Source organism: Streptomyces sp. NPDC054796 (assembly GCF_053611545.1).
The window spans coordinates 54,994-111,113 of record NZ_JBSHAO010000027.1; the positions used below are offsets into that span (position 1 = coordinate 54,994).

The following is a 56,120-nucleotide window of genomic DNA, read 5'->3' on the forward strand; positions in this document are numbered from 1 at the left end:
GAGTGGCATCAGGTGAGATTTTAGGCTTGCCGGGAATATCCGGCATGCGAAACGGTTGCTGCCCCGGTGGGGCAGCAGTATGTGGTGACGCGATGTATCGCGTCAAGGGATTCACGACAGTCGCGAATACTCAGACGCGAACGATCAGGCGTGAACGCTCAGGAACGCTCAGACGCGGGGGCTCCGGCGCCGGGCCGCCGCCCCGCCTACGCGGGGCGTCCCATGGCGGCTCAGCTCATCACCGTGTACCCCGCGGCACGCAGTGACGAGGCGACCTCGACGCAGTGCTCCGGTCCCTTGGTCTCCAAGTGCAGCTCCACCTCCGCCTCGTCGAGCCCGAGCCGCGGGTCGGTCCGTACATGGCTCACATCGAGGACGTTAGCGTCGGCCACTGACAATTCCCCGAGAAGCGCCGCCAGCGCCCCCGGCCGGTCCGTCAGCCGCAGCCGCAGCGACAGATAGCGGCCCGCGGCGGCCATGCCGTGCCGCAGCGTCCGCTGCATGACCAGCGGATCGACGTTCCCCCCGGAGAGCACGGCGACGACCGGACCCTCGAACGCCCCCGGCTCGGCCAGCAGCGCGGCGACCGGACTCGCGCCCGCCGGTTCCACGACGAGCTTGGCCCGCTCCAAGCACAGCAACAGCGCGCTGGACAGGGCGTCTTCGGACACCGTACGGACCTCGTCCACAAGGTCGCCAACGATTTTGAACGGCACGTCCCCAGGGCGTCCCACCTTGATGCCGTCGGCCATCGTCGAGACCGAATCCAGCGCGACGGGCCTGCCAGCGGCCAGCGAGGGGGGATACGCGGCGGCGCCCTCCGCCTGCACGCCGACGATCCGCACGTCGGGCCGCAGCGCCTTCACCGCGACCGCGATCCCGGCCGCGAGCCCGCCGCCGCCGATGCCGACGACGATGGTGCGCACCTCGGGGCACTGCTCCAGGATCTCCAGGCCGAGGGTGCCCTGGCCCGCCACCACGTCGGGGTGGTCGAAGGGGTGGATGAAGACGGCGCCCGTCTCCCGCGCGTACTCCTGCGCCGCGCGCAGCGTCTCGTCGACGACCTGGCCGTGGAGGCGTACGCGCGCGCCGTAGTCACGCGTCGCCGCGATCTTCGGCAGCGGGGCGCCCTGCGGCATGAACACCGTGGAGCGCACCCCGAGCAAGGTGGCCGCCAGTGCGACGCCCTGCGCGTGGTTGCCCGCGCTCGCCGCCACCACGCCCCGCGCGCGCTCGGACGCCGTGAGCCCCGAGATGCGCACATACGCGCCGCGCAGCTTGAAGGAGCCCGTGCGCTGGAGGTTCTCGCATTTGAGGTGGACGGGGGAGCCGATCAGGGAGGTGAGGTGGCGGCTGCCTTCCAGCGCGGTCATCCGGGCGACCCCGGAGAGCGTCTTCTGCGCGGTGCGCACGTCGTCGACGGAGACGACGGGGAGCGCGGGGGCGGCGGAGGCGGAGAGGGCGGAGGTGGCGAGGGCGGGGGTGGTGCCCTCGGTGGGACTCGGGACCATGGCGCCAGTCTGGCAGTACGGCGTACGGGAGGCGCGCGCAGCCTCTTGCTCGTCACTGGTTCGTGCAGTGGCGGTACGGCCGGGGGAGCGGGCGCGTACTCTGTGCCCCACACACATTGGTGTAGCGATGTGGAACCCTGGAACTCTTCGATCTTTCCCAAGACTTCCCAAAGAAGCGAGCATCCCGGCCATGCCCACGCACCCGGACATGACGACAGACATCATGACAAACGACGCCGAAGCAGACGCCGAAATCGACGTTGACGCCGGAGTCGCCGCCGCGCACCCGGCCGCGACGGGCGAGGAGCACGCGGGCGGCGCCGTCCTCGACGCGATGCAGCACCAGGTCGCGGTCTTCGCGAGGCGCGCCGAGCAGACCCGCCTCGGCGGGGTCGGCCAGGCCCGCAACTCCATGGACCGCGCGGCGTATCTGCTCCTCAACAGGCTCGACCAGGAAGGCCCGATGGGCGTCAAGGCGCTCGCGGCCGGGATGGGCATCGACTCCTCCACCGTCACCCGCCAGGTCGCGCCCCTGGTCGACTCGGGCCTGGTCAAGCGCACCTCGCACCCCGAGGACGGCCGCGCCGTCGTCCTTCAGCTCTCGCCCCGTGGCGCGGCCCGTCTGGAGCAGGTGCGCGCCTCGCGGCGCGATCTGATGGCGCTGCTGACGGAGGAGTGGAGCGAGGAGGAGCGGGAGTCCTTCTGCACCCTGCTCACCCGCTTCAACACCTCGCTGCTGGGCATCCACCCGTCGACCACCCCGGGCCCGCCCGCCTCTTGATTTGATCAGCGCGCCTGCCGTCCTATGGGCGGAGGAGGCGCGCAGTGCGAGAGCGGCGGGCACGACAAGAGCGCCGCCGAGCCCGGGAGTTCGAGGCATTCGTCGCGGGTGCGGCAGGCCGGCTGCTGCGTGCCGCCACGCTGCTCACGGGCGAGCCCTCCGGGGCCGCGCCCGAGGCGGAGCGGCTGCTCGTCGCCGCGCTCGCGCACACGTACGCGGACTGGGACCGCCTCCGCGGCGAGGACCCGTACGACCGCACCCGTCAGGAACTCGCCGCCCGCTTCGCGCACGGCGCCTGGCGCTACCGCCGCTCGCGCGGCGGCCTCCTCGGCGCGCTGCCCCCGCAGGAGCGCCTCGTCGTGGTGCTCAGGCTGCACGAGGGCGTGGCGGAGGAGCAGACGGCGGCAGGGCTCGGGCTCCCCGTGGAGCGGGTGCGGGTGCTGTGCACGCGGGGGATGGCGACGCTGCTGAGCGCCGGGCCCGCGGCGGGCGCTGGACCTGGCGATGGCACGGTGCGGAGGCGTCCGCCCGACCGAGGGCCCGGAGCCGGGGGTTCCGCCGTGGAGCGCGGGCCTGGTGCCGGACGTGACGTGGAGGGCGTGGCATGAGGCTGCCCGACCGCAAGGAGACCGAGGTACGGCGGCTGCTCGACGGCGGCCCGCTGCCGGTGCCGCCCGACCTGGCCGAGCGCGCCCTCGTCCGGGGCGAGCGCCTGCTGCGGCGGCGGCAGGTGGTGCTGCTCGTGACATGGGCGGTGCTGCTGGGCGCGCTGCTCGCCTTCACCTTCTGGGCGGTGCTGGCCGAGCCCTGGACGGCCCCTCCCTCGCGCACGACGCCGCCGCTGGGCTGGTGACGGGCGGTACGCGTACGGGCTCGGTGACGGGTGGGCCGCCCGTACGGGGTCGTTCCGTACGGGCGGCCGTCAGGCCGGGTCCGTCAGGCCAGGGCCTGGGACAGGTCCGTCAGGAGGTCGTCGGCCGATTCGAGGCCGACGGAGAGGCGGACCAGGTCGGCCGGGACCTCCAGGGCCGAGCCGGCGGCCGAGGCGTGCGTCATCCGGCCCGGGTGCTCGATCAGGGACTCGACGCCGCCCAGCGACTCGCCCAGCGTGAAGAGCTCGGCGTTGTCGCAGACGCGCACCGCCGCCTCCTCGCCCGCCGAGACGCGGAAGGAGACCATGCCGCCGAAGGCCCGCATCTGCTTGGCAGCCGTCTCGTGGCCCGGGTGCGAGGGCAGGCCCGGGTAGTAGACCTGGGACACCTTCGGGTGGGCGCGCAGCATCTCGGCGACGCGGGTCGCGTTCGCGCTGTGCCGGTCCATCCGTACCGCCAGGGTCTTGATGCCGCGCAGCACCAGCCAGGCGTCGAAGGGGCCGGCGACCGCGCCCATGGCGTTCTGGTGGAAGGCGATGTCGGAGGCCAGCGCCTCGTCGTTCACGACGAGGGCGCCGCCCACCACGTCCGAGTGGCCGCCCATGTACTTCGTCGTCGAGTGGACGACGACGTCGGCGCCCAGTGCCAGCGGCTGCTGGAGGTAGGGGCTCGCGAAGGTGTTGTCCACCACGAGGCGGGCCCCGGCCTCGCGGGCGACGTCCGCGACGGCGGCGATGTCGGTGATGCCCAGCAGCGGGTTGGAGGGGGTCTCGACCCAGACGGCCTTCGTGCGGTCGCGGAGCGCGGCCCGTACGGCGGCGGGGTCGGCGGAGTCGGCGACGGACCACTCGACGCCCCACCGCTCGGCGACCTTGGCGAAGAGGCGGAAGGTGCCGCCGTACGCGTCGTTCGGGATGACCACGTGGTCACCGGGGACGAGCAGCGTACGCAGGAGGCAGTCCTCGGCGGCCATGCCGGAGGCGAAGGCGAACCCGCGCCGCCCGCCCTCCAGCGCGGCCAGGTTCTCTTCCAGGGCCGTGCGTGTCGGGTTCGCCGAGCGGCTGTACTCGTAGCCGCCGCGCAGCCCGCCTACCCCGTCCTGTTTGTAGGTGGACACCTGGTAGATGGGCGGTACGACCGCGCCTGTCGCGGGATCGGCCGCCTGACCGGCGTGGATCGCGAGGGTTTCGAAGTTCTCGAAGCTCTGGTGGCTCATGGGCCCGAGACTAATGCGCCGTACGGTGGAGGCAGGCCGCGCGCGTCCGATCCGCGCCGCCGTCGTACGCGGGCGGGGCACGGGGCACGTGTGCGCCCCCGCATCCGTTCCCTCTACGTCCCCGTATACGGCCCCGTACACGTCCGCGTCCGCCCCGTATCCGCCCGTATTCGTTCCGTACTCGTTCCGCGTCCGCCCGTACAGCGCCCCCACCAGGGAGAACCACCGTCATGGAAGCCCTCCTTCTGCTGATCGTTCTCGCCGCAGTCGTCGGTGTCGTGATCGTTCCGGCCATGCGCCGCCGCAGGCTCCAGCGAGAGGGATCGCGGGGCCTGCTCCAGGCGTCCGACCCGACCTCGGGCCACGGCTTCGTGCCCGTCGAGCAGCTCGACGTACGGCTGCCGGGGCCCGACCGCGAGCTGGTCGACGCGCTGGAGGAGACCCAGCGGTCCCAGGACTGGCAGCCGGTCGCGCGGCTCCTCGCCTTCACCGGGGACGAGTGGGAGCTGCGCTGGCAGCGGGTGCAGTCGCTGGCGGGGGCCGCCGCGATGGAGCTGGCGCGGTCGCGGGCCGCGGGCGTCGGCACGGAGGACGCGGACGGCGCGGGCGGCGGCGCGGACGGCGGTGTCTCGTTCAGCAAGGGCCCCGGTGCGCGGGACGCGCGCTGGCTGCGCGAGTGGCGTACGCGGGAGCCCAAGGACCCGGGCGGCGCGCAGGTGTACGCGCAGTTCCTGGTGTGGCAGGCGCTGGCCGACCCCTCCTCGGCCGACCACCGCATCGTCCTGGAGGAGGCCCGCAACGTCTGCCACGAGGCGGCGGCCCTCGCCCCCGCCGACCCGACCCCCTTCATCACCGAACTGTTCATCGCCCGGCACCTGAGCTACCGGCGGGCCGACTTCGAATCGCTGTGGTCCACGGTCCGGCGCCACGCGCCGCACCACATGGGCGCGCACCTGGCCGCACTGCCCTACTGGTCGGCGAAGTGGAGCGGCTCCCGGGCCGACGCGGACGCCTTCGCGCAGACCGCCGCGGCCCAGGCGCCCGAGGGCACGCTGCTGCCCGCGCTGCCGCTGTTCGCGATGTACGAGCACCTGCCCGAGGTCAACATGGTGCGCGGCCTCTACCAGAGCGCGGAGATCGAGCGGGCCATCGAGGCGGCGGAGTTCGCCGTGGACCAGGTCGAGGACGACCACCCCGTACGGCCGCACGTCCTGCACCTGCTGGTCTGCTTCCTGGTGCGCGCCGAGCGGTACCAGGAGGCGATGGAGGCGCTGCACGCCGTCGACGGGTATGTGGGCGCGCTGCCGTGGGTGGACTCGGGCAGCCCGGCCGCTGAGTACGCGGCGTACCGGGCGCTGGCGGTCGCGGGCTGGGAGGCGACGGGCGGGGCGCCGGCGCAGCAGCCCCCGGCGTTCTGAACGCGCCCCCGCGCCCCTCGGCGCGCGGGTGGTGCTTTCGCGGCGCGGAAAGGTGAGTGCACCGAGAGACGAGCATGCCGCGCGCACGGTCGGTCTTGCATGGCGTGAAGCCGGGTACGCGCTGCGGGCCGGGCGCGTTCATGCGCCCGTGAGGGCCGGTTTCGCTGGTCGCACGCGTCTCATCGGTGCCGTCGATCTCGCCGGTCTCATCGGTCTCATCGGTCTGTAGGCGGTCTGTGGCCGGTCCGTGGCTGTGCGGAGGGGTACGTGTCGAAGGTTCCCAACAGGGCGCTGCGGCAGCTCGTCGACGAGGCGAGGTGGGGGACGGCTCAGCTCGCCCGCGCCGTGCGGCGCGTGGCCGCCGAGCACGACAAGCACAGCGGGGAGTTCACCTGCGACCCCTCCACCGTGTCCCGGTGGTTCGGCGGCACCCAGCCCCACCCGCAGGCCGCGACGTACCTGCTCGAAGCGCTCTCCCGCAGGCTCCGGCGTCCCGTCACCGCGCACGAGGCGGGGCTGACCCGCGCGCCGGCGCCCGTACTCGACCTCTCCTGGGAGAGCGATCCCCTGCGGAAGCTCTCCTGGCTCACGAGCGCGGAACTCGACGCCGGACAGCGCCGTTTACTCAGCTCCGGGACATTCAACTACGCCGCGCTCGACCCCTCCACCGCGTGTGCCCCACGCCCGGCGCGCCAAGGGGATCGGGGAGACCGGACAGGTGGGGAACGCGGGTGCCGGGGCGCCGGGCAGGCGGCGGTGGAGCAGCTCGACGCCATGACGCGGATGTACGCCGCCGCAGTCGCCCAGCACGGCGGCCCCCCTGTCCGCAGCTCGCTCGCCGCCTACCTCGCGCACACCGCGACGCCCCTGCTCAGGACCTGGTCGGCGACGGAGGCGCGCTCGCAGCTCATGGCCGCGACGGCGCAGCTCGTCCTGCTGCTCGGGAACATCTGCGTCGACGGGGGAGACGACGCGTCGGCGCAGCACTACCACCACACGGCGGCCCGTCTCGCGGACGACGCCGACGACGGGACCACCCTCGCGATCGCTCTGCGCACCATGGCCAGCCATGCCCACGACCTCGGTCACCACACGTCCAAGGTGCTGCACCTGGCAGAACACGCCACCCGCATGGCCCGGCACGCCCCGCCCCCGGCCAGGGCCTACACCCTGACCCAGCTCGCGGTCATGCAGGCGCACCACGACCGCCGGAGTGCCCTGGCCACCTTCACCCGTGCGGAACGCCTCTACACCAGTACCGCGCCCTCGGGGCCTTTCACCAGTTATCCCATAGGCGGACTGCATTACCAGCGCGCCGAGATGCTCGCCACGATCGGGGATTCCCAGGGCGCCACCCGTGCGCTGATCGCCTCATTGGGCAACCGCGCCGCAGAGGAACGTCTGGCCTCCGCGCTCACTCGGGCCCGCCTCGGTGAAACCCTGTTCCGGCTGGGCCATCTCGACCGCGCGCTCACGCACCCCACCTCTCCTTCGGCCTCGGGCCCCACTACTGCCTGGGCGCGCACCTGGCCCGGGAGGAACTCCGCGTCGTCCTGGGCACGGTCAGCAGGCGCATGCCGGGACTGCGCCTCGCCGTGGACGAGGCGGCGCTGGAATGGGACTGGACGTCCCTGGTCGAGGCGCTGCACACCATCCCCGTCACCTGGTAATCCGGCAGGAGGATCCCCACGATGCGGTCAGCATCCGACGCGACGACCCCGACCAGCACAAGCCGAAGCCGACCTTCCGGAAACGGGGGCACCGCCACCATCGACGGGGCCCTCATCGGCATCGACCACATCCGGATGCAGGTCGGCAACGCACGCCAGACGACCCACTTCCTCAGCACGGCCTTCGGGATGACCCTGCGCGCCTACCGAGGCCCCGAGCACGGCTACCGCGACCACGCCGAGTACCTGCTCGAAGCGGGCCGCGTCAGGCTGCTCGTCACCGGGCCAGCGGCGCCCGGCTCGGCCGCCGCCGCATGGGTACAGGCGCACGGCGACAGCGTCAGCGACATCGCCTTCACCACCCGCGACGTCGACCGCCTCTACGCCCACGCGACGGAGAACGGCGCGCACCCGTACGAGGCCCCCCGCGACCGCACCGACGACCACGGCACCGTACGCACGGCGGCGATCGGCACCTACGGGGAACTGCGGCACACGTTCGTCGACCGCAGCCGCTATCCGGGAGAATTCCTCCCCGGCTTTGTCGGTACCGGCCCGCTGCCCTCCCAGGCGCCACCCGTGTTCGAGGACATCGACCACACCGTGGGCTGCGTCGCCCAGGGCGAACTGGACGAGTGGATCCGGTTCTACGAGGCGGCGCTGGGATTCTCGTCGTTCGCCGAATTCACCAGCGACGACATCTCCACCGAATACTCGGCGCTGATGAGCACCGTCGTCGCCGACGGCACCGGCCGCATCAAACTGCCGCTCAACGAGGCGGCCCCAGGGCGTCGGCGGTCGCAGATCGACGAATTCCTGGAGTACCACCACGGTCCGGGCGTGCAGCACATAGCCCTGAACACCCCGGACATCCTGGCCGGCGTCGACATCCTGCGGGAGCGCGGCGTCACCTTCCTGCCCATTCCACCGGCGTACTACGACGATCCGGCGCTGGCCGACAGGTTCGGCGACATCCGCGTACCGGTGGCCGAATTGCGCAGCCGCGGAATTCTCGTGGACCGCGACGAGGAGGGCTATCTGCTCCAGATCTTCACCACGCCCCTTCTCGACCGCCCCACGATGTTCCTGGAACTCATCGAACGCAACGGCGCCACCGGATTCGGCAAGGGGAACTTCAAGGCGCTCTTCGAAGCCGTCGAGCGGGAGCAGGACCGACGGGGAAATCTGTGATCTCCCCGCCGGCGGACTCTTCGACGGGCCCGCCAGGAGTCGTGATCGGCGCGAGCCTGGCCGGATGCCTCGCCGCTGCCGGCCTCGCCGACGTCACAGGCGAGGTCCTCCTCGTCGAGCGGGACAGGCTGCCGACCGCGCCACGGCCGAGGCCCGGCATCCCCCAGGGCCGGTTCCCCCACCTGCTGCTCCCGGCCGGTGTGCGCGGCCTCGACGCGCTGCTGCCCGGCATCATCGAGGAGCTGACCGCCGCGGGCGCGGCCCCGGTCTCGATACCGCGGCAGGTCCACGTCCTGACCCCGTTCGGCTGGTTCCCGTCCTTCCCGTCCTCCCCCTCCTCCGAACTCGGCGCCCTCGCGTGCTCACGGTCCCTGCTCGACCACCATGTCCGCGCCCGGGTGCTGCGCGATCGCCGCGTCACGGTGCTCGACCACACCGCCGCGACGGGTCTGGGCATCGCCGGGGGCCGGGCGCGGTCCGTGCTCGCGCGGGAGCGCGGCACCACCACGTCGAAGGAGATCCCGGCGGCCGTCGTCGTCGACGCGGGCGGCCGTCGCTCGCTCACCCCGGAGTGGCTCGGGCGGGCGGGCTACACGGGCCGCCCTCCGCGACAGATCGACGCGGGCGTCAGCTACGCCGTCCGCGCGTACCCGCCGACACCAGGACATGAGCACGCCAAGCACGTCGTCCACCTCCAGGCGGCGCCGCCCGACGAGCTGACCTTCAGCATCCTCGTCCCCGCCGAGGACGGCACCCGCCAGGCCGGTATCGGCACGGTGCGCCCGTGGGCCGCGCCCCGCACCGCCGACGAGTTCACGCGGGCGCTGTCTCGGCTGCGCGACCCGGCGGTGGGCGACGCGCTGCCCCCCGACGGCGCCCCCGCCGGTTCCGTCCGCACCTTCCATCCGGGGCCCAGCCGCTGGAACCGGTTCGACCGCTGGCGGGACTGGCCGGACGGGCTGATCGTCCTCGGCGACGCGCTCTGCACGCTGAACCCCGTCTACGGGCAGGGCATGTCCGTCGCCGTTCAGCAGGCACTCGCCCTGCGGCACGCGCTCCGCACGCCGAAGCCACGGTCGAACGTCTACCGCCGCATCCGCCGCGACCTCGCCCGCGCGGTGCGGCCCGCCTGGACCATCTCCGGCACCGAGGACTGGCGCTTCCCCCACACCACAGGGCACACCAGCCCCTTCAGCGCCCTGACCCACCGGGTCCTGGACCACCTGCTGTCCACCGCGATGACGGACCCCGCCCTGGCCCGCCACCTGGCCGAGGTCTTCGCCCTCACCCGACCCCCCACCTCCCTGGCCGGCCCCACCGTCCTCCGCGCGGTGGCGGCGAGGCGGATCCGGGGAGCGAGGCGGATCCGGGGAGCGGCGCGGGAGTGAGGGCGCCCTCATGTTCCAGCGCTGCCGGAGAATCGTCAGAGGGCTCCCAGGTCCACGCTGACGGAGAAGGGCGCGGCAGCCTTGATCGCGCCGGTGAACATCTCGCCGTCCCGGTAGACCTTGGTGGCCGGGTCGAGAACGTAGGTGTAGATGATGGGGACACCGGTGGCGGCTTGTTCGATCCGCCAGTAGAAGGGGATGCCGGACTTGGCGTACTGGTCCACCTTCACGATCCGGTCGGTGGTCTCCGCCCGGTAGACGGTGACGTCCGGACGCCGGTTGGTGAGCGGCACGTCCTGGAGGCGGACGTCGAAGTCCGTGTCGGCGTTCCAGTCCGGGCCCGCGGCGGCGTCCAGGGCATTGGCCAGGATCCGGGCCAGCCGGTTGTGCCGTTCGGACGCGCTCGGGCTCACGACGACCATCCCGTCCACGACCTCGATGCCGGCACACTGCTCCTCGGACCAGGAGTCGTACTGCTCCGCGCTGATCTGTGTGTGCATCCACGCGGGTGCCACCATCTCGGCGGTCATGGTGTCCCTCCTTCGAGGAGCCCTGACAGGTCCGGCGCTGCTGGTCGGCGACGCTGGGCTCAGCCTACTGCTCCGTGCTGCCGGGGCGCCCGGTCCGGAAGACGGTGGTCAGGCCACGGTCGACGCGGAGGGACCGTGTGCCGTCGGCGCCGTCGAGGGAGCCGGTTCCGTTCGCGTGTCCTCACCCACCCCGGCGACCTCGACGTGGCTGCGGGTTCCCCAGTGGCTGATGCGGTGGCAGGTGGCCAGCGCGTAGAAGTACAGGGGGCGCAGGACCACCGCGCGCCAGGCCGTGGCCAGGGGGGCGAGGGCGAAGAGCAGGAGCATCTGGTGGAGGCGCATGTCGGTGCGGTGGACGGTGAACAGGCGCAGGGCCATCAGGTAGCTCATGGCGCCGCCGATGAGCAGACCGGCCGTGACGAAGGCCCCCGCGTGGGCGCGGAGGCCGGGGTCGGCGAGCACCGCGACGGGGATCGCGATGCCGAGGGCCATATGGACGTACTCGGCGATCGTGGACCAGAAGACGATGCCGGTCAGCGGCATGTACCGCAGCCACCACAGGTGCCGGACGGTGGTGCCGCGCATCCAGCGCATCTGCTGCCGCAGATAGTGGGACCAGCGCTCCGGGGCCAGGGTGAAGACCAGCGAGGACGGCTGGTGGACGGCGTCCCCGGCGAGGAGCCCGTAGAAGGTGAGCATCGAGTCGTCGTTCATCTGCATGGGACGGCCGCGGAACGTCTCGTGCTCGTACACCCCGGCGGCGTCGCGGACGATGTCCGCGCGGTAGAAGGCGAGCGTGCCGGAGTTGATGGTGACGCGGCCCAGGACGGACTGGGCGCTGCGCAGCCCTCGGGTGAAGGGGAGGTAGAGGAGGTTGGTCATCCGGGTCAGGGCGTTGGTGTCGTGGTTGAGGACGACGACCTGTCCGGCCACGGAGGCGACCTTCGGGTCGGCGAAGGGCTTCAGGCCCTCGGCGACGGCATCGGGGTCGAGGACGGAGTCGCTGTCCAGGGTCACGAAGACATCGGCGTCGTCGGTGGCCAGCACGTGCATCTGCGCGTGCCGCTTGCCCCGGTTGGGGGTGCGGTCCCAGGTGACGTCCACGCCGCGAGCCCGCGCGCGGTCGAGGAGTTCGGCGCGCACGTCGTCGTACGTCATCGGGGTGCCGTCCGCGTGGACGGAGCCGTCGTCGACGACCCGGACGCGGCCGACCGGCCTGGACTGGACGAGGACGGAGTGGAGGCAGGCGCGCAGGGCGTCGGGGTCCTCGTTGTAGACGGGGACCTGCACCGTCACCCGCAGCCGGTCGAGCGCCGCCTGCTCGTCGGCCGAGGCTTTCCTCGGGCGCTCCAGCCAGGACAGCGGCGCCCACCACAGCAACAGGAACGACACCAGCCACGGCACCACCATGCCGCTTGTGCCACCGGCGAGCGCCGCGACGGTGGAGTAGACGTGCGCGATGCCCCACGCGAGGAAAGCGGACAGCGGGACCGCGCCCAGCACGATGGCCCAGAGGGAGGAGACGTGCCAGGCGCGGGGCAGCGGCGCCACCCCTGGCCACCGCTTCGGCACACGCCGCCGCCCTGCGGAAACCGCTCTCGCAGGGCCTTCCGAGGTGCCGGTCACCGTTCCAGCGGGCCTTTGCCGCGTCGGAACGAGGTTCTGGTCAGCACCACACCGGCCAGCACGGCGACAACGCTGAGGACCACCAGCCACATCTGGCCCGTCGCCAGCCCCGTCGCCGCGAGCGTGCCCCCAGGCCCCGTGATCGATCCGTACGGCATTGCTCCTCCTCGGGGCGCGAATGTGCTTTGTTGTTATTTATAGGCAACCAGGGGCAAGTCGGGGCACTTCGGTGCCTCCATGTGGGCGTACGGGCCGCCCCCCGCCGCGCGCCGCCGCGTCTCACGGCTACGCACGCCGCGTCTCACGGGGGAGCAGGCCGTCGCCGCGGCGCACCGCACCCGGCAGGACTTCTACGCCGCCACGCTCAAGGACTGGGACCCTTACGAGCAGCGGGAGTTCGCCCGCCTGCTCACCAAGTTCGTACGGTCCCTGGACGACGCCGACCGGGACCGAACCGACCGGGACCGAACCGGAAGGGACCGGCACGCCGGGTCCGACGCCGCGCACACGCTCAGCGGAGTGCCGCCGGTGCGCCGTCGGGGACGGGGTCCGCGTCCGGGCGCGGGGTGTTCGTGTAGCGGCCGAGGAACTCGCGGATCTCCCGGGCGACCAGCTCCGGGGACTCGTACGGGGCGAGATGCCCCGCGTCCGACAGGAAGACCAGCCGGCCACCGGGCATCGCGCGGACGTCGGCGATCAACTTGTCCTGCGGGGCGATGGTGTCTCTGCCGCCGATGACGTAGCACGTCGGCACGGCGATCCCGGACAGCTCCCCGTACATGCTCGTGTAAGCACCGCCACCGGGTCCGAGCCAGCTTCGCCAGAACCGCTCTGTGACGGCTTCCGTCATCGTGCGCACGACGTCGGTCGTCCTGCTCGGGTCCAGCGAGATGGCCCCGACGGCCTCCGTGATGGCTTCGACGTCACGGAAGGCCCCGTAGAACCGTTCGATGACCGGATCGCCCGCCTCCGTACCGCCCGCGTTCCACGGCATGAGCGCCATGGCCGCGAGCACCTGCCCTGGCCGGTCGAGCGCGATCCGCACGCTGAGCGCGCCGCCGAAGGAGAGGCCGGCGAGGGCGAAGCGTTCGAGGCCCAGCTCGTCGCAGGCGTCGGTCACCGTTCCGGCGATCCGCGCGAGGCTCGATCCGTCGGCGGGCGCGTGGCGGGAGCCCGCGTGGCCCGGCAGGTCCATGAGTACGAGGCGATGGCCTTCGAGCAGGGGTGCCACCCCGGTCCAGCACTGGAGCGAGCACCCGAGTCCGGGCAGCAGAACGATCGGGACCGGCCCGTCTCCCCGCTCTTCGTAGTGGATACCGTTGTCCGTCCTCGGCATGGGATTCCTCCGTGTGTGACGTGATCCGGGGCTGTCATCCGTCGTCGGCCGCCGCGCGGGCGGATGTCGCGAGCGGGTGTCGCGAGCGGGCGTCACGCCGCTACCGCAGCGACAGGCTCGCGCGCAGTGAGGCGAGCAGATCCACCACCTCGGAGGGCCCGGCAGCGGTGCCGTAGACGTAGAAGTCCGGGCGGACCAGCACGGCCACGGCGCCGGACTCCTCCAGCCAGTCGCGCAGCGCCCGGCCCTCTTCCTGGACCCCCTCGGCGCCGACCACGACGGACCGCAGCCCGATCGCGCGCTCCAGGTCCGCGATGGCCGCTGCCGTCGCCGCGTCCGGTTCGACGAGGCTGAACAGGGTGAACCCGCGGCCGAGCACGTCGTCGGACCGCTCGGTCTTCCCGCCGCCCGTCCGCAGAAGGGGCTGTACGGCCAGGTGACCGGCCAGCGGCTGTCCGTCCCGGAAGCCCGCGCCGACGGGCGGCTCGAACGGCGGCGGAAGCTCCGTCGCCGACCGCATCTCCGCACGCCGCCGCGCCGCCCGCACGGGGTCGGTCTCGCAGACGACGGTCCCTACCCGCACCGACTCCTCGATGTAGCCGATGACCTGCGGCCTCCGCGAGAGCGTGTACAGGTCCAGCAGCTTCGGGTCCGCGGCGCCGGTCAGCACGAGGTCGAGCATCCAGCCGAGGGTCGCGGCGTCCCGGATACCGGAGCTCATGCCCTGCCCGAGGAACGGCGGCATGACGTGCGCGGCGTCACCGGAGAGCAGGACGGAGCGGTGGCGGAACGTATCGGCCACGAGGGAGCGGAACTGGTAGACGGTCTGCCGGATCAGCTCCCCCTCCCGCGGACCGATCCACGGCCCGAGCAGCTTCCAGACGCGTTCCGGCCGCACCATCTCGGCGGGGTCGTCGCCGTCGACGAGCATGAACTCCCAGCGGAAGTAGCGCTGAGCCACCCGGCCCATGTGGTTCGGCCTCGCGGGGTCGAGCACCTGGCCGGTGTCCGGGATGTCCAGGACCGGGGCGCCGGTCCTGGGCCGGACGTCGACGACCAGCCAGTCGCCCCGGAAGCCGAGATCCTCCGTCGGAATGCCGCAGAGCGTGCGTACCGCGCTGTTGGCGCCGTCAGCGCCGACCACATGGCGGGCGGTGAGGACGCCGCCGTCCGCCAGCGTCGCCACCACGTGCCCGGCCTCCTGGCGCAGGCCGACCAGCTCCGCGCCGAAACGGACGTCCACCGTGGGCGCTCCGCGGACCGCCGCGTCCAGGACCTCTTCGAGTTCCGGCTGGTAGAAGTGGTACGACGCGTCCCACCCGGAGGGCGCGGCCCATTCCCTCGGCAGACGAGAGAGCACGCTTCCGTCGGGATCGAGGAATTCGTACGCACGAGCCGGCTCGGCGATGCGCCGTACCTCGTCGGCGATTCCCAAAGACTGGAAGACGCGCATGATCTCGTGGTCGAAGTGTCCGGCCCGCGGCGTCTCGTAGCGCCCGACCCGCCGTTCGCACACCAGCACGCGGTGCCCCGACGCACCCAGGAGCGCAGCCAGGGTCTGACCGACCGGGCCGTACCCGACGATGAGGACGTCCGCGTCCACGGCATCGGCAAGCTTCATGTGTCCCAACCCTTTGTCCCAACCCTTCGATTGCGCCGCAGAGCGCCTCAGGTGGCGTCGATGTCCAGGACGATCCGGCCGCGCGCGCGGCTGTCGTCGTGGAGCGTCCGCCAGGCGTCGGCGGCCCGTTCCAGCGGGAAGGAGCGGCTCACGGGGACGGACAGCCTCCCGGACTCGGCGAGCGCGGCCACCTCCGTCAGCTCGTCGGCGTTCGCGCGTGCCCACACCAATTGGCCGCCCTGTTCGGGAGCGGTGATGTCGGCCACGGAGGCGACCCGCGCGGGATCCTTCAGGACCTTCCGCGAGACGGCCACCGCGTCCCCGCCGTAGAAGTCGAGCGCCGCGTCGACGCCCTCCGGCGCGAGCTGACGCACCCGGTCGGCCAGTCCTTCCCCGTAGGTGACCGGTGTGGCGCCGAGTTCACGCAGGTGGCCGTGGTTGCGCTCGCCGGCGGTGCCGATGACGTGGGCGCCCCGGACGGCGGCGAGCTGCACGGCGAGCGTGCCGACTCCTCCCGAGGCCCCGTGGATCAGGACGGTTTCGCCCTCGCCGATGCCGACGCGCTTGATGGCCTGGTGAGCCGTCAGCCCGTTCAGCGGCAGACACGCCGCGTGCGGCCAGTCCCAGGACGCCGGCTTGCGTGCCAGGGTGCGGACCGGGGCCGAGACCAGTTCGGCGTAGGTGCCGTTCTGCGCCCAGTCCTTGAGGACAAAGCCGATCACCTCGTCGCCGATCTCGAACTCGGTGGCGCCGAAGCCGCGGGCCTCGATGACGCCGGACATCTCGAAGCCCGGGATGAGGGGGAAGTGGGTCACCATGATGCCGTCGAGATTGCCGATGGCGATCTTCTCGTCGGCCGGGTTCACTCCGGCTGCCTTGACCCGGACCAGGAATTCCCCGGGCGCGACCTCCGGCGTCGGCTGCTCGGTGAGCTCCAGCGCTTCCGCGTCGCCGTAATGCCGGATGGTGATTGCTTTCATGATTTCCTCAATGGTTCTGTGAACTGTTCGGAATACGGTGTTGGATTTTCCGGGTCATCCACGGCGGAGCCGGGCACGGAACCAGTCGCAGACGAATTCCGTGCGCTCGGCCGAGTGGTTGTACATGGTGTGGTCGCCGTCGTCCCAGACCCGCAGGGCGGAGTGCGCCGACAGGCCGAGGAACACCTTCTGCTGGGCGAGGCTGACCAGCGGGTCGTTGCCGCCGTGCAGCACGAGCAGCGCGGCGCTCGTGCGGTCGGCCGCCGGGTCCAGCCACAGGGTGCGGAGGACGGCCGCGGCTTCGTCGTCGGTCCCGACGCCCAGGAGCGCCCGCGACTGTTCGCGTGCGGTCCGGAACGGCAGCGGCTCCGGCCTCGCACCGGCCCCATTGACGCAGCACGCGCCGAAACGGCTGTCGTGCACGGCGGCACGGGCGGCGAGCAGCCCGCCGAAGCTGTTTCCCCACACCCCGTACGGGCCGTCGCAGCCGGTACGGGCACGCACCGCGTCGAGCGCTGCGCTGAAGGCCCCGTCGACGTTCCCGTCGAGGTGGAGTCCGCCGGTCATGCGCGTATCGCCCTGGCCAGGTGCCTCGAACAGGACGGCGGACAGGCCCCGCATGGCCAGGGCTTCGGCCTGCCGGTGGAAGGCCGGGCCCCAGCCGCTCTGTCCGCCGACGATGACCACCGCGGGGCCGGGGCGAGCGCCAGAGCGGCTCACGAACCAGGCGGTGCAGTGGCTCCGCCGGAACGGGACCGACAGCCGTTCCACGCGCAACTCGGTGTCCAGCTCGGCCGCGGCCTCGTAGGCCCGGATGAGCCGGACGTAAAGCGCGCGTTTGGCCGGGCGGTCGGTGTTGAAGGCCATCTGCCCGAAGATCAGGGAGGCTGTTGCCCGGCGATAGCACGCGACCGCGGTCTCGGTGTCCCCGCGGCCGGCGGCAGCCTCCGCGCGGGCCGACTGCGCCTCGGCCAGGCGCGTCGCGACCTCGTGCCACGGTTCGGAGACGTCCGCATGCGCCAGGTGGACGGCGTCCGCGTGGTCCATGCCGTAATCGAGCATGCGGGAGAGCGGCATGGCACGCAGCAGCGCGGCCCGGAGCTTGGCCGGGTCCTCCGCTGAACTGGTCGGGTCCTGTGCCGGTCTGGCCGGGCCCTGTGCCGGTCTGGCCGGGCCCTGTGCCGGTCTGGCCGGGCCCTGTGCCGGTACGGCCGGGTCCTCCGCCGGTACGGGAGCGTCCATCAGCGCGCGTCTCCGTCGGTGGACCGCGGCCGTGTCCCGTCCTCCTGCCCCGTCGCGCCCCGGGTCCGCAACGGAACGACCGGCGCCGCCTCGGTGACGGTGTTGCGCAGCTCGCCGAGTCCTTCGACCGCCGCGACGACCTCGTCGCCCGGCCGCAACCAGGGGTAGGCCGCCGAGCCGTGCGTGCGGGAGAGTTCCAGGACGCAGCCGGTGCCGCAGGTGCCGGAGCCGATCACATCGCCGGGCCGCACTTCGGCGCCGCGTGAGGCGTAGGCGATCATCTCGCCGAACGACCAGTGGATGTCCGACCACAGGGCGCGGGAATAGGGGACACCGTTGACCGTGCAGGTCATTTCGAGACGGAATCCGTTGCCCTCGCGGCGGTCGGCGATCTCGTCCGGGGTCACGAAGTACGGGCCGAGGCCCGTCGCGGTGTCCTTGCCCTTCACAGGGCCCAGCGACAGCTTCATCTCGCGCTGCTGAACGTCCCGGCCGCTCCAGTCGTTGAGCACGCAGTAACCGGCGATGGCGTGTTCGGCGTCCTTGGCGGTCAGGTCCCGGCCGCCGCGCCCCACCACCGCGGCGACCTCCAGCTCGAAGTCGAAACGCTCCGCACCCGGCGTCATCGGCACCGGCCCGCAGCCCGTCACCGCGTAGGGGTTGGAGAAGTAGAAGACGGGCAGCTCGTACCAGTCCGGTTCCATTTCGAGGCCCCGCCAGGCGCGTCCAGCGCGGACGTGCTGTTCGAAGGCGTAGAAGTCGCGGACGGTCGGAGGCGTCGCCATCGGCGACAGGGGGACGATGTCCGGAAGCGGCACCGTCGGACCGCACCGCAGCGCGGTCCGTCCGGCGGCGAGCAGCTCGGCGTCGCCGGCCTCGATGAGAGGCAGCAGGTCCGCCAGGCCGTCGACGACCCGGACCAGGTCACCGTCCACCACGCCGACGCGTGAGGACGTGCCGTCCGCGTAGCGAACGAACTTCACCGCCTCACCTCCTTGGCCGTGGCCCCATCAGCCGCCACCGCTTGTTCGCGCGTCCAGGCGCGATAGCTCTCCTCGGTGAAACCCGTCGCGCCGTGGCGCTCGACCGAAGTCCGGATGGCGTCCAGCAGCTCCTCGGGGTCCGTCCCGATGTCGATGTGCTCGACGAAGGGCTGCCGTGCCACGAGCCCGGTCCGCCAGTAGACCTCACACCGGTTGCCCTCCGGGTCGTAGAAGTAGACGCCGACGGCGTTGCCGTGCGAGACGATCATGTCGAGCCGGACGTCGTGCTCCCGGAAACGCCGGTGGAAGCCGAGGACGTCCTCGAAGCGCGCGCACCGGAACGACACCTGCTGGATGAGCCTGCTGCCGACCGGCGCGTCCCGGCCCTCGGCCAGGAGCAGCTCGTGATGCTCGGTGTCCGGCCTGGCGGACAGGAACCAGATGCCGAGCCGTTCGTCGTGGTCGGTGACCGTCAGTCCGAGGACTTCGGTGTAGAAGGCGAGCTGCCTGCTCACGTCGTGACAGCGCAGGCCCACATGGCCGAGTTCCGCGATGGACGGCGTCGGAGTCGTCACGCCACTCCCCCTGGAAGGTGTTCTGCTGGGCAGATCATGTTCTGTACGGTAACCCTGCTCCGGTAGCGCGTCAACGGCGATCTGTTCCGCTGGGCAGCGGCTGCTCTGCCCAGCAGAACACCGCGGACCGATTTGCGGTGCCAGCCGAGACGTCGAGAGGGAGTGCGGTTATTCTGGCTGGCGAAATGCAGTTCAATCACCAGAACAGCCGCAGTGGCGACGGCGAGATGGAGGGGTTGTGGCGGTGTCGGCGGCCTACCCGGTGGAATCGATCGACAACGCGGCGCGGATCCTGTTGATGCTGGTGGACAGGCCGTCGTTGCGAGTCGCCGATGTGTCGGCCGAGCTGGGGGTGGCCAGGTCGACCGCTCATCGGATGCTGACCACCCTCCAGGCCCGCGACCTGCTCCGCCAGGACGCCGGGACCAAGGGCTACGGACCCGGGCCGGCGCTGGCCAGGCTCGGCATCGCGGTGATGGGGGCGGTCTCACTCCGCGACGAAGCACGTCTCCTGCTGGAAAAGCTCGTCGAGGACACCTCCGAGACCGCGCATCTGCTCGTGCTGGAAGGCACGGAGACCGTCTTCATCGAAGGCGCGGAGAGCCAGCAGGTGATCCGCGCCGGGCTGCGTACCGGGCAGCGGGGCCCGGCGCACGCGTCCGCAGCCGGGAAGGCCCTGCTCGCCGAGCTTCCCGGCGAAGAGCTGCGGCGCCGCTATCCGGGCGCGCGGCTGCGCGGCGGAACCGAGCACGCGGTGAGCACACGCCGGGCGCTGGAGGCCGAGCTGGAGAAGGTGCGGGAGACCGGCTACGCCACCAACATGGAGGAGAGCGAACGGGACCTCTGCGCGGTGGCCGCGACGGTACGGAACCGGCAAGGGGTGGCCTGCGGCGCGCTGTCCGTATCCGGCCCGGCGAGGCGGGTCGACGCGAAACTCGACCTCCTCAGCGCCACGGTCACCGCCGCCGCCACGGAACTCGGCACGCGGCTCGGTTAGGGCGCGTCTCCAAAGTCCCGCCCGCAGGGACATCGCGGCCGTCCGCCCCGCGCCCCGCGCTCCACGCGGCGGGCGGACCGTCGGGTGCCGGGGCGGACGGACGGGCGCATGCGACGTGCCCGTAGCGAGCGGTGTGGTGGTGGGCGCGGTGGCTCAGAGCCGGGCGAGCAGGGTCAGCAGGGCGACGGCCTCCGACTCGTGGGAAGCGAAGGCGCCGTGGTCGCTGTGCCAGGTGACCGTGTGGGTGGCGCGCCGCGTGAAGCGGCGTTGCAGCTCCGGGTGGACGACCCGGTCGTCGGTGCAGCGGACGTATGTGCTGGGCCGCGAGTGCCAGGCCGCGGTCACGGCCGCCTGGTGGCCGGCCGTCATGACCTGCGGGACCAACTCGGCGACGTGACGCGACCGCCGGTCCGCATCGAGCCGGCCGTGGAACAGCTCCCCGGCCCGGGCCGGATCGATCGTGGTGGTGCCGGTGATGTCACCGATCATGCACGCGCTCAAGTCGCTCGGCGGTGCCTGGGCGAGCAGCCCGAAGCTGGTCTCGCCGACGTCCGGCATCATCGCGGCCAGGTACACGAGATGCGCCACCTTCCGCGGCGGCAGACCGCTGATGACGGCGCCGCCGTAGGAGTGGCCGCAGGCGACGACGGGACCGGACCCGGCGATGTCGTCCAGTGCGGCTTCGGCGGCGGCGATGTCCCCCGCCAGCGATCCTCGGTGCAACTCGGCGACGGCCACGGGTACGCCCCGCGCTCGCAGCCCGGCGGCGACGCCGTCCCACGCCTTGCCGCTGTGCCAGGCGCCGTGCACGAGGAGCACGCCTCGGTGCGTGGTCGGGTGCGTGGCCGAAAGCGGGTTCACGCTCACTCCGGCTCACCCAGCCCCTCACGCACGGCGCGGCGGGCGCGGTGCAGCCGGGACTTCATCGCCGACGTACTCAGCCCGAGCGCCGAGGCGACGGTCTTCCCCGGCAGTCCCTGGATGTCCCGCATGATGAGGACGCGGCGCTGATCGTCCGGCAGAGAGGCGATCACGTCGGTCAGCCGCTCGATCTCCAGCCGGCCCAGCACGTCGTTCTCGGCCGAGGACACCGCGGTGTCGACGGCCGTCTCCGAGCGGTGTGCGAGGCGCCGCGCGCGCCGCAAGCACTCGTTCCGCACGATCCGGAACATCCACGAGGCGAGCGCCGCGGTGGCCCGCAGGGTCCCGATCCTGCGGAACAGGACGATCATCGCCTCCTGCGCCGCGTCCTCGGCGTCCTGACTGCTGGCACACAGCGAGAACGCGAACCGCCGGACGTGCGGGTACACGCCGGAGATCAGCATCTCGATCGACGACTCGTCACCGCGCTGTGCGGCGCTGACGAGCTGGTCACCCGGCCATGAACTCCTGGTGAACTGGGCCACGGTCCTCCCGCCTCCCTCGACTCTTCGGCCGTATGGCCGCCCATCCTTGCGTGCATAAGAGCCGGCGGCCGGTGCAAAGGATTCAGACGGGCCGCGCCGCGCCGCGCCGGAAGCGGCGTCGGCGGGCGCCCGGTGTGCCCGGTGGACGGCCCGGCGCAGGGCCGCAGCGACCGGACGGACAGCCGCCCCGGAACGTCGACGTCGGCCGGGGTGAAGCCGGGCCGCCCAGCACCGCGGAACAGGGCGATGGCGCCCCGGCACCGCCGGTCCACCACGAAGCTCGCCCGCAGTTCGTGCCGCGCGTCGATCATCGGGAGCACGGTCCGGTATCGGTGGCCGCTCCGGCGCCTACCCTCAATCCAGCAGTCCGGAGAACGGAAGGCAAAGGCACAGGAGGTATCGCGGCATGTCCCCATCCATGCTCATCGTCGGGCTCGATCCCGCGCTGGTGGACGACGCGCCCTCGTCGCGGGCGGCGTTTCCCGAGATCGACGCCGAAGCGGTGCGGGCCGGCGTGGCCGCCGAGCGGGTCCGGCTCGAGGAACTCGGCTTCACTGTCGACCTCTGCCTGCTCGACTACGGCCGCACGGCCGAGGCGGTCTACCGCGCCGCGCTGTCCGGGAAGGACTACGACCTCGTGATGATCGGCGCCGGCATCCGGCTGGACCCGGCGCTGACCCCGCTCTTCGAGGCCCTGGTCGACACCACCCACGAACTGGCACCCGGTGCGAAGCTCTGTTTCAACGTGAGCCCGTGGACAACCGTCGAGGCCGTCCAGCGGTGGTGGCCCGAACGCAGGCCACTGGTCTAGTACTCCTCCGAACTCATCCATCAGTGCTGGTCAAAGGCTTGCGCGGGGAGAGTGCGGCGGGCTCCCGGGTTGGATCGTGCGACGATGCCGGTTCGGTGGGCGAACGCCGTTCCGGCGCCCGCCGTCTTCATCGCATCCCACTCATGCGTGGACCGCGTTCCCGTTGACCTCCTCCACGGCGTGGACTGGGGCCCGTACGGCGGCGCGGGCCCCAGCCAGAGGATGGTGAGAACCTGCGGTACCTCAGCCGGCCTGGTGGCTTTCGCGGTCTTCGCGGTCTTCGCGGTCTTCGAGGGCGCTGATGGCGGTGGCGGTGAGGCTGTGCGTGATGTGGTCGCGCATGAGCTGGGCGGCCGCGGCGGCCTGGCCGTCGACGACGAGTTCGACGAGGCGGTGGTGTTCGTCCAGGTCGCGGGTGCGGGGCCCGTCGCCGGGCGGGAGTTCGAGACCGAGGCGGCGGTAGCGGTCGGACTTGTCCCACAGATCGTCGAGCAGGCGGATGAGGACATCGTTGTGGGAGGCCCGGTACAGCGCCTGGTGGAAGGCGCGGTGTGCGGTGAGGGCTTCTTCGCCCCAGTGGCGTGTGACGGGCAGCAGGACCTTGACGGCGGCGCGCATCGCGGCGACGTCCTCGTCCGTGCGGCGGGTGGCCGCGAGTTCGGCCGCGGTGGGGTCCAACGACAGCCGCACTTCGAAGAGCTGACGGGCCTCATCGGAGTTCATGGTGGATACGCGGACGTCGCGGTGGGTCTCGACGTGGACCAGGCCCTCGCTGCTGAGTCGGCGGATGGCTTCACGCAGCGGTGTAATGCTCATGCTGAGCGACTCGGCCAGGTCGTACTGGGCAATGCGTGAGCCGGCCGGGAGTACGCCGGTGAGGATCCGCCCGCGGAGTTCCGCGTAGGCGAGATCGCTCTTGCTGAGAAAGAGGTTGGCACCGGCCATCGCTCTCTGAGCCCCTTCCCTGGATGGACGTCGTTCCGACCCCTTGACACCACGTGTGCGCAGGTCCGACTCTAACACCGCGCACAACTTATAAGATATGAGAGAGGCTGTAGAGTGAAGATCACTGCCGTGTACGAGGGCGTCGTCCCGATCAGCTCCTCGATCCGCAACGCGTGGATCGACTTCAGCGCCATGGACTGCTCGATCGTGGCGATCGTCAGCGACGTCATACGCGACGGGAAGCCGGTCGTGGGCTACGGCTTCAACTCCAACGGCCGCTACAGCGCGGGGGAGATCCTGCGCCGGCGCATCCTGCCGCGGCTGACGGCCGCCGAGCCCGACAGCCTGCTCGACGAGCAGGGCGAGCTGGATCCCGCCAAGGCATGGGACGTCATGATGCGCAACGAGAAGCCCGGCGGGCACGGGGAGCGCTCGGTCGCGGTCGGCGTGGTGGACATGGCCCTGCACGACCTCGCATCCAAGATCGCGGGCCAGCCGCTGTACCGGTGGCTGTCGGAGCGTCACGGCGACGGGGAGCCCGACAAGTCGGTGTTCGTCTATGCCGCCGGTGGCTACTACGCGCCCGGCAAGACCCTCACGGACCTACAGGACGAGATGCGCGGCTTCCTCGACCTGGGCTACGACGTGGTGAAGATGAAGATCGGCGGCGCCGATCTGGCTGAGGACATGAGACGCATCGAGGCTGTCATCGACGTGCTGGACGGTGACGGCTCCCGGCTGGCCGTCGATGTCAACGGCCGCTTCGACCTCACCACAGCGCTGGAGTACGGGCGGGCCATCGAGCCCTACGGGCTGTTCTGGTACGAGGAGATCGGCGACCCGCTCGACTACCACCTCAACGCCACCGTCGCGGAGAACTACTCCGGGCGCATCGCCACCGGCGAGAACCTCTTCTCCCTCCAGGACGCCCGCAACCTCATCCGGTACGGGGGCATGCGCCCCGACCGTGACGTCGTCCAGGTCGATCCGGCGCTCAGCTACGGACTGGTGGAGTACCTGCGCATCCAGGACATGCTGCGCCAGCACGGCTGGTCCTCGCGCCGGTGCATCCCGCACGGCGGACACCAGTTCTCCCTGCATCTGGCCGCCGCCCTCAAGCTCGGCGGCAATGAGTCCTACCCCGGTGAGTTCCAGCCCACCGGCGGCTTCGCCGACGACGCCGTGGTCGAGAAGAGCCGGGTGGGCCTGACAGACATCCCCGGCATCGGCTTCGAGGGCAAGGCCGCCTTCTACAAGGTGCTGCGCGACCTGCACAACTGACCCGGAGCCGCGCGCGATCCGGCCTCGCGCACTTCCTCGCGCCCCCGGCACGGGTGCCATGGATCTTCACGATCGTCGTGCAAAGGAGCACCAACGATGACATCCACCACCGACACCGGCCGCCCGCCACGGTCCCGGTTCAACCGCTTGCTACGTGAACTGTGGTTCCAGGTCGTGCTGGCCGCGGTGCTCGGCATCGCCGTGGGCGTCCTCGCGCCCGGCGTCGGCGAGCAACTCAAGCCGCTCAACGACTGGTTCATCGCCTTGGTGAAGATGATCGTGGTGCCGGTCGTCTTCTGCGTGGTGACGACCGGCATCGCCTCCATGGACAACCTGCGCAAGGCCGGCCGGATCGGTGTGAAGGCGATCGGCTACTTTCTGGTGCTGTCCCTGGTGTCCATGCTGATCGGCCTGGCGGTCGCCAACGTGTTCCAGCCCGGGGCCGGTCTGGACATAGACCCCTCGACACTGAACGCGGACCACGTGCCCGACACCAGCGAGGAACACGCCACCTTCACCGGCTTCGTCTCCTCGCTGATCCCCACCTCGCTGCTGGGCGCGATCACCGGGGACGCGATCCTGGCCGCGCTCATGGTCTCCATCGTCTTCGGCGTGGCGCTGAACATGGCCGGAGAGGAGGCCGCGCCACTCACCCACGGCATCCGGGCGCTCTCGAACGTCGTCTTCCGCATCGTGGGCTGGGTGATGCGGCTGGCGCCGCTGGGCACCTTCGGCGCCCTGGCGACCACGGTCGCCACCTACGGCGCCGAAAGCCTCCAGCAACTCGGTTACCTCATCCTCCTGTTCACCGGCACGTGCGTCGCCTACGTCCTGGTCGTGCTCGGGGCCATCATGCGCGCCTGCCGCCTGAGCCTGTTCGGCCTGATGCGCTTCCTCAAGGACGAACTGCTCGTCGCACTGAGCACCTGCTCCAGCGAGGCGGTGCTGCCGCAGCTGGTGCGCAAGCTGGAGACTCTTGGAGTGGGGCGGCCAGTGGTCGGCATCGTCATCCCCTCCGGGTTCTCCTTCAACCTCGACGGCTCCGCCGTCTACCTCACCATGGCCTCGCTGTTCCTGGCCCAGGCCGTGGGTGTCGACCTGTCCTGGCAGCAGCAGCTGATCATGGTCGGCGTGATGATGCTGACCAGCAAGGGCACCGCGGGCATCGCAGGCGGCGCGTTCATCGTCCTGGCCAGCACCATCACCGCCGTCGGCCACATTCCCCTGGCCGCCCTCGCCCTGATCGTCGGCATCGACCGCATTCTCAACGAGGGCCGCGTCTTCATCAACGTCCTGGGCAACGCGGTGGCCACCATCGTGATCGGCAAGTGGGAGAACGACTTCGACACCGAGAAGGCCCGCGCAGCCCTCCACCCGGCGAAGAAGTCTCTTCCGCGGCAGCCGGACGCGGCGGAGACCACCAAGGTCGGCGCCGACAACTGACCTGACCGCCCCGTGCGCAGGCAAGCGCCGAAACCGCGATCGTGCGTGCCAGGCGGCGCGGCCCGGACGGGACGTCGAAGACACCCCCTAGGGCGCTACGACCGTGAGCGATGACCCGCGTCAGGGGCCGAGTCGGATGCGTTCGCCGGTGGCTGCGGCGCGATCGATGCTGTCGAGGAGGCGGTGGCGGCGTACGGCGTGCCCGAAGTCGGGTGCGGTGCGGGTCCCCTCGGTCAGGTCGTCGTGGAGGCCGGCGTACGCGTGGGCCAGTGCGTAGCCGGGTTCGTCGGAGCGGCCGGCAAAAGAGGGGACCCACTCGTAGGTGTCAGGGACGGGGAGTGCGGTGAGTCGGGCGTCGTTGCCGCGGGCGCCGTGCAGGGTGACGGGTGCCAGCTGTAGGTGCCCGCTGGGCGCGGTGACGACGAGATCGCCGTCGGTTCCGTTGATCTCCCAGTGGAAGTTCGTCCCGCGGGAGGAGCCTCCGCGGTAGTGGACGGAGGCGACGGCCCCGGTCTTCAGCACTCCCGTGACCGCGACCTGGTCGGCCGTCGTCATGGCCGTGCTCTCGCCGGTCTCGGCGTTGGTGACGCGGGGGCGGCGGACCGCCGTGGTGGCGGTGGTCTCGGTGAACTCGCCAAGGACCGTCGACAGTGCGTCGATGGTGTGTCCGAAGGGGATGGTGAGCATGGTGGCCCCGTTGTCCTGGTCGAGCAGGTATTCGCTGCCGGAGGAGAACGTGGGTCCCCAGGCCCCGCCGGAGGCGATCATGCTGGTGGACAGCACCTCGCCGACGTAGCCATCGGCGACCAGGTCGCGTATATACCGCAGGGCAGGGCTGGCACGGGCCTGGAGGCCCACGAAGCCGCGGCTGCCCGAACGGGCGGCGAGCCCCGCCAACTCCTCCGCTTCCGCAAGGCCGTTGGCCAGGGGCCACTCGCACAGGACGTGCTTGCCCGCGTGCAGTGCCGCCTCGACGAGCCTCCGGTGGTGGGGGACCTTCACGGTCACCACCACCAGATCTACTTCGTCGCGTCGCACCAGTTCCTCGGCGCTGCCGAAGGCCAGTGGGATGCCGTACTTCTGCCCGGCGGCCCTGGCGGACTCGGCGCTGCTGGCGCTCAGCGCGCGCAGTTCGAACTTTCCCTTCAGGGCTTCCAGGGCCGGCACATGGGCGCGGGCGGCCCAGCCGCCGCGCGCGCTCAGCCCGATGATGCCGACGCCCACGGGAGATTGGAGTGGTTCGGCGGCGGAGACGGTGAATGACATGGTGGTGGGTCCTCTCTTCCTGCTGGTGACGAGCGCTGCGGGCTCTTACGCGTCGAGGACGCCGGGGGTGTCGTGCAGGACCACGCTCTGCCGCAGCGGGATGCGGTCCATGCGGACGTTGTTCACCGGTGTGGTCTCGTCGGCGATGCCGAAGGAGATGCCGAACAGCAGCTTGAGGTCCTCGGGCACGCCCAGGAAGTCGCGGACGGTGTCGGCGTAGAAGCCGAGTTGGGTCTGCGGGACGCCGGCAAGGCCGCGGGCGGCGAGGGAGAGCAGGAAGTTCTGTCCGTACATGCCGATGTCGCCGGCTGCCCGCACTCCGTCGCCGAACTTGGGCATGAACAGGAAGGCGGCGTGCGGTGCGCCGAAGAACTCCAGGCCCTTGCGGGCGACAGCCTTCCGGTCTTCCCGGTCCTCACGCTTCAGGCCCTGGGCCTGGGTCATGGTCGCGGCGTGGTGGTGTGCCCGGTCGAGGTAGGCGCCGTCACCGAAGTCGGCGTAGTCGAAGGTGAAATCGAAGGAAGACCGGCCCTCCTCGTCGGCCTTGAGTATCTCCTTGCTCAGAGCGTCCCGCGCCGCGCCGGATACGACGTGCACCGTCCACGGCTGCGTGTTGCAGTTCGACGGGGCGGCCTGCGCATCTTCCAGCACGCCGCGAATGTCCGAGGCGGACAACGGATCGGGGAGGAAACTCCGCACAGAGTGCCGGGCCCGCACGATGTCGGTGAAGGCCGAAGCCGGAGTGGGGATGACGGTGGTGGACAAAGCAATTCCCTTCTGGTGTGTTTGATCCCCGTGAATGCGGGCGCGTTTCACGGGTGTTGCCGCCGGCCTGGCACGGCCGGACGGCGCCGAGGTGTCGATGACCACCGCCTCGGCGGGGGCCGAAGCCAACGGGCCGGCCAGCTTCCCCGCCACGCCGAAGAGGATGGCCAGGACGATGACCTCCCGGTCCTGGACTGCGTCGGCGAGCTCCACGGCGCGGGCGCCGGACTCCAGCACCGCCGCCCGGACGGCCTCGTGACCACGGGCGCCGGCCACCTGGACGTCGTGGCGGTCTTGCTGAGCTTGGCAGCGAGGTCCCGCCGATGGCTCCTGCCCCTATCACAGTAATTTTCATGATTTGTGCCTCAAGGAGGTTGCGCTGCGCCTAAGGGTGGCGAGATGTGCTGGCTGGTGGTGCCACCTGGTGTTGCAGGGGGCGGAGCGGGGTGCCTGGCGTTTACGTCCGGGTGTCCTGCTCGCGGTATCCGCTCGCGATGAGCATGCGGAGCCGGTCGAGCGACTCCTCCTCGGTGCCGTTGCCCTTGATCCAGGCAAGGGAACATGCTGCGAGGAACAGGTCGTTCCCCTGTACCGACGCGCGCACGCGCCCCGCGAGCTGCGCGGCTCGCACGTACTGATCGGTGGCGGAGATGAGGATGTGGCAGGGAATCGTGAGCGGGTTGTCCGGCTCCTGCGCCCTGGCTGCGGTCATGAGCGGGTCCGGCAGCCCGCTGAAGGCGCTGAAGTACTCCTCCATCGCCCGCAGCCACTGCTCCAATGCCTCGGCCGGGTCGCCGAGCTGATCGATGTCCGCCTGACGGGCCACCAGTTCCTCGGAGCGCGTTTGCAGCACAGCCGCCAGCAGGGCCTCCCGTGTGGGGAAGTGCCGGTACAGGGTGGCGGGCCCGACGCCCGCCTCCTTGGCCACCGCCTCCAGGGAGGCGCCGACCCCGTGCCGCAGAAAGTGGCGCTGCGCGGTCTCCAGGAGGGCAGCGCGGTTGCGCTGGACGTCCGCGCGAGGCTTGCGTCCCCGCAGTTCGCCGGTGCTCATGCACCCTCCTGTCTGCCCTGAGCCTGCGGCCACACCAAAACGGATGCAGCCTCCGTATGCATCCGAGGCTAAAACGGAGGCTCCCTCCGGTCAAGCTGGCGGCCCGACCGCGGAGTCCGCGTCGTGTCAGCGGCCCAGCACGCGCTGCGTGAGTTCGATGATCGGAGCCGCCGCCACCCGGGGCCTGGACTCCGACCGCGTCTTCTTCGCCGAAACCCGGCGCGGCGTCCGGGCGGCTTCCCTCCGGCCTGCTGGCCAGAACCCTCGTCCTGCTCCGGCACGGCCGGTTCGGACGCCTCCTGTCGCACGGCCACCTGCGTGCCCGAGCGGTTCGTCTCCAGTGGCCCAACTCGCGAACCCGCAAAGCAGGGATATTGGCCTGGGGTGGTCCGGCTCTGCGACGATGCCGGGATGAACCGCCTGGCCGACTCGCAGTCCCCGTATCTGCTCCAGCACGCCGACAACCCCGTCGACTGGTGGCCCTGGTCGCCGGAGGCGTTCAACGAGGCGAGGCGGCGCAACGTACCCGTACTGTTGTCAGTCGGGTACTCGGCGTGCCACTGGTGTCACGTCATGGCACACGAGAGCTTCGAGGACCAGGCGACCGCCGACTTCCTCAACGCGCACTTCGTCTCCGTCAAGGTGGACCGCGAGGAGCGTCCCGACGTCGACGCCGTCTACATGGAGGCAGTCCAGGCGGCCACCGGGCAGGGCGGCTGGCCCATGACCGTGTTTCTGACGCCCGAGGCCGAGCCGTTCTACTTCGGCACCTACTTCCCGCCCGAGCCCCGGCACAGCATGCCCTCCTTCCCGCAGGTCCTGGAGGGTGTGCGGGCCGCGTGGGCGGACCGCAGGGACGAGGTCGCCGACGTGGCCACGCGCATCGCGCGGGACCTGGCGGGGCGCGGCATCCAGTACGACGCGCCGCGCCCGCCCGGCGCCGAGGAGATGGGCTCGGCGCTGCTCGGTCTGACGCGCGAGTTCGACGCGGGACGAGGGGGTACCTCCCAGGCCGGAGGCGCTGGGGGCGGGTTCGGCGGGGCGCCGAAGTTCCCGCCGTCCATGGCGCTGGAGTTCCTGCTGCGGCACCACGCGCGCACCGGCTCGGACGGTGCGCTCCAGATGGTGCTGGCGACGTGCGAGGCGATGGCGCGCGGCGGCATCTACGACCAGCTCGGCGGCGGGTTCGCGCGCTACTCCGTGGACGCGGAGTGGGTGGTTCCGCACTTCGAGAAGATGCTCTACGACAACGCGCTGCTGTGCCGCCTGTACGCGCACGTCTGGCGTGCCACGGGCTCCGACCTCGCGCGCCGCGTCGCGCTGGAGACCGCCGACTTCATGGTCGGCGAACTGGGCACCGCACAGGGCGGGTTCGCCTCGGCCCTGGACGCCGACAGCGCCGTCAGCCATGACAGCACCGGCACCGGGGGCGGCGGCGGGGGCGGCGGCGGGCACAAGAAGGAGGGCGCCTACTACGTGTGGACCCCCGCCCAGCTCGCCGAGGCGCTCGGCGAGGAGGACGCCGCCTTCGCCGCCGCCTACTTCGGCGTGACGGACGAGGGCACCTTCGAGGAGGGCGCCTCGGTGCTCCAGCTCCCCGACACGGAGGACGGAGAGGGGCTGGCCGACGCCTCCCGCGTGGCCTCGGTGCGCGAGCGGCTGCTGGCGGCGCGCGCCGCGCGCCCGTACCCGGAGCGGGACGAGAAGGTCGTCGCGGCCTGGAACGGGCTGGCCGTCGCCGCGCTCGCCGAGACCGGCGCGTTCTTCGAGCGGCCCGACCTGGTCGAGGCCGCGTCCCGCGCCGCCGGACTGCTGGCCACGCTGCACACGCGCGAGGACGGCCGTGTCCTGCGCACCTCGCGCGACGGCTCCGTCGGGCCCAGCGCGGGCGTGCTGGAGGACTACGCGGATGTCGCGGAGGGCTATCTCACGCTGTACGCGGTCACGGGCGAGGCCCCGTGGCTGGAGCGGGCCGGGAAGCTGCTGGACGCGGTGCTCGCCCACTTCGCGGCGCCCGACGGCACCCTCTACGACACGGCCGACGACGCGGAAGCGCTCATCCGCCGCCCCCAGGACCCCACCGACAACGCGACGCCGTCCGGCTGGACCGCCGCGGCGAACGCGCTGCTCACCTACGCCGCGTACACCGGCAGCGCCCCGCACCGCGACGCCGCCGAGCGGGCGCTCGGTATCGTGCGCGCGCTCGCCGGACGCGCTCCGCGCTTCATCGGCTGGGGCCTCGCGGCGGGCGAGGCGGCGCTGGACGGTCCCCGCGAGGTCGCCGTCGTCGGGCACGCGGACGACCCGGCCACCGCGAGGCTGCACCGCGTCGCGCTGCTGTCGACCGCGCCCGGCGTGGTCGTCGCGACGGGTGAGCCGACCGGGACCACGGACACGGGTACGGACGCGGGTACGGGAACGGAGGGGGGCGTGCCGCTGCTGCGGGACCGGCCGCTGCTGGACGGGCGCCCGGCCGCCTACGTGTGCCGGAACTTCACGTGCGACGCGCCGACGGCCGACCCGCAGATCCTCCAGCAGACGCTGCGGAGCTAGCCGCGCCGCCCGGAGCCGCCGAGGAACCGGCCGTCGAGGAGCCGGACGCCGCAGGGCCGGACGCCGACGAACTGAGGCCGCGCTCCAGCACGTCGAGGGAGCGCCGCACGACCTCCACCAGGTCCTCCTCGGCGCCGTACTCGCCGTAGTAGAGCATCGCCTCGGTGAGACCGCCGAGCACGGCCCCGGTGTAGACGCGCAGTTCCAGGTCCTCCAGCGGCCGTCCCGTGCGCTCGGAGAGGGCGCGGGACACGAAGCGGCTCGTGGCGCCCGCGCTCTCCGTCATCCGGGCGCGGATGGCGGGGACCTCGCAGGCGAGCCGGATGCGCTGGTACGTCTCGGCGGGCTCCACCTCGTACGCCTGCTCCAGCACCTCCATGATCGCGTGGCGGAGGGCGATGACGGGCGGTTCGTCGGCGGGGCGGTCCTTGAGGGCCTGCTCCATCATCGGGTCGTACTCGTCGGTGAGGACGATGTCTTCCTTCGTCGGGAAGTAGCGGAAGACCGTGCTGGGGGAGACCTCCGCCTCCTCCGCGATCTGGTCGACGGGCGTCGCGTCGTACCCCTGCTCGGCGAAGAGCCGGTACGCGGTCATGCGGATCACCTGTCGGGTCCGGATCTTCTTCCGCTCCCGAAGTCCCAGCTTGGGCGCGGGCGGAGGGGTTTTGGTGCGTGCGGGGGCCATGGATCTCATTGTCGGGCATCACCGGGCGACCGGGCCATGTCCGCGTCGCCCCGTGTGCCGGTGCCTTCCGCGGGGGCGCCCTGCCTCCGGTTGGGCAGCAGCGTCCCCGTCAGCAGCGCCGCGGCGAGCGCGGCGAACCCGCACACCGCGAGGACCTGGCCCATCCCCTCCACGAAGGCGGCGTCGGCCGAGGCGCGCAGGGACGGGAGCGCCAGCCGGTCGGCGACGAGGTGTGCGGTGATCACCGAGTCGCCCGCGGCCTCGGCCGCCTGGCCGGGCAGCCCGCCTGTGTCCAGCCCGTTCCGGTACGTGCCGGACAGCAGGCTGCCCAGCAGCGCGACCCCGAGTGCCGTGCCCGTCTGCCGGACCGTCATCAGCAGCCCGGAGCCGCTGCCCGCGCGGTCCCGGGGCAGCGCGGCCAGCGCCGCGTCCATGGCGGGCACCATCGCGAAGCCGACGCCCGCACCCGTGACGGTCAGCCAGGTCGCCGTCAGCGCGTAGCCGTCGGACACGTCCGTGCGGGCGCCGAGGAAGGCCGCGAACGCGAGCACCACGAGCCCGCCGCTGACCACGGGGCGTGCCCCGTAACGCGCGGCGAGGGGACCCGCGCCGCGCGCGGCGACCACGATGCCCGCCATCAGGGGCAGCAGGCGCAGGCCCGTGCCGAAGGCGTCGTAGCCCAGCACTGCCTGGAGGTACTGGGGGAGGATGAAGAGCTGGCCCGCGAGGACGAACGTGCCCAGCGTCGCCGCGACGGCGTTCCAGCGGAACCCGGGGTGGGCGAGCAGGCCGAGGTCGAGCAGCGGGCGCGTCGCGCGCCGCTCCAGCAGGGCGAGCCCGGCGAGCAGCACGGCGGAGGCGGCGAAGGCGCCGGTCACCAGCGGGTCGCCCCAGCCCCGTTCCGGGCCCTCGATGATGCCGGAGACGAGCGCCGCGAGGCCCGTGACGCCCAGCACAGAGCTGAGTACGCCGACGCGCGGCGCGGACGGGTCGCGGGTCTCGGGGAGCAGCAGGGCGCAGGCGGCGATGCCGACGACCGCGAGCGGCACGTTGACCAGGAAGACCGAGCCCCACCAGAAGTGCTCCAGCAGCCAGCCCCCGATGATCGGCCCGAGCGGCATCCCGCCCGCGACGGCGGCGGTGACGACGCCGATGGCCTTGGTGCGCTCCCGCTCGTCCTCGAAGAGGGAGGGCAGCACGGACAGCGCGAGCGGCGTCATCAGGGCCGCGCCCAGGCCCATGCCCGCGCGGGCCGCGATGACCTGCGCCGGGCTGTCGGCGAGGGTGCCGACCAGCGAGCCGGCGAGGAAGACGGCGAACCCGGCGAGGAGCATCCGGCGCCGCCCGAAGCGGTCTCCCAGCAGCCCGGCCGGAAGCATGGTGGTGGCGAAGACGACGACGTACGCGTCCACGATCCACTGCATCTCGCCCGTGTCGGCGCCGAGTTGGCCCGCCATGTGGGGCAGGGCGACGTTGAGGATCGTCAGGTCGAAGCCGAGGACGAGCATGCTGGAGCCGAGGGCCGCGAGGGCCCACCAGCGGCGGCGGGCGGGGTGCCGGGTCATGACGTCCTCCAGTGGTGAGAGTCAAATGACAGTAACTCTCAAAAGAGAGGTGGCGTCAATATCCCTTCCCTGTCCTGGTGACCGGGCCTGTGCTCCGGGTGACCCAAAACACGAGGCGCCCCGCGATACGCGCCCGTAAGGTGGCGATATGCAGGTGATCCAATCGACCAAGCTCGCCAATGTCTGCTACGAGATCCGTGGCCCGGTTCTTGAGGAGGCGATGCGACTTGAGGCGGCGGGGCACCGCATTCTCAAGCTGAACACCGGCAATCCGGCGGCCTTCGGCTTCGAGTGCCCGCCGGAGATCCTGGAGGACATGCTCCGCAACGTCGGCGAGGCGCACGGCTACGGCGACGCGAAGGGCCTGCTCTCCGCGCGCCGCGCGGTGATGCAGCACTACCAGACGGTGGGTATCGAGCTGTCCGTCGAGGACATCTACCTCGGCAACGGCGTCTCCGAGCTGATCCAGATGTCCATGCAGGCGCTGCTCGACGACGGCGACGAGGTGCTCGTCCCCGCGCCCGACTACCCCCTGTGGACCGCCTCGGTCTCCCTCTCGGGCGGCACCGCCGTGCACTACCGCTGCGACGAGCAGGCGGACTGGATGCCCGATCTCGCGGACGTCGAGCGCAAGGTGACCGACCGCACCAAGGCGATCGTCATCATCAACCCCAACAACCCCACGGGTGCGGTGTACGACGAGGAGGTGCTGCGCGGGCTGACGGAGATCGCCCGGCGCCACAACCTGATCGTCTGCTCCGACGAGATCTACGACAAGATCCTCTTCGACGGCGCCACCCACACCCCCACGGCCACCCTCGCGCCCGACCTGCTGACCCTCACCTTCAACGGCCTCTCCAAGGCGTACCGCGTCGCGGGCTACCGCAGCGGCTGGCTGGCGGTGTGCGGCCCGAAGGCACACGCGCAGAGCTACATAGAGGGTCTGACGATCCTCGCGAACATGCGGCTGTGCGCCAACATGCCCGCGCAGCACGCGGTGGCAGCCGCGCTCGGCGGACGTCAGTCGATCAATGACCTGGTGCTGCCGGGCGGCCGTCTGCTGGAGCAGCGCGATACGGCGTACGAGCTGCTCACGCAGATTCCGGGGGTCTCGTGTGTGAAGCCGAAGGGGGCCATCTACGCCTTCCCCCGGCTCGATCCGAAGGTCTACAAGATCAAGGACGACCGCGAGATGGTGCTCGATCTGCTCCGCTCGGAGAAGATCATGATCGTGCACGGCACCGGTTTCAACTGGCCGGAGCCCGATCACTTCCGCATCGTCAACCTTCCCCCAGCCCAGGAGCTGGCGGACGCCGTGACCCGGATCGGCACCTTCCTGGACGGCTACGGGCAGCCCTGAACCGATCGGGCCGCCCGCCCGTGGTGGGGCGTACGCGGATACGGAGTGGACGTCTTGCGGGCCGTTTCGTGAATGAGGACAACTTTAGACGGAGTCTAAGTTAGGATGGTTTCCTGAAGCCGTGACTCAGGAGGCGATCCATGTACGAGCCGATCCGCACCAAGTCGGTCCACACCATGGCCGACTCCGCCGTCCATGAGGTTCCGCAGCGCTCGCGCGAGGAGGAGCTGGACATCCGGCTCGCCGGACACCTCACCGCGCTGCTCACCGTGACCGACGAACTGCGGGTGCTCCTGCCGGATGCCTCGTTCCACGAGGCCGCGTACCGGCTCGCGGCGCAGGTGGCGCGGCTGCGCGGTCGCGAGCCCCTGCGCGCCGCGCCCTCCGCGCGCGACACCGGTGCGGCGCACCTCGCGGCCCTGCACCAGCGCGCCCACACGCTGGCGGGCAACGCGCTGGTGATCGCGACCTCGCGCGAGGACGAGGCGGCCATGGAGCTGGCCGCCGCGCGGATGGAGAGCCACGCCGCCGCGCTGGGCGTGTCCACGACGGCGTGACGGTCCGACCGCATGACGGGTGACCCCGTGCCGGGGTGACCGTCGCGGTCCATGTGCTGCCCGGTCCCGGGACCGGGCACGCGAGAGGGGCGGGGCGCCTCGGTGCTCTTGGCGCTCCCGCCCCTCTCGTCACATCCGTGCCGGGCCCCCTCGGCGGACCGCGGCGGATCAGCCCAGGCGGGCGACCAGCGCGCGGTACTCGTCCCACAGCTCCTTCGGCGTGTGGTCGCCGAAGGTGTTGAGGTGCTCGGGCACCAGGGACGCCTCGTCGCGCCAGACGTCCTTGTCGACGGCGAGGACGAAGTCCAGCTCCTCGTCGGAGAGCGCGAGGCCGTCCGTGTCCAGGCTCTCCTTCGTCGGCAGGACGCCGATCGGGGTCTCCACGCCCTCCGCCTCGCCGTTGAGGCGCTGCACGATCCACTTCAGTACGCGGCTGTTCTCGCCGAAGCCGGGCCAGACGAACTTGCCCGCCTCGTTCTTCTTGAACCAGTTGACGTAGTAGATCTTCGGCAGCTTCGAGGCGTCGGCCGCGTTCTTGCCGATGCTGACCCAGTGCGCGAAGTAGTCGCCCATGTTGTAGCCGCAGAAGGGCAGCATCGCGAACGGGTCGCGGCGCAGTTCGCCGACCTTGCCCTCCGCCGCCGCCGTCTTCTCGCTGGCCACGTTCGCGCCGAGGAAGACGCCGTGCTGCCAGTCGAAGGACTCGGTCACCAGCGGCACGGCCGAGGCGCGCCGTCCGCCGAAGAGGATCGCGGAGATGGGGACGCCGCGCGGGTCCTCCCACTCGGGCGCGATGATCGGGCACTGGCCCGCTGGGACGGTGAAGCGGGCGTTGGGGTGGGCGGCCGGAGTGGTGGACTCCGGCGTCCAGTCCTGGCCCTTCCAGTCGGTGAGGTGCGCGGGCGCCTCCTCGGTCATGCCCTCCCACCACACGTCGTTGTCGTCCGTGAGCGCGACGTTGGTGAAGACCGAGTTGCCCCACAGGGTCTTCATGGCGTTGGCGTTCGTGTGCTCGCCCGTGCCGGGCGCGACGCCGAAGAAGCCCGCCTCCGGGTTGATCGCGTAGAGCTGCCCGTCCTCGCCGAACCGCATCCAGGCGATGTCGTCGCCGATGGTCTCGACTGTCCAGCCCGGGACCGTCGGCTCCAGCATGGCGAGGTTGGTCTTGCCGCAGGCGGAGGGGAAGGCGGCGGCCACGTACTTCGACTCCCCGCGCGGCGGGGTCAGCTTCAGGATGAGCATGTGCTCGGCGAGCCAGCCCTCGTCGCGTGCCATGACGGAGGCGATGCGCAGCGCGTAGCACTTCTTGCCCAGCAGCGCGTTGCCGCCGTAGCCGGAGCCGAAGGACCAGATCTCGCGGGACTCGGGGAAGTGCGAGATGTACTTCGTGCTGTTGCACGGCCACGGCACGTCGGCCTCGCCGTCGGCCAGCGGCGCCCCGACGCTGTGGACGGCCTTGACGAAGAAGCCGTCCTCGCCCAGCTCGTCCAGCACCGGCTGTCCCATGCGGGTCATCGTGCGCATGGAGACGGCGACGTAGGCGGAGTCGGTGATCTCGACGCCGAGCGCGGAGAGCGGCGAGCCGAGCGGGCCCATGCAGAACGGGACGACGTACATCGTCCGGCCGCGCATCGCGCCACGGAAGACGCCGCCGCCCTGCTCGCCGGAGCCGTCGCCCGCACCGGTGAAGATGGCCCGCATCTCGGCGGGGTCCTTCCAGTGGTTCGTCGGGCCCGCGTCCTCCTCCTTCTCGGAGCAGATGAACGTGCGGTCCTCCACGCGGGCGACGTCGGTCGGGTCGGAGGCGGCGTAGTAGGAGTTCGGGCGTTTGATCGGGTCGAGTTTCCTGAAGGTGCCCTTCTCGACGAGCTCCTCGCTGAGGCGCTCGTACTCGGCCTCGGATCCGTCGCACCAGACGATCCGGTCGGGCTCGGTGAGGGCGGCGATCTCGTCGACCCAGGCGATGAGTCCCTGGTGACGGGTGGGGACAGAGGTGGTGGTGGGAGCCGCAGAACTGCGCGCCACGATCGCTCCAGACGGTTGAGGGTTATGAGCGGATACCTGCACGTATATCCGCTTTCCTTTGTCTCTCAGCGCGCCCCTTGGGGGCCACGACCCGGATGCGTTCGTGGCTGAACTCAGGGTTGCTCATCCGGTGCCGCCCTTGCTCATTTGATCATCCGAGCCTAGAGCGTCTCTGTCCAGATGGGAACGGTGTGGCCATCGCCACTCGCGGGGGCGCCGATGACGGCCGACGTAACCTACGGTTCCGTAGGTCCGCGTAGGTACGATTGCCCGCATGACTGCCGTGCCCCGCTCGCAGGAGCAGACGACCGTCCCTGAAACGTCCACAAGCGCGAACAGTGCGGAGAGTGCGGAGAGCGCGGGCGAGCCGGGCCACCATCCGGTCGGTTCGGCCGCCGCCACCATCGAGTCGGCCGCGGCCTCGGTCGGCTCGGCCGCGGCGGCGATTCCGCAGCTCATCAAGCCCCGGCTGCGGGGCTGGCTGCACGCGGGCATGTTCCCCGCGGTCCTGATCGCCGGGATATTCCTCACCGCGCTCGCCGGAAGCACCCGGGGGCGCATCGCCTGCGCCGTCTACACGCTCAGCGCGTGCCTGCTCTTCGGCATCAGCGCCCTCTACCACCGTGGTGACTGGAGTCCGCGGGCCAACGCCGTCCTGCGACGCCTCGACCACGCCAACATCTTCCTGATCATCGCGGGCACCTACACGCCGCTGACGATCCTGCTGCTGCCCGACGGGCGCGGCGACCTGCTCCTGTGGGGGGTCTGGGCCGCCGCGCTGTTCGGCATCGCCTTCCGCGTCTTCTGGGTCGGCGCGCCGCGCTGGCTCTACACGCCCTGCTACATCGCGATGGGCTGGGCCGCGGTCTTCTTCCTGCCGGACTTCCTCCAGAAGGGCGGCATCGCGGTCCTCGTCTGCGTCATCGTCGGCGGACTGCTCTACAGCGCGGGCGGCATCATCTACGGCATCAAGCGCCCGAACCCCTCCCCGCGCTGGTTCGGCTTCCACGAGGTCTTCCACTCCCTGACGCTCGCGGCGTTCGTCGTCCACTACGTGGGCATCTCCCTGGTGGCCTACCAGCACCACTGAACACGCGCCTGCCTCACGGACATCACGGACCGGGCCCGGCACCCCTGGGGGGCTGGGCCCTCGCCGTGCCTGGCCTGTCCCGCCCTCTACCGCGACACCGAGACAGAGGCAGGATCGTGGTACAGGGGGACCAGCTCACAGACCCGACGAAGCTCGGTCAACTCCGCGACGTGAAACCCGGTGAGACGTTCGTGGAGGTGCCCGCCGAACTGTTCGTATTCGCACCCAAGGAGGACCGTGGTTGATCTCGCCACTGGTGAGGACTTCCTGAAGCTGTTCCGCGACTTCCACCACACTGCCTTCCGGCTGGAGGTGCGCACGGCCTACGGAATTCCGGAAGAGGACGAGCCGTTCAGGGACTTCCTCGCGGGACGGCAGCCGCCGATCTCATGGTTCCGGCCGTGGCTCAGCCTCATGGAGGAGCAGACCGCTCAGGGGAAGAGAGTCGAGCGGGTTCGGCTGATCGATGAACCGCCTTCCGACTATCTGCGGTTCGAACTGTGGGGCACGCCGTACAACCTCGCCGCTGGCGAGGACATCCGGTACCTCCGCCGTGCGGAGGCCGCGCCTCTCGCCCTGCCCGAGCACGACTTCTGGTTGTTCGACAGTCGTCTCGTGGCCCGGCTCCAGTTCGGTGACCGGGACCGGTTCCTCGGCGTCACCCTCTCCGAGGACCCCGAGGACGCGCTTCGCCACGTACGGTGGCGGGACGCGGCCTGGAGCCGCGCGCAGACGCTTCACGAGTACGAGCGGGAGACCGTCGAAAGGCCGTGACCGACTTTCAGACGGCGCGGGTCGCACTCGGCACGCGGCTCCGGGAGCTTCGTGTCGAGTCCGACTTGCTGGGCAAGGAGCTGGCGCACCGGTGCGGCTGGCAGCCCTCCAAGGTCTCCCGTATCGAGACCGGCAAGCAGACCCCCAGCGTCGCGGATCTGCGCACATGGGCCTCCGTTCTGGACCGGGATGAGACCTTCGAGGAACTCAAGGGGCGGCTTCGGACCCTGGAGACGCACTACGCCTCGTGGCGCCGCCAACTGGCCGCTGGAACGAAGGCGAGTCAGGAAGCGTGGCAGGCAACGGAAGACAGCGTCGATCACGTGCGGAACTTTGAGGCCGCCGTCGTCCCAGGGCTGTTGCAGACCGCGGAGTACGCACGGCACATGCTGATCCGGACTACGGATCTCCACAGGACCGTGCCCGATATCGACGCGGGGGTGAACGCCCGTCTCCAACGTCAGCAGGCCCTTTACGAAACAGGTCGCCGCTTCGAGTTCCTGCTCTGGGAGCCCGCGCTTCGCATGCTCATCTGCCCGCGCGACGTCATGGCCGGGCAGCTCGACCGGCTGGCTGGTCTTATCGGAATGTCCACCGTCAGCCTCGGCATCGTCCCGCTCGGCGTCGCGCTGGCCGTCGTGCCCACCCACGGGTTCTGGCTCTTCGACCGCCGGTTGGTGATGGTGGAGACGATCGGAGCCGAGCTACGGCTGAACGAGGGCGACGAGATCGACTTGTACACGACAGTGTGGAACGAACTGTCCGATGCCGCTGCGTACGGCTCCCACGCGCACCGCCTGCTCGCTCGCGCCAGGGCCGCGCTGAACCTGGCCTGAGAGAAGTTTGCGCAAGCTGCCATCTGGATTCGCAATCGCGCGCAACGGATCAGACAGGCCGCAACCCCCCTCTTACGGTCCTGTGCATGTACGCGGTTACGCCCCTGGCAGCGGGGCTGCGGGTCCGTCCCGCCTGGCTGCCCTTGGACGATGAACTCGCCGGTGTCGACGCCGGAGTGTGGTGGGACGCGATCGCCATCGACGGCGACCTCGGCGCCGCCGTGGCCGAGCGGCTGAAGGCCGGGCCGGTCGCCGTGACGACCCGCTCCGCCGCACCCCGCTGGTACGTCCTCGTACCGCCCGGGACCGCCGAGACCTGGTCCCAGCCCGGCACCCAGGCCCTGGGCGACGGCTGCCGCCTCGGCCTGCCCGGCAGCCCCACCGCGACGGAGTACGCGGTGCGCTGGGAGGTTCCCCCACGGTTTTGCGCGGTCCCACCGCTCACCGATCCGGCACGGCTCGTCGAGGCGATGGACGCCGTACGCCCGCTCGGCAGCACGTCATGACCGGCCCGGTCTACGGCACGGACCCGCTCGCCCACGCGGAAGGAGCGTGCACGGTGAGCCCGCGCTGTTTCCGGTGCCGCACGGCGCCGGGGACGAAGCTGGTGCACAACATCCGCGCGGGTGATGCGCGTTGTACCCGCCCGGATTTGTTGCCGCGTGCAGTACCCGTCATGGTCTGCGACGGCTGCGCGGCCGACATCACCGCCGAGGACGCCGCACGCGCCCGGACCCCGGAGGCGGCACGGTGAGCGCGCCGCACGAGTGCGACGTGGCCGAGGACCGGCACGAAAGTGAGGTACGCGAACACGTCACCGCAAGGTCGAGCCCGTACTACCGGCCGTTGTGGCTGTGCGCGCGGCACCGTCGCTACGTCGGCTTCGCCCTGGACCGCATCAGCGTGACCGGTGAGGAGCTGGCCCGTGCCATCGCCGTCCTCTCTGGCGCGGGCAAGAAGCGCGCCGAGGCCGAGCAGGACACCGAACCCGCGCCGCCCGCCCTGCGCGTAGTGCGCACCCCGTGACCCCACCCACCACTGACCCCCGGAGCAGCCCCGTGCCCCGCGACCACACCGTTCTCATCCCCGCCGACCCCGAGGACGTCTTCTACGACCCCCACGGCTGGGCAACGTCATCAGGTTTTCCCGTAGCCGTACTCGACGGCCACGCACCCCACTTCGTCATGCGCCGCATCCAGGACCGTGCCGTGCGTCTCATGTACGAGCTGCCGCACGGGACCGCCTTCCTGACCACCTACCCCCGCCCCATGCCGTCGGGCCAGGTCATCGAGATCATGGAAGGCAACCTCGCCACCTTCCTCACCGCACACGCCTGCCACCCCCTCCGCCTCCGCGACAAGGGCGAACGGATCACCGTCGACGGGGAGCCCCGCGACTGCCTCAGCACCCTCCTCGCCCCCCCCGGCGCTGGTGGCACGCCCGCCATACCCGTATCGGCAAGGCCCTGGAGCACGAGGGCCGCACCGTCATCCTCACCGCACCCCTCGTCGGCGGGCGCACGCTCCAGCTCACCACCACGCCCCGGGGCCCAACCCCCTGATCGCCCGCCCCCTGGGGAGCCGTCGGCAGCGGTCCAGGGGGCGGGTCCCGTGCCCCGGTGTGGGCGTGGCGGCGCCCGGACCCCGTGCCGGGGCCCCGCACCGGGGCACCGTGGCGCCCGTCGCCTGGCCTGGCTGGACCTCAGCCCACCGGCGTGCGCCGCACCGAGCGGCCCGCCAGGACGTCCGTGCGGCGGCCGTCCTCGATCACGGGACGGCCGTCGATCAGCACATGCGGGATGCCGACGGGCAGCGTGCGCGGCGCCTCGAAGGTCGAACCGGCGGCGACCGTCTCCGGGTCGAAGAGGACGAGGTCGGCGCGGTACCCCTCGCGCACCAGCCCCCGGTCGGGCAGCCGCAGCCGCGCCGCTGCCCGCGAGGTGAGGTGCGCGACGCACTCCTCCAGCGAGAGGACGCCCAGTTCGCGCACGTAGCGCCCGAGGTACTGCGGGAACGTGCCGTACGCGCGGGGGTGCGGCTTGGTGCCCTGGAGGATGCCGTCGCTGCCGCCTGTGTGCACGGGGTGGCGCATGATCTGCCGGACGTTCTCCTCGTGGCCCACGTGCTGGAGGATCGTCGAGCCGAGCCGGTCCTCCAGCAGCAGCCGGTGCGCGGTGACGAACGGCTCCTCGCCGCGCTCGGCCGCCGACTCCGCGACGGTCTTGCCGACGTACGCGTCCAGCGCCGGATCGCTGACGCCCGAGATCTCGATGGCGTCCCACTCGATGGGCACCCCGTGGCAGCCGTCGGCGCCCTCGACCTCCATGACGTGGCGGATGCGCGCCGTGGTCTCGGGATCGCGCAGCCGCGCGAGGATCGACTCGGGGCCGCCCTCGCTCGCCCAGCTCGGCAGCATCGCGACGAGCGTCGTGCAGCCGGGGGTGTACGGGTAGGTGTCGAGCGTGATGTCCGCGCCGTCGCCCACCGCGCGGTCCAGGAGGGCCAGCAGTTCGGGGGCCTTGCCCTTGTTCACGCCGAAGTTCATGGTGGCGTGCGCGAGATGGAGCGCGCAGCCCGCCTCGTGGGTGAGCGCGACCATCTCCTCGTACGCCTGGAGCGCGCCCGCGCCGTAGGAGCGGTGGTGCGGGCAGTAGTAGCCGCCGTAGGCGGCGACGGTGCGGCACAGCTCCGTCAGCTCCGCGTCCGACGCGTACATGCCCGGCGTGTAGGTGAGCCCGGAGGACATGCCGACCGCGCCCTGCTCCAGACCTTCGGCGACGAGCTGCCGCATGCGCGTGACCTCGTCGGGCGTCGCGGGCCTGGCGTCCCAGCCGACGGCGAGCATCCGCACGGTGCCCTGCGGGATCAGATACGCGGCGTTGACGGCGGTGCCCTGGCGGTCGATGCGGTCGAGGTACTCGCCGACGGTGCGCCAGTCGAAGTCGATGTCGCTCCCGTCGCCGTTCCAGCCGGTGATGGCGGAGCGCACCTCGGCCAGGGTGCGCTCGTCCACGGGCGCGTAGGACAGGCCGTCCTGGCCGATGACTTCGAGGGTGACGCCCTGCGCTGCCTTCGCCGAGTGGTCGGGGTCGCGCAGCAGCGCGAGGTCGGAGTGCGCGTGCATGTCGATGAACCCGGGGGAGAGGGCCAGCCCGTCCGCCTCGATGACCCGCCTGCCCTGGGGGCGCGGCTCCGTCGCGTCCTCGCGGCGGATCTCGGCGACGCGGCCCTCGCGTACGCCGACGTCGGCACGGTAGGAGGGACCGCCGCCGCCGTCCACGACGCGGGCGTCTCTGATGACCAGGTCCATGTTCATGTTCTTCCTCACTTCGCCCATCGCCGTTCGGTGCGGTCGGTCCGGTCCGGTCCGGCCCTCAGAAGAAGGTGCGGATCAGGTCCGTCACCGTGCCGTCCGCCTCGACGAGGGGGATGAGCTGCCACTTGTCGAAGATCGTGCACGGGTGCGACATGCCGAGCGCGACCCAGTCCCCGACCTCCAGCTCGACGCCCTCGTCCGTGCGCACCCACGCGTGCTGGTCGGAGAGCCCCGTGACGGTGATGCCCTCGGCGCCCCGTACCGTGCCGTCGCGCGAGGAGCGCACCGCGTGCGCCTCGGGCAGGTGGAGGTCGTGGGCCGCGTCGCGCTTGCCCGCGTTCAGGAACGCCTGGCCTGGCGCGGGCCGTGAGACGACTTGCGTCCACAGCGTGAAAGCGGACTGGAGCGCGCCCTCGTCGGGGACGCGGTTGAAGGGGGTCAGCTCCTTGTAGTGGCCGTCGTCGTGCGAGACGTACGCGCCGGAGCGCAGCAGCTTCAGCGTGGGCCGCGACAGCTCGGGCAGCTCGGCGAAGACCTCGGCGACCGCGTCGAACCAGGCGCTGCCGCCGGCGCTCACGACGATCTCGTCCACGGCGTCGAAGTGCCCGTCCGCGTCGAGGTCGGCGGCCAGCGCGGTGAGGCGGCGCAGCCAGGCGCTCACGCGGGCGTGGTCGGCCTGCGGGACCTCGCCCTCGTAGCCCGCGACGCCGACCAGGCGCAGGGTGCCGGTGGCGGCGACGGCCCCGGCCAGCGCTCGGCACTCGTCCTCGGTACGGACGCCGGTGCGCGCGCCCTCGCCCGCGCCCAGCTCGATCACGACGTCGACGGGTCGGGTGGCGCCCGCGTCGCGCAGCGCCTCGTCCATCAGCGCGACGCCGCGCTCGGAGTCGACGTAGCAGACGAACCGGAAGCCGGGGTCCGCGTCCAGCTCGCCCGCGACCCAGCGCAGCGCGGCGGCGTCCACCAGCTCGTTGGCGAGGAAGATCCGGGGCACGCCGTAGGCGCGGGCCACGCGCGCCTGGTGCGGGACGGCCAGCGTGATGCCCCAGGCGCCGTGCTCCAGCTGGCGCGCGAAGAGCTGCGGCGCCATGGAGGTCTTGCCGTGCGGCGCGAAGGCGAGCCCGTGGCGTGCCGAGTAGGTCTCCATGAGCGCGAGGTTGTGTTCCAGGCGCTCGGCCGACAGGGCCATGACGGGGGTGGTGAAGCCGCCGGTGAACACGTTGCGGCGCTCGGCCGCCAGCGCGCCGACCGTCGTCCCTGCCGCATCCGGGGGGAGCCCCTTGAAGCGGTGGTCGACCTTCTCGTCGGCGAGGCGGGCGAGGTCGGCGACTGCGTTGTCGGCGGCGGTCATGGCGGCTCCGTAAAAAATCTTGTTGCAAGAAATGCAACAGCCATTGCGTATAACGCTCACTGCTGTCTAGCATCCCGGCGAACACCCGGTCAATGGATCCCCAAGGTTGAGGAGCGGTACAGATCGTGACCAGCACCCCGCACGCCGACGTCGTCTGCCTGGGCGAGTCCATGGTCACGTTCCTGCCCTCCCGCCCCGGCCCACTGGCCGACGTGCCCTCCTTCGCACGGGCCATCGGCGGCGCCGAGTCCAACGTGGCCTGCGCCCTCGCCGGCGCCGGGCACGCCACGCGCTGGGTCAGCCGGGTGGGTGCCGACGGCTTCGGCGACCACCTCGTGGCGGCCGTCGCCGGGCACGGCGTGGACGTCTCGGCCGTCGAGCGCGACGCGGACCGGCCGACGGGGATCTACTTCCGCACGGAGGGCGAGCGCGACGCGGGGCTCGCGGGGGAGGACCCGGGCGCCGGACCCGTCGCCGAGGTCGCCTACTACCGCGCAGGGTCGGCCGCCTCCGCCATGTCCCCTGCCAACACCCCCGTCGAGCGCGCCGACGCGGGCCGCGTCCTGCACCTCACCGGCATCACGGCCGCGCTCTCCGACGGCTGCCTCGCGCTGCTGCGCACCCTCACCGCGCCGCGCCCCGGGCGCCCGCTCGTCTCCTTCGACGTCAACTACCGCATGGGCCTGTGGTCCTGTGCCCCCGAGGGCGGCGGCCCCGGCGTCCTGCTGGACCTCGCGCGCGGCGCCGACGTGGTCTTCGTCGGCGACGACGAGGCCGAGGCCGCCTGGGGCGTCACGGGCGGCCCTGCCGCCGTACGGGCCGCGCTGCCCGAGCCCGCCGTGCTGGTGGTCAAGCAGGGCTCGCGGGGCGCCACCGCGTTCGCCCGCCGCTCCGACGGCGCGGACGGGGCAGACAGGGCCGACGGCACGGGCGAGGCCGACGGCGCGGGTGGGGCCGACGGTGCCCGCGAGGACCAGGTCGTCTCCGTGCCCGCGCTGCGCGTGGACGTCGTCGCGTCCGTCGGCGCGGGCGACGCCTTCGCCGCCGGGTTCCTCTCCGCCACCCTGCGCGGGCTGCCGCTGCGCGAGCGGCTGCGCCACGGCCACCTCACAGCCGCCGCCGCGCTCACCGTGCCGGGCGACCTGGCCGCGCCCCCGGCCCGCGCGCACGCCGACCGGCTGGCCGCACTCGACGACGAGGCGTGGGGGACACTGCGTCTCGGCCCCGGCTGGACCGGCGAACCGGACCGCGAACCGGGAACGGACCGCGAACCGGAACCCGCACAGGACCCGGACGGCCGGGCCGCGAACGCACCGGAAGCGGCGACCCAGAGCGCGGCACAGATCGCAGAGGCAGAGAAGGCGAACGCCACATGAGCCAGACCGTCGACAGAGCCCTGAGCATCCTCCCCCTCCTCGCCGAGGGCCCTGCCAACCTGGAGCAGGTGTCCCAGCGGCTCGGCGTCCACAAGTCCACCGCGCTGCGCCTCCTCCGTACGCTCCACGAGCACGGCATCGTCTACCGCCAGCCCGACCAGCGCTACCGGCTCGGCGCGCGCCTCTTCGCGCTCGCGCAGGAGGCCGTCGAGAATCTCGACGTACGGGAGATCGCCCACCCCCACCTCGTGGAGCTGAATGAGCGGACGGGCCACACCGTCCACCTCGCCGTCTACGAGGAGAACGAGGTCCTCTACATCGACAAGGTCGAGAGCCGCTACCCGGTGCGGATGTACTCGCGCATCGGCAAGCCCGTCGCCATCACCGTCGCGGCCGTGGCCAAGCTGCTGCTCGCCGACCTCCCCGAGACCGAGCGGCGCGCCGTCGCCGAACGGCTCGACTACCCCATGTACACGCCCCGTTCGACCCCGAACGCCGCCGCCTTCCTCACGGAACTGGCGAAGGTGCGCGAACAGGGCTGGGCCACCGATCTCGGTGGTCACGAGGAGTCCATCAACTGCGTCGGCGCCCCGATCAGGGGCGCGGACGGGCGCGCCGTCGCCGCGATGTCGGTGTCCGCGCCGAACGTCGTCGTCAGCGCCGACGAACTCCTCAAGCTCGTGCCGCTGGTGCGCCGCACCGCCGACGCCGTCAGCGCCGAGTACTCAGGAAAGACCCCTCCCAAGGAACAGCAAGGACAGCAGGGAAAGCCATGAGCGACAAGCTGACCAAGACCGCCCTCACCCCGGCGACGCACACCACCCCGCCCGCGAAGTTCTCGCACGGCGTCAAGAAGGGCAACATCCTCCAGGTCGCGGGCCAGGTCGGGTTCGGCCCGGCCGTCGAGGGCCAGGCCCCTACCCCCGTGGGCCCCGGGCTGCGCGAGCAGACCCTCCAGACCCTCGCCAACGTCGAGGCCATCCTCAAGGAGGGTGGTGCGAGCTGGGAGGACGTGATGATGATGCGCGTCTACCTCACCGACACCTCGCACTTCGCCGAGCTGAACGCGATCTACAACGAGTACTTCGACGGCCTCCAGGAGGCCCCCGCGGCCCGCACCACGGTGTACGTCGGCCTCCCGGCCGGTCTCCTCGTCGAGATCGACGCGCTGGCCGTCCTCGGCTGACGCCTCTTCGCCGGGCCCGCCGGGCGCGCCGCACACCGTCGCGTCGCGCCCGGGGGCCGAAGGCCCCGTCGGACGGTGGCCGTAGGCGACCGGTGACGTACGCAGCCGTACGCCGTCCCGCGCCCCCACCCGCCGCCGCCCCTCCGGCACGCCGCAGCACTCCGCGGCCGTGCCCCTCGGGCCGTGACACCGCCGCGCGCCGCCACCCGGCGCCCGCCGTGCCACGGCCCCGCACAGGCCCGCGTCCGCCCATCCCCCCGAGGGCGGGCGCGGCGCCTCGGCCCGACGCGCAGGGACCCCCGCCCACGCGTCGCGGCCGGGGCACCCCCTCCCAGCCACCTTCGCGACGCCGGCGCGAGGCCACCGCGGCGCACCCCGCGCCGCCGCCGCGCGACACGCGTGCCGCAACCCCGCACCCCCCACGCCGGAGATCCGAACTCGCCGGACCCCCCCCGAAACCAGCACGGAAACAACGAGGTTCCCCATGTTGCTCGCCGCCCCCGCGTCCGAGGACGCGCCACCACACACCGGCGGACTGCTCGCCCTCATCGGCGGTACGGGCGGTCTGCTGACCGTCGCCGCGCTGGGCATCCTGCTGCTGCTCTTCCTGATCATCAAGGTCCGCCTCCAGCCCTTCGTGGCCCTCCTCGCGGTCTCCATCGCGGTCGGCCTGGGCGCGGGGCTCTCGGTGACCGAACTCTTCGGCACCGTCCAGAAGTCGGACGCGGTCTCGCTCATCGAGTCCGGCATGGGCGGCATCCTCGGCCATGTCGCGGTCATCATCGGCCTGGGCACCATGCTCGGCGCGATACTGGAGGTCAGCGGCGGCGCCGAGGCGCTCTCCACCCGCCTCCTCGGCCTCTTCGGCGAGAAGCGCGCCCCGCTGGCCATGGGTCTGACGGGCCTCATCTTCGGCATCCCCGTCTTCTTCGACGTCGGCATCTTCGTCCTCGCGCCGATCGTCTACGCCGCAGCCAAGCGCTCCGGCAAGTCCGTGCTGCTCTACGCGATGCCGCTGCTCGCCGGGCTCTCCATGACGCACGCCTTCCTGCCGCCCCACCCGGGCCCCGTCGCCGCCGCAGGGCTGCTGAAGGTGGACCTGGGCTGGGTCATCCTCATGGGCATCGTCTGCGGCATCCCCGCCGTGCTGGCCGCCTGGGCGTACTCCGCGTGGATCGGCAAGCGCATCTTCGTCGAGGTCCCGCAGGACATGGTCGAGGCCATGGAGGAGTCCAAGGCGGCCGTCGCCGCCGAGCAGCGCGCCTCGGGGACCACGCCCGCCGAGAAGCCCGTCGCGCTCGGCACCGTGCTCACCATCATCGGCACCCCGCTCGTCCTCATCCTCCTGGCGACGTTCTCCTCCATCGCGCTGGACCCCTCCACGCTGCGCTCGGTCATCGAGTTCTTCGGGCACCCCTTCGTGGCGCTGACCCTCGCGCTGTTCCTCGCGTACTGGCTGCTGGGCATCCGGCGCGGCTGGTCCCGCAAGTCCCTGGAGACCGTCTCCACCTCGTCGCTGAAGCCGATCGGCAACATCCTGCTCGTCGTCGGCGCGGGCGGCGTCTTCGGCGCCGTGCTCCAGGGCAGCGGCGTCGCCCAGGCCCTCGCTGACGCGTTCAGCGACGCCGGGCTGCCCGTGATCCTGCTCGCGTGGCTGATCTCCGTCGTGCTGCGCGTGGCCCAGGGCTCGGCGACTGTCGCCATCGTGACCACGGCGGGCATCGTCGCGCCGCTGCTCTCGGCCGGTGACTTCTCGCAGGCGAGCGTCGCGCTGGTCATCATGGCCATCTCGGCGGGCTCCATCTTCGCCTCGCACGTGAACGACGGCGGGTTCTGGATGGTCGCCAAGTATTTCGGCATCTCCGAGCGCGACACGCTCAAGTCCTGGACGGTGCTGGAGTCGGTGCTGTCCGTGGCGGGCTTCGCGGTCGCGGCGGTGGTGAGCCTCTTCGTCTGAGAGACGGGGCCCGTCCTGGGCCCCGCCCGTACCGAGGTACCGAACGCGCTCCGGAGCGGCAACGTCCGCTTGTCCGGGGCGCGTTCGTCGTTTCCGGGGGGTCTTGTGGGCGCCGCGTGAACGCCCAACAATGCTGCGCGTCAGGCCGAACGAACCTTCGGTACACGAGAGGAACCCCCCACATGAAGAGATCTCTCGTCGGCACCCTCAGCGCGGCCTTCTGCACGGCCGCCGCGCTCACGGGACTCGCCACGGCCCCGGCCGCCGCCGACACCGCCTCCACGACCCCCGCCCCGCGCGTCGCACCCGACTTCGCGGGCACGGTCGCGCTCAGCAACTGCTCCGGCTCGCTCGTCCGGATGCCCGACTCGAAGCCCGGCGACCCCGGGCTCGTCCTCTCCAACGGGCACTGCCTCCAGGAGGGCATGCCCGAGCCCGGCGAGGTCGTCACCGACCAGCCCTCCAGCCGGTCCTTCACCCTCCTGAAGGCCGACGGCTCCAGTGCGGGCCAGGTCAGTGCCACGAAGATCAGCTACGCGACGATGACCGACACGGACGTCTCCCTCTACGAACTCGGCTCCACCTACGAGCAGATCGAGTCCCGGTACGGCATAGCCCCGCTGGACGTGGAGGCCGCGCGCCCCACGCAGGGCAACGCCATCACCGTCGTCTCCGGCTATTGGAAGGAGACCTTCGCCTGCTCCATCGACGGCTTCGTGCCCGAGCTGCGCGAGGACGGCTGGACGATGAAGGACTCCCTGCGCTACACGCCCGAGTGCAGGACGAAAGGCGGCACCTCCGGCTCCCCGGTCATCGACAACGCCTCCGGCAAGGTTGTCGGCGTCAACAACACCCGCAACGAGAACGGCGAGGAGTGCACCCTCAACAACCCGTGCGAGGTGGACGAGAACGGCGAGGTGACCGTGCGCGAGGGCATCGCGTACGGGCAGCAGACCCACACCCTCGTCCCGTGCGTGGGCGAGGGCAACAAGATCGACCTCGGCCTCCCCGGCTGCGCCCTGCCCAAGCCATGACCCCGCCGTAACCACGCCTTGCGGGCGCCCGGCTTCCGCTTCGTACCGCGCTCTTGTGGGCCTGTGACCCGGGGCCCAAGAATGCCCCGGGTCACACCGGACACACTTTCGGTACCGGAGAGGAACCCCATGAAGAGACCTCTCGCCGGCTTGTTCGCGGCGACCTGCACTGCGGCACTGGCCCTCGCGGGGCTCACGGCGGCCCCCGCGTCGGCGGCGGATACATCGGGCAAGGCGGGCGCGGCGGGCAAGAGACCGGCGGCCGTCCCGTCGTTCGCCGGGACGGTCGCGCTGAGCAACTGCTCGGGCTCGCTCGTGCGGATGCCGGAGTCCGAGCCGGGCGACCCTGGGCTCGTGCTCTCCAACGGCCACTGCCTGGAAGAGGGCATGCCGGGCCCCGGCGAGGTCGTCACGGACCGGCCCTCGGACCGGACCTTCACGCTGCTGGAGGCCGACGGCTCCGACGCGGGGCAGGTCAGCGCGTCGAAGATCAGCTACGCGACGATGACGGACACGGACGTCTCCCTCTACGAACTCGACGCCACCTACGAGCAGATCGAGGACAAGTTCGGCATCGAGCCGCTGGAGGTGCAGAGCAAGCACCCCGTCGCGCGCAAGGACATCACCGTCGTCTCGGGCTACTGGAGGGAGAAGTTCCAGTGCGGCCTGGACGGCTTCGTGCCCGAGCTGCACGAGTACCACTGGATATGGAAGGACTCCCTGCGCTACACGCCAGAGTGCAGGACGAAGGGCGGCACCTCCGGCTCCCCGGTCATCGACAACCGCACCGGGAAGGTCATCGGCGTCAACAACACCCGTAACGAGAACGGCGAGCGGTGCACCCTGGACAACCCCTGCGAGGTGGACAGGAAGGGCAGGGTGACAGTGCGGCCCGACATCGCGTACGGGCAGCAGACCTACACGCTCGCGCGCTGCGTCGGCGACGGCAACAAGCTGGACCTCGACCGCCGCGGCTGCGTGCTCCCCGAGCCCCAGCCGTAACGGCCGACGGCAGACCACCCCGGGCCCACGGCCCGGGGTGGCGAGGGGACGGGCCCGTCGGGTCAGGAGAGGCCGTCGACGTGCGGTCCGACGGTCTTCGACCAGGCGTTTCCGTTGCTGGCGTCCCAGTTGGTCGACCAGGTCATGGCGCCCCGGATGCCGGGGTACGTCTTCTCGGGCTTGAAGCTGCCGCAGTTCTCGCCCTTGGCCAGGCAGTCCAGCGCGTCGTTGACGACGCCGGGCTCCACGAAGCCCGAGCCCGCCGCGCTGGAGGTGGCGGGGGTGCCGATGCCCACCTGCGACGGGTCGAGACCGCCCTCCAACTGGACGCAGGCGAGCGAGGTGAGGAAGTCGACGGTGCCCGAGGAGTAGACCTTGCCGTCGCAGCCGTTCATCGAACCGCTGTTGTAGTACTGCATGTTGACGACGGTCAGGAAGTCCTTGATCGCGAGCGCCGTCTTGAAGTACTCGTTCTCCGGCGACTGCATGTCCACGGTCTGCGGCGCCATGGTGACCACGACGTCGCTCTTCTGGGACTGGATCGACTTGAGGGCCTGCGTCATGTATGTCGAATCGAGGCCGTTCTCCAGGTCGATGTCCACGCCGTCGAAGCCGTACTCGTCCATCAGGGACACGATGCTCTTGGCGAAGGCGTCCGCCGAGGCGTCGTCGGAGACGCTGACGGCGCCCTTCTCGCCGCCGACCGAGACGATCACGGACTTGCCCGCGGCGTGCTTCGCCTCGATGTCCGCCTTGAACTCGTCCTCCGAGCCGTAGCCGGTGGCGGGGTCGAGGATGAAGTCCACCTCGCCCGGCGAGCCCGTCGCGTCCGCGAAGGCGACGGCGATGATGTCGTAGTCGTCCGGGACGTCGCTGAGCTTCTGCTTGGCGGCGCCGTTGTCGAAGTTCTGCCAGTAGCCGGTGACCGCGTGCGCCGGGACGTCCGAGGCGCCGACGGCGGGCGCCGCAGCGCCGCCGTCCTCCTCGCCCGCGTAGGCGGTGCCGACGGCGGCCGTCGCGCCGAGGGCGAGTACGGCGGCGGCGAACCCGGCGACGAGGCGGGCACGGCCGCGGGGCCGCTTCCCGGGTGCGGGGGTGGGGGATGCGTGCTGTGCGAGGGTACGGGTTTTTGCGCGTGCCACAACTGCCTCCGTCGTGGGGGGACATGGGGAGGGTGGTGCTGTGTGCGATGCGCGGGGACCCTGCGCTTGCCGTACAACGTGGTCCAGACCAATACGGTTGTCAAGACCTCTGACAGCGACCCCGTGCGTGCTGCCGCCGCCGGACCCCTTGTGCTGATCGTCCCGGGAAGGGTTGGATGCGCGGGCGTACAGGGGACGAGGCGGAGGGCAGCGAGATGGCAACGGAAGACGGCGCGCCGCAGGCCGGGAAGGGCGCGGAGCCGGGAACGGGGCCGGGCGCGGACCCCGTCACGGGAACGGGCGCGGGGACGGCTGCGGACACAGCGCCGCCCCTGCGCAAGCCGAGCTGGAAGAAGATCGGCCCCGGCGTCGTCGTCGCCGCGACCGGCGTCGGCGCGGGCGACCTCGTGGCCACCCTCATCGCGGGCAGCAAGTTCGGCTACACGCTGCTGTGGGCGGCGGTGATCGGCTGCATCGTCAAGATCGCCCTCGCGGAGGCCACCGGGCGCTGGCACCTCGCCACGGGACGCACCCTCTTCGACGGCTGGCGCACCCTCGGCCCCTGGACCACCGTCTACTTCGCCGTCTACGTCGTCATCTGGGGCTTCGTCTACGGCGGCACCGCGATGTCAGCGTCCGGGCTGCCGCTGGCCGCGCTCTTCCCCGACGTGCTGAACCTCAAGGCGTGGGCGATCATCTCCGGGCTGGTCGGGCTCGTGTTCGTCTGGTTCAACCGCTACGCCGTGTTCGAGAAGGTCATGACGGTGCTCATCGGCGTCATGTTCGTGGTCGTCGTCTACGTCGCGATCCGCGTCGCGCCCGACCTCGGCAACGCCTTCTCCGGACTGCTGCCCGTGCTCCCCGACGGCTCCCTGCTCTACACCCTCGGCCTCATCGGCGGCGTCGGCGGCACCATCACCATGGCGGCCTACGGGTACTGGGTGAACTCCAAGGGCTGGACCGACAGCAGCTGGATGAAGATGATGCGGCTCGACAACCGCGTCGCCTACATCACCACCGGCATCTTCGTCGTCGCCATGCTGATCGTCGGCGCCGAACTGCTGCACGCCTCCCACGCCTCCCTCACCGAGGGCGACAAGGGCCTGGTGGACCTCGGCAACATCCTGGAGGAGCGCTTCGGCGCCTTCACCGCCAACCTGTTCCTCGTCGGCTTCTTCGCCACCTCCTTCACCTCGCTGATCGGCGTCTGGCAGGGCGTCAGCCTGATGTTCGCGGACTTCACCGAGCGGCTGCGGGCCGCCCGCGCCGGGAACGGCGGGCAAGGGGAAGCGGACCTGAGCGCGGTCGCCGTCGCCAGGGGCGAGCGGGAGCGGTCGCTGCCCTTCCGCGCCTATCTGCTGTGGCTGACCTTCCCGCCCATGAGCCTGCTCTTCCTCGACGAGCCCTTCGGCCTGGTCGTCGGCTACGGCGTCCTCGGCGCCTTCTTCATGCCCTTCCTGGCGCTCACCCTGCTCTGGCTCCTCAACTCCGACCGCACCCCGCGCGAGTGGCGCAACGGCATCCTCAGCAACGTGCTGCTGGCCGGGGCCGGGCTGCTGTTCATCGTGCTGTGCGTGCAGCAGATCAGGGACCTGCCCTGGTGACCCGACTAGCGGGGCGGGCCGGGGAAGTGAACCTTCGTCAGCTCTTCGGAGACCTGCCACACGCGGCGGGCCTCCTCGGTGCCGCGCAGGCGCGAGTAGAGCTTCTGCGCTCCGGGCGGCCCGCCCATGTGCCCGGGGCCGCGCGGCCCGTAGAACCCGCCGCGCTCGGCGTCGGGGGAGGTGGCGGCGTAGAGGGCGGGAAGCTGCGCGGTGCGGACCGTCCCGACGACGATGCCGCGCGCTGACAGCGCCCGGATCACCCGCACGCCCATGGTGTCCTTGGCCCGTCCCACCTCGGGACGGGCGGCCAGCAGGTTCGTCGGAGCGACCCCGGGGTGGGCCAGGTTGCTCGTGATGCCCCAGCCCTCGGCCAGACTGCGCCGGTCGAGTTCGAGGCCGAACAGCCCGAACGCGATCTTCGACTGGCTGTACGCCTTCATGCCGTCGTACGAGCGTTCCCAGTTCAGATCGTCCCAGTTGATGGCGCCCTGATTCGCCGCGACGCTGACCTGCGAGGTCACCCGTGCCCGGCCCGCGCGCAGCAGCGGCAGCAGGTGGGCCACCAGGGCGAAGTGACCCAGGTGGTTGGTGCCGAACTGGACCTCGAAACCGTCGGCGGTCGTCTGCCGCTCGGGCGGGGTCATGACACCCGCGTTGTTGACGAGGAGGTGAACCGGCCGGTCCTCCGCCCGCAGGGCCTCGCCGAGGGCCGAGACGGAGTCGAGCGAGGACAGGTCCAGCTCCCGGAGCGACACGTCCGCGTGCGGGACCGTCCGGCGGATCGAGGCGATCGCGGCCTCGCCCTTGCGCGGATTCCGCACGGGCAGGACCACCTCCGCCCCGGCGGCGGCGAGCCGCGTGGCGAGACCGAGCCCGATGCCGTCGCTCGCACCGGTGACGACGGCGCGCCTGCCGGACAGGTCGGGGACGGTGATGTCGATGGCCTTGCGTGGCATGTGCGCGCTCCTGGGGCTCCTGGCGATGTCGTCGCCTCCACCGTCGTGCCGCCGCCGCGGCGGCGGCAACTCGTGAAGGGGGGATCGACAGTCCGTGGCTGCGGGGGTGCGCGGGCGGTAGAAAGGAGCATCGACGGGGGACACGCACGGTGACGCACGCACAGCGACGGAGGCACGCACGGTGATCGACCGGACCGGACTGGCGGAGTTCCTCCGGCGCCGCCGCGAGTCGCTGCAACCCGAGGACGTCGGCCTACCGCGTGGGCAGCGGCGCAGGACCAGCGGGCTGCGGCGGGAGGAGGTGGCCGCGCTGTGCCACATGTCGGCCGACTACTACGCGCGGCTCGAACGGGAACGCGGGCCCCAGCCGTCGGAGCAGATGATCGCCTCCATCGCGCAGGGGCTCCATCTCACCCTCGACGAGCGCGATCACCTGTTCCGGCTCGCCGGACACACCCCGCCGCCGCGTGGCGCGGACAGCGAACACATCGGCCCCGGGCTGCTGCGCATCCTCGACCGCCTCCACGACACCCCCGCGGAGATCGTCACCGAACTGGGCGAGACACTGCGGCAGACCCCGCTCGGCATCGCCCTCACCGGCGACCTCACCGCCTACACCGGCCCCGCCCGCAGCATCGGCTACCGCTGGTTCACCGACCCCGCCACGCGCCGCCTCTACGCCCCCGACGACCACCCCTTCCTCACCCGCATGTTCGTCTCGGGCCTGCGCGGGGTGGCCACGCTCCGGGGCCCTGGCTCACGGGCTGCCCACTACGTCGACCTGCTGCTCGCGCAGAGCGAAGAGTTCCGCCGGGTCTGGGACGACCACGAGATCGGCATCCGGCCC

Annotated in this window: 51 protein-coding genes and 1 pseudogene (1 of these 52 running past the window's edge); 28 read left to right on the top strand and 24 right to left on the bottom strand. The window is 71.5% G+C overall.

The window, feature by feature from the left end; genetic code table 11:
* Positions 1–230 precede the first annotated feature (230 nt).
* Positions 231–1,511 (bottom strand): threonine ammonia-lyase, encoded by a 1,281-nt coding sequence (gene ilvA, locus ACWGJ2_RS22435; protein WP_453347937.1) that lies wholly within the window; start codon positions 1,509–1,511, stop codon positions 231–233.
* Positions 1,512–1,701: 190 nt separating this feature from the next.
* Between ilvA and ACWGJ2_RS22440 the strand changes: the two genes are divergently transcribed.
* From ACWGJ2_RS22440 to ACWGJ2_RS22450, 3 genes are read left to right on the top strand one after another with little or no spacing between them, the layout of a single operon-like run.
* Positions 1,702–2,292 carry a MarR family transcriptional regulator gene (locus tag ACWGJ2_RS22440; protein ID WP_453347938.1) on the top strand — a complete coding sequence of 197 codons (591 nt, stop codon included), beginning with the start codon at positions 1,702–1,704 and terminating at the stop codon, positions 2,290–2,292.
* A gap of 44 nt (positions 2,293–2,336) precedes the next feature.
* Positions 2,337–2,900, top strand: coding sequence for a sigma factor-like helix-turn-helix DNA-binding protein (locus tag ACWGJ2_RS22445; protein ID WP_453347939.1), 564 nt, complete (start codon positions 2,337–2,339; stop codon positions 2,898–2,900).
* On the top strand, positions 2,897–3,145 hold the full coding sequence (locus ACWGJ2_RS22450; RefSeq protein WP_453347940.1) for a hypothetical protein: 249 nt from the start codon (positions 2,897–2,899) through the stop codon (positions 3,143–3,145). Before ACWGJ2_RS22445 ends, ACWGJ2_RS22450 begins: the two co-directional genes overlap by 4 nt.
* 83 nt (positions 3,146–3,228) lie before the next feature.
* On the opposite strand, the gene ACWGJ2_RS22455 is transcribed toward ACWGJ2_RS22450, so the two are convergent.
* Entirely contained in the window at positions 3,229–4,380 is a 1,152-nt protein-coding gene (locus ACWGJ2_RS22455) for a cystathionine gamma-synthase (RefSeq protein ID WP_453347941.1), read from the bottom strand.
* A 230-nt stretch (positions 4,381–4,610) separates the two neighbouring features.
* Here ACWGJ2_RS22455 and ACWGJ2_RS22460 point away from each other — a divergent pair, with 230 nt between their 5' ends.
* The 4 genes from ACWGJ2_RS22460 to ACWGJ2_RS22475 all read left to right on the top strand — a co-directional run bounded on the left by ACWGJ2_RS22460 (position 4,611) and on the right by ACWGJ2_RS22475 (position 10,047).
* Complete coding sequence (locus ACWGJ2_RS22460; protein ID WP_453347942.1) at positions 4,611–5,798, top strand: hypothetical protein; 1,188 nt, start codon at positions 4,611–4,613, stop codon at positions 5,796–5,798.
* Between the two features lie 267 nt (positions 5,799–6,065).
* A complete protein-coding gene (locus tag ACWGJ2_RS22465; RefSeq protein ID WP_453347943.1) occupies positions 6,066–7,661 on the top strand; it encodes a hypothetical protein in 1,596 nt (531 codons plus the stop codon).
* The gene (gene hppD, locus ACWGJ2_RS22470) at positions 7,604–8,659 is read left to right on the top strand and encodes a 4-hydroxyphenylpyruvate dioxygenase (protein ID WP_453347944.1); all 1,056 of its coding nucleotides are present in this window, start codon (positions 7,604–7,606) and stop codon (positions 8,657–8,659) included. The genes ACWGJ2_RS22465 and hppD overlap by 58 nt, the downstream gene beginning before the upstream one ends.
* A 41-nt stretch (positions 8,660–8,700) precedes the next feature.
* A complete protein-coding gene (locus ACWGJ2_RS22475) occupies positions 8,701–10,047 on the top strand; it encodes an NAD(P)/FAD-dependent oxidoreductase (RefSeq protein WP_453347945.1) in 1,347 nt (448 codons plus the stop codon).
* Positions 10,048–10,082: 35 nt separating this feature from the next.
* Here the strand turns inward: ACWGJ2_RS22475 and ACWGJ2_RS22480 are convergent, their stop codons facing one another.
* From ACWGJ2_RS22480 to ACWGJ2_RS22490, 3 genes are all read right to left on the bottom strand, one after another.
* Positions 10,083–10,577 (bottom strand): Uma2 family endonuclease, encoded by a 495-nt coding sequence (locus ACWGJ2_RS22480; RefSeq protein WP_453347946.1) that lies wholly within the window; start codon positions 10,575–10,577, stop codon positions 10,083–10,085.
* Between the two features lie 108 nt (positions 10,578–10,685).
* Entirely contained in the window at positions 10,686–12,149 is a 1,464-nt protein-coding gene (locus ACWGJ2_RS22485; RefSeq protein WP_453347947.1) for a glycosyltransferase, read from the bottom strand.
* Positions 12,150–12,199: 50 nt separating this feature from the next.
* Complete coding sequence (locus tag ACWGJ2_RS22490) at positions 12,200–12,361, bottom strand: hypothetical protein (protein ID WP_453347948.1); 162 nt, start codon at positions 12,359–12,361, stop codon at positions 12,200–12,202.
* A gap of 145 nt (positions 12,362–12,506) precedes the next feature.
* On the opposite strand from ACWGJ2_RS22490, the pseudogene ACWGJ2_RS22495 reads away from it, so the two are divergent.
* A pseudogene (locus tag ACWGJ2_RS22495) lies at positions 12,507–12,650 on the top strand (MarR family transcriptional regulator); the annotation flags it as partial.
* Between the two features lie 64 nt (positions 12,651–12,714).
* On the opposite strand, the gene ACWGJ2_RS22500 reads toward ACWGJ2_RS22495, so the two are convergent.
* The 6 genes from ACWGJ2_RS22500 to ACWGJ2_RS22525 form a co-directional block, all read right to left on the bottom strand.
* On the bottom strand, positions 12,715–13,539 hold the full coding sequence (locus ACWGJ2_RS22500) for an alpha/beta fold hydrolase (RefSeq protein WP_453347949.1): 825 nt from the start codon (positions 13,537–13,539) through the stop codon (positions 12,715–12,717).
* Positions 13,540–13,639: 100 nt separating this feature from the next.
* Positions 13,640–15,160: a bifunctional 3-(3-hydroxy-phenyl)propionate/3-hydroxycinnamic acid hydroxylase MhpA gene (mhpA, locus tag ACWGJ2_RS22505; protein ID WP_453347950.1), complete on the bottom strand. Its 1,521-nt coding sequence runs from the start codon at positions 15,158–15,160 to the stop codon at positions 13,640–13,642.
* A gap of 47 nt (positions 15,161–15,207) precedes the next feature.
* Positions 15,208–16,140, bottom strand: a complete 933-nt coding sequence (locus ACWGJ2_RS22510; protein WP_453347951.1) for an NADP-dependent oxidoreductase — start codon at positions 16,138–16,140, stop codon at positions 15,208–15,210.
* A gap of 54 nt (positions 16,141–16,194) precedes the next feature.
* Positions 16,195–17,382 (bottom strand): alpha/beta hydrolase family protein, encoded by a 1,188-nt coding sequence (locus tag ACWGJ2_RS22515; protein ID WP_453347952.1) that lies wholly within the window; start codon positions 17,380–17,382, stop codon positions 16,195–16,197.
* Positions 17,382–18,365: a fumarylacetoacetate hydrolase family protein gene (locus ACWGJ2_RS22520; protein WP_453347953.1), complete on the bottom strand. Its 984-nt coding sequence runs from the start codon at positions 18,363–18,365 to the stop codon at positions 17,382–17,384. The genes ACWGJ2_RS22515 and ACWGJ2_RS22520 overlap by 1 nt, the downstream gene beginning before the upstream one ends.
* Positions 18,362–18,940, bottom strand: a complete 579-nt coding sequence (locus ACWGJ2_RS22525) for a VOC family protein (RefSeq protein ID WP_453347954.1) — start codon at positions 18,938–18,940, stop codon at positions 18,362–18,364. The genes ACWGJ2_RS22520 and ACWGJ2_RS22525 overlap by 4 nt, the downstream gene beginning before the upstream one ends.
* Positions 18,941–19,178: 238 nt before the next feature.
* Between ACWGJ2_RS22525 and ACWGJ2_RS22530 the strand changes: the two genes are divergently transcribed.
* Entirely contained in the window at positions 19,179–19,937 is a 759-nt protein-coding gene (locus ACWGJ2_RS22530; protein WP_453347955.1) for an IclR family transcriptional regulator, read from the top strand.
* Between the two features lie 153 nt (positions 19,938–20,090).
* On the opposite strand, the gene ACWGJ2_RS22535 is transcribed toward ACWGJ2_RS22530, so the two are convergent.
* Complete coding sequence (locus ACWGJ2_RS22535; protein ID WP_453347956.1) at positions 20,091–20,798, bottom strand: alpha/beta hydrolase; 708 nt, start codon at positions 20,796–20,798, stop codon at positions 20,091–20,093.
* Positions 20,799–20,800: 2 nt separating this feature from the next.
* Positions 20,801–21,343, bottom strand: coding sequence for an RNA polymerase sigma factor (locus ACWGJ2_RS22540; RefSeq protein WP_453347957.1), 543 nt, complete (start codon positions 21,341–21,343; stop codon positions 20,801–20,803).
* 406 nt (positions 21,344–21,749) lie between these two features.
* Between ACWGJ2_RS22540 and ACWGJ2_RS22545 the strand changes: the two genes are divergently transcribed.
* A complete protein-coding gene (locus ACWGJ2_RS22545; protein ID WP_453347958.1) occupies positions 21,750–22,154 on the top strand; it encodes a hypothetical protein in 405 nt (134 codons plus the stop codon).
* Between the two features lie 243 nt (positions 22,155–22,397).
* Here the strand turns inward: ACWGJ2_RS22545 and ACWGJ2_RS22550 are convergent, their stop codons facing one another.
* Entirely contained in the window at positions 22,398–23,099 is a 702-nt protein-coding gene (locus ACWGJ2_RS22550) for a GntR family transcriptional regulator (protein ID WP_453347959.1), read from the bottom strand.
* 114 nt (positions 23,100–23,213) lie between these two features.
* On the opposite strand from ACWGJ2_RS22550, the gene ACWGJ2_RS22555 reads away from it, so the two are divergent.
* Both ACWGJ2_RS22555 and ACWGJ2_RS22560 read left to right on the top strand, forming a co-directional pair.
* Positions 23,214–24,380: a mandelate racemase/muconate lactonizing enzyme family protein gene (locus tag ACWGJ2_RS22555; protein ID WP_453347960.1), complete on the top strand. Its 1,167-nt coding sequence runs from the start codon at positions 23,214–23,216 to the stop codon at positions 24,378–24,380.
* A gap of 96 nt (positions 24,381–24,476) precedes the next feature.
* Entirely contained in the window at positions 24,477–25,823 is a 1,347-nt protein-coding gene (locus ACWGJ2_RS22560) for a cation:dicarboxylate symporter family transporter (RefSeq protein ID WP_453347961.1), read from the top strand.
* Positions 25,824–25,943: 120 nt separating this feature from the next.
* Here the strand turns inward: ACWGJ2_RS22560 and ACWGJ2_RS22565 are convergent, their stop codons facing one another.
* The 3 genes from ACWGJ2_RS22565 to ACWGJ2_RS22575 form a co-directional block, all read right to left on the bottom strand.
* Positions 25,944–27,089, bottom strand: coding sequence for a Gfo/Idh/MocA family oxidoreductase (locus ACWGJ2_RS22565; RefSeq protein ID WP_453347962.1), 1,146 nt, complete (start codon positions 27,087–27,089; stop codon positions 25,944–25,946).
* Between the two features lie 45 nt (positions 27,090–27,134).
* Complete coding sequence (locus ACWGJ2_RS22570) at positions 27,135–28,130, bottom strand: nitroreductase family protein (protein ID WP_453347963.1); 996 nt, start codon at positions 28,128–28,130, stop codon at positions 27,135–27,137.
* Positions 28,131–28,311: 181 nt separating this feature from the next.
* Positions 28,312–28,905: a TetR/AcrR family transcriptional regulator gene (locus ACWGJ2_RS22575; RefSeq protein WP_453347964.1), complete on the bottom strand. Its 594-nt coding sequence runs from the start codon at positions 28,903–28,905 to the stop codon at positions 28,312–28,314.
* Positions 28,906–29,316: 411 nt separating this feature from the next.
* Here ACWGJ2_RS22575 and ACWGJ2_RS22580 point away from each other — a divergent pair, with 411 nt between their 5' ends.
* Positions 29,317–31,458, top strand: coding sequence for a thioredoxin domain-containing protein (locus ACWGJ2_RS22580; protein ID WP_453347965.1), 2,142 nt, complete (start codon positions 29,317–29,319; stop codon positions 31,456–31,458).
* Here ACWGJ2_RS22580 and ACWGJ2_RS22585 read toward each other — a convergent pair.
* Both ACWGJ2_RS22585 and ACWGJ2_RS22590 read right to left on the bottom strand, forming a co-directional pair.
* Positions 31,400–32,143, bottom strand: coding sequence for a TetR/AcrR family transcriptional regulator (locus tag ACWGJ2_RS22585; protein ID WP_453347966.1), 744 nt, complete (start codon positions 32,141–32,143; stop codon positions 31,400–31,402). The two genes, ACWGJ2_RS22580 and ACWGJ2_RS22585, sit on opposite strands and share 59 nt — an antisense overlap.
* A 5-nt stretch (positions 32,144–32,148) precedes the next feature.
* The gene (locus ACWGJ2_RS22590; RefSeq protein WP_453347967.1) at positions 32,149–33,708 is read right to left on the bottom strand and encodes an MFS transporter; all 1,560 of its coding nucleotides are present in this window, start codon (positions 33,706–33,708) and stop codon (positions 32,149–32,151) included.
* Between the two features lie 148 nt (positions 33,709–33,856).
* Here ACWGJ2_RS22590 and ACWGJ2_RS22595 point away from each other — a divergent pair, with 148 nt between their 5' ends.
* Both ACWGJ2_RS22595 and ACWGJ2_RS22600 read left to right on the top strand, forming a co-directional pair.
* Positions 33,857–35,068 carry a pyridoxal phosphate-dependent aminotransferase gene (locus ACWGJ2_RS22595; protein WP_453347968.1) on the top strand — a complete coding sequence of 404 codons (1,212 nt, stop codon included), beginning with the start codon at positions 33,857–33,859 and terminating at the stop codon, positions 35,066–35,068.
* Between the two features lie 140 nt (positions 35,069–35,208).
* Positions 35,209–35,625, top strand: a complete 417-nt coding sequence (locus tag ACWGJ2_RS22600; protein ID WP_453347969.1) for an SCO4983 family protein — start codon at positions 35,209–35,211, stop codon at positions 35,623–35,625.
* 168 nt (positions 35,626–35,793) lie between these two features.
* Here the strand turns inward: ACWGJ2_RS22600 and ACWGJ2_RS22605 are convergent, their stop codons facing one another.
* On the bottom strand, positions 35,794–37,650 hold the full coding sequence (locus tag ACWGJ2_RS22605) for a phosphoenolpyruvate carboxykinase (GTP) (RefSeq protein ID WP_453347970.1): 1,857 nt from the start codon (positions 37,648–37,650) through the stop codon (positions 35,794–35,796).
* Positions 37,651–37,924: 274 nt separating this feature from the next.
* Here ACWGJ2_RS22605 and trhA point away from each other — a divergent pair, with 274 nt between their 5' ends.
* The 5 genes from trhA to ACWGJ2_RS22630 all read left to right on the top strand — a co-directional run bounded on the left by trhA (position 37,925) and on the right by ACWGJ2_RS22630 (position 41,376).
* Positions 37,925–38,740: a PAQR family membrane homeostasis protein TrhA gene (trhA, locus tag ACWGJ2_RS22610; protein WP_453347971.1), complete on the top strand. Its 816-nt coding sequence runs from the start codon at positions 37,925–37,927 to the stop codon at positions 38,738–38,740.
* A 237-nt stretch (positions 38,741–38,977) separates the two neighbouring features.
* Positions 38,978–39,514, top strand: a complete 537-nt coding sequence (locus ACWGJ2_RS22615; protein ID WP_453347972.1) for a DUF6879 family protein — start codon at positions 38,978–38,980, stop codon at positions 39,512–39,514.
* A complete protein-coding gene (locus ACWGJ2_RS22620) occupies positions 39,511–40,350 on the top strand; it encodes a helix-turn-helix domain-containing protein (protein WP_453347973.1) in 840 nt (279 codons plus the stop codon). The genes ACWGJ2_RS22615 and ACWGJ2_RS22620 overlap by 4 nt, the downstream gene beginning before the upstream one ends.
* Positions 40,351–40,436: 86 nt before the next feature.
* Positions 40,437–40,856: a hypothetical protein gene (locus tag ACWGJ2_RS22625; protein WP_453347974.1), complete on the top strand. Its 420-nt coding sequence runs from the start codon at positions 40,437–40,439 to the stop codon at positions 40,854–40,856.
* 244 nt (positions 40,857–41,100) lie between these two features.
* A complete protein-coding gene (locus tag ACWGJ2_RS22630; RefSeq protein ID WP_453347975.1) occupies positions 41,101–41,376 on the top strand; it encodes a hypothetical protein in 276 nt (91 codons plus the stop codon).
* Positions 41,377–42,051: 675 nt separating this feature from the next.
* Here the strand turns inward: ACWGJ2_RS22630 and ACWGJ2_RS22635 are convergent.
* On the bottom strand, positions 42,052–43,659 hold the full coding sequence (locus ACWGJ2_RS22635) for an N-acyl-D-amino-acid deacylase family protein (protein WP_453348007.1): 1,608 nt from the start codon (positions 43,657–43,659) through the stop codon (positions 42,052–42,054).
* 64 nt (positions 43,660–43,723) lie between these two features.
* The gene (locus ACWGJ2_RS22640) at positions 43,724–45,016 is read right to left on the bottom strand and encodes an amino acid deaminase (protein ID WP_453347976.1); all 1,293 of its coding nucleotides are present in this window, start codon (positions 45,014–45,016) and stop codon (positions 43,724–43,726) included.
* A gap of 170 nt (positions 45,017–45,186) precedes the next feature.
* Between ACWGJ2_RS22640 and ACWGJ2_RS22645 the strand changes: the two genes are divergently transcribed.
* The 6 genes from ACWGJ2_RS22645 to ACWGJ2_RS22670 all read left to right on the top strand — a co-directional run bounded on the left by ACWGJ2_RS22645 (position 45,187) and on the right by ACWGJ2_RS22670 (position 51,571).
* On the top strand, positions 45,187–46,392 hold the full coding sequence (locus tag ACWGJ2_RS22645) for a sugar kinase (protein WP_453348008.1): 1,206 nt from the start codon (positions 45,187–45,189) through the stop codon (positions 46,390–46,392).
* Positions 46,389–47,168, top strand: a complete 780-nt coding sequence (locus ACWGJ2_RS22650) for an IclR family transcriptional regulator (RefSeq protein ID WP_453347977.1) — start codon at positions 46,389–46,391, stop codon at positions 47,166–47,168. The genes ACWGJ2_RS22645 and ACWGJ2_RS22650 overlap by 4 nt, the downstream gene beginning before the upstream one ends.
* Positions 47,165–47,578: a RidA family protein gene (locus ACWGJ2_RS22655; RefSeq protein WP_453347978.1), complete on the top strand. Its 414-nt coding sequence runs from the start codon at positions 47,165–47,167 to the stop codon at positions 47,576–47,578. Before ACWGJ2_RS22650 ends, ACWGJ2_RS22655 begins: the two co-directional genes overlap by 4 nt.
* Before the next feature lie 484 nt (positions 47,579–48,062).
* Complete coding sequence (locus tag ACWGJ2_RS22660) at positions 48,063–49,535, top strand: GntP family permease (RefSeq protein WP_453347979.1); 1,473 nt, start codon at positions 48,063–48,065, stop codon at positions 49,533–49,535.
* Positions 49,536–49,717: 182 nt separating this feature from the next.
* Positions 49,718–50,569, top strand: coding sequence for a S1 family peptidase (locus ACWGJ2_RS22665; RefSeq protein ID WP_453347980.1), 852 nt, complete (start codon positions 49,718–49,720; stop codon positions 50,567–50,569).
* 129 nt (positions 50,570–50,698) lie between these two features.
* Positions 50,699–51,571, top strand: a complete 873-nt coding sequence (locus ACWGJ2_RS22670; protein ID WP_453347981.1) for a trypsin-like serine peptidase — start codon at positions 50,699–50,701, stop codon at positions 51,569–51,571.
* A 62-nt stretch (positions 51,572–51,633) separates the two neighbouring features.
* On the opposite strand, the gene ACWGJ2_RS22675 is transcribed toward ACWGJ2_RS22670, so the two are convergent.
* Positions 51,634–52,713, bottom strand: a complete 1,080-nt coding sequence (locus tag ACWGJ2_RS22675; protein ID WP_453347982.1) for a glycosyl hydrolase family 18 protein — start codon at positions 52,711–52,713, stop codon at positions 51,634–51,636.
* 215 nt (positions 52,714–52,928) lie between these two features.
* Here ACWGJ2_RS22675 and ACWGJ2_RS22680 point away from each other — a divergent pair, with 215 nt between their 5' ends.
* Positions 52,929–54,317 carry an Nramp family divalent metal transporter gene (locus ACWGJ2_RS22680; RefSeq protein WP_453348009.1) on the top strand — a complete coding sequence of 463 codons (1,389 nt, stop codon included), beginning with the start codon at positions 52,929–52,931 and terminating at the stop codon, positions 54,315–54,317.
* Between the two features lie 5 nt (positions 54,318–54,322).
* Here ACWGJ2_RS22680 and ACWGJ2_RS22685 read toward each other — a convergent pair whose 3' ends face one another.
* Positions 54,323–55,273 (bottom strand): SDR family oxidoreductase, encoded by a 951-nt coding sequence (locus ACWGJ2_RS22685; RefSeq protein WP_453347983.1) that lies wholly within the window; start codon positions 55,271–55,273, stop codon positions 54,323–54,325.
* Between the two features lie 181 nt (positions 55,274–55,454).
* Between ACWGJ2_RS22685 and ACWGJ2_RS22690 the strand changes: the two genes are divergently transcribed.
* A protein-coding gene (locus ACWGJ2_RS22690; protein ID WP_453347984.1) for a helix-turn-helix transcriptional regulator crosses the window boundary here: on the top strand, positions 55,455–56,120 show its 5' portion. It continues 204 nt past the right edge of the window; 666 of the gene's 870 nt are visible here — the first part of the coding sequence; it begins with the start codon at positions 55,455–55,457; its stop codon lies beyond the right edge, outside the window.

What these genes read in the sequence shown, in the direction of transcription:
- ilvA (WP_453347937.1), bottom strand. Translation starts at nt 1,511, where the DNA reads ATGGTCCCGAGTCCCACCGAGGGCACCACCCCCGCCCTCGCCACCTCC.
- ACWGJ2_RS22440 (WP_453347938.1), top strand. Translation starts at nt 1,702, where the DNA reads ATGCCCACGCACCCGGACATGACGACAGACATCATGACAAACGACGCC.
- ACWGJ2_RS22450 (WP_453347940.1), top strand. Translation starts at nt 2,897, where the DNA reads ATGAGGCTGCCCGACCGCAAGGAGACCGAGGTACGGCGGCTGCTCGAC.
- ACWGJ2_RS22455 (WP_453347941.1), bottom strand. Translation starts at nt 4,380, where the DNA reads ATGAGCCACCAGAGCTTCGAGAACTTCGAAACCCTCGCGATCCACGCC.
- ACWGJ2_RS22460 (WP_453347942.1), top strand. Translation starts at nt 4,611, where the DNA reads ATGGAAGCCCTCCTTCTGCTGATCGTTCTCGCCGCAGTCGTCGGTGTC.
- hppD (WP_453347944.1), top strand. Translation starts at nt 7,604, where the DNA reads ATGCAGGTCGGCAACGCACGCCAGACGACCCACTTCCTCAGCACGGCC.
- ACWGJ2_RS22480 (WP_453347946.1), bottom strand. Translation starts at nt 10,577, where the DNA reads ATGACCGCCGAGATGGTGGCACCCGCGTGGATGCACACACAGATCAGC.
- ACWGJ2_RS22490 (WP_453347948.1), bottom strand. Translation starts at nt 12,361, where the DNA reads ATGCCGTACGGATCGATCACGGGGCCTGGGGGCACGCTCGCGGCGACG.
- ACWGJ2_RS22500 (WP_453347949.1), bottom strand. Translation starts at nt 13,539, where the DNA reads ATGCCGAGGACGGACAACGGTATCCACTACGAAGAGCGGGGAGACGGG.
- mhpA (WP_453347950.1), bottom strand. Translation starts at nt 15,160, where the DNA reads ATGAAGCTTGCCGATGCCGTGGACGCGGACGTCCTCATCGTCGGGTAC.
- ACWGJ2_RS22510 (WP_453347951.1), bottom strand. Translation starts at nt 16,140, where the DNA reads ATGAAAGCAATCACCATCCGGCATTACGGCGACGCGGAAGCGCTGGAG.
- ACWGJ2_RS22515 (WP_453347952.1), bottom strand. Translation starts at nt 17,382, where the DNA reads ATGGACGCTCCCGTACCGGCGGAGGACCCGGCCGTACCGGCACAGGGC.
- ACWGJ2_RS22545 (WP_453347958.1), top strand. Translation starts at nt 21,750, where the DNA reads ATGTCCCCATCCATGCTCATCGTCGGGCTCGATCCCGCGCTGGTGGAC.
- ACWGJ2_RS22550 (WP_453347959.1), bottom strand. Translation starts at nt 23,099, where the DNA reads ATGGCCGGTGCCAACCTCTTTCTCAGCAAGAGCGATCTCGCCTACGCG.
- ACWGJ2_RS22560 (WP_453347961.1), top strand. Translation starts at nt 24,477, where the DNA reads ATGACATCCACCACCGACACCGGCCGCCCGCCACGGTCCCGGTTCAAC.
- ACWGJ2_RS22565 (WP_453347962.1), bottom strand. Translation starts at nt 27,089, where the DNA reads ATGTCATTCACCGTCTCCGCCGCCGAACCACTCCAATCTCCCGTGGGC.
- ACWGJ2_RS22575 (WP_453347964.1), bottom strand. Translation starts at nt 28,905, where the DNA reads ATGAGCACCGGCGAACTGCGGGGACGCAAGCCTCGCGCGGACGTCCAG.
- ACWGJ2_RS22580 (WP_453347965.1), top strand. Translation starts at nt 29,317, where the DNA reads ATGAACCGCCTGGCCGACTCGCAGTCCCCGTATCTGCTCCAGCACGCC.
- ACWGJ2_RS22585 (WP_453347966.1), bottom strand. Translation starts at nt 32,143, where the DNA reads ATGGCCCCCGCACGCACCAAAACCCCTCCGCCCGCGCCCAAGCTGGGA.
- ACWGJ2_RS22590 (WP_453347967.1), bottom strand. Translation starts at nt 33,708, where the DNA reads ATGACCCGGCACCCCGCCCGCCGCCGCTGGTGGGCCCTCGCGGCCCTC.
- ACWGJ2_RS22595 (WP_453347968.1), top strand. Translation starts at nt 33,857, where the DNA reads ATGCAGGTGATCCAATCGACCAAGCTCGCCAATGTCTGCTACGAGATC.
- ACWGJ2_RS22600 (WP_453347969.1), top strand. Translation starts at nt 35,209, where the DNA reads ATGTACGAGCCGATCCGCACCAAGTCGGTCCACACCATGGCCGACTCC.
- trhA (WP_453347971.1), top strand. Translation starts at nt 37,925, where the DNA reads ATGACTGCCGTGCCCCGCTCGCAGGAGCAGACGACCGTCCCTGAAACG.
- ACWGJ2_RS22625 (WP_453347974.1), top strand. Translation starts at nt 40,437, where the DNA reads ATGTACGCGGTTACGCCCCTGGCAGCGGGGCTGCGGGTCCGTCCCGCC.
- ACWGJ2_RS22635 (WP_453348007.1), bottom strand. Translation starts at nt 43,659, where the DNA reads ATGGACCTGGTCATCAGAGACGCCCGCGTCGTGGACGGCGGCGGCGGT.
- ACWGJ2_RS22640 (WP_453347976.1), bottom strand. Translation starts at nt 45,016, where the DNA reads ATGACCGCCGCCGACAACGCAGTCGCCGACCTCGCCCGCCTCGCCGAC.
- ACWGJ2_RS22645 (WP_453348008.1), top strand. Translation starts at nt 45,187, where the DNA reads ATGGTCACGTTCCTGCCCTCCCGCCCCGGCCCACTGGCCGACGTGCCC.
- ACWGJ2_RS22650 (WP_453347977.1), top strand. Translation starts at nt 46,389, where the DNA reads ATGAGCCAGACCGTCGACAGAGCCCTGAGCATCCTCCCCCTCCTCGCC.
- ACWGJ2_RS22655 (WP_453347978.1), top strand. Translation starts at nt 47,165, where the DNA reads ATGAGCGACAAGCTGACCAAGACCGCCCTCACCCCGGCGACGCACACC.
- ACWGJ2_RS22660 (WP_453347979.1), top strand. Translation starts at nt 48,063, where the DNA reads ATGTTGCTCGCCGCCCCCGCGTCCGAGGACGCGCCACCACACACCGGC.
- ACWGJ2_RS22665 (WP_453347980.1), top strand. Translation starts at nt 49,718, where the DNA reads ATGAAGAGATCTCTCGTCGGCACCCTCAGCGCGGCCTTCTGCACGGCC.
- ACWGJ2_RS22670 (WP_453347981.1), top strand. Translation starts at nt 50,699, where the DNA reads ATGAAGAGACCTCTCGCCGGCTTGTTCGCGGCGACCTGCACTGCGGCA.
- ACWGJ2_RS22680 (WP_453348009.1), top strand. Translation starts at nt 52,929, where the DNA reads ATGGCAACGGAAGACGGCGCGCCGCAGGCCGGGAAGGGCGCGGAGCCG.
- ACWGJ2_RS22685 (WP_453347983.1), bottom strand. Translation starts at nt 55,273, where the DNA reads ATGCCACGCAAGGCCATCGACATCACCGTCCCCGACCTGTCCGGCAGG.